Annotated in this window: 65 protein-coding genes and 4 tRNA genes (1 of these 69 only partly in view); 45 read left to right on the top strand and 24 right to left on the bottom strand. The window is 68.7% G+C overall.

Annotated features, from left to right (window positions below):
- The 11 genes from A5694_RS21205 to A5694_RS21155 all read left to right on the top strand — a co-directional run.
- On the top strand, nucleotides 1-906 hold the 3' portion of the coding sequence (locus A5694_RS21205; protein WP_064924265.1) for a thiamine pyrophosphate-binding protein. Its footprint begins 801 nt before the window's first position; 906 of the gene's 1,707 nt are visible here — the last part of the coding sequence; the start codon falls outside the window, past its left edge; its stop codon occupies nucleotides 904-906.
- Between the two features lie 68 nt (nucleotides 907-974).
- The gene (locus tag A5694_RS21200; RefSeq protein WP_082952790.1) at nucleotides 975-2,153 is read left to right on the top strand and encodes an acyl-CoA dehydrogenase family protein; all 1,179 of its coding nucleotides are present in this window, start codon (nucleotides 975-977) and stop codon (nucleotides 2,151-2,153) included.
- The gene (locus A5694_RS21195) at nucleotides 2,153-2,911 is read left to right on the top strand and encodes an SDR family NAD(P)-dependent oxidoreductase (protein WP_064924263.1); all 759 of its coding nucleotides are present in this window, start codon (nucleotides 2,153-2,155) and stop codon (nucleotides 2,909-2,911) included. The genes A5694_RS21200 and A5694_RS21195 overlap by 1 nt, the downstream gene beginning before the upstream one ends.
- A complete protein-coding gene (locus A5694_RS21190) occupies nucleotides 2,911-4,125 on the top strand; it encodes a CaiB/BaiF CoA transferase family protein (protein ID WP_064924262.1) in 1,215 nt (404 codons plus the stop codon). Before A5694_RS21195 ends, A5694_RS21190 begins: the two co-directional genes overlap by 1 nt.
- Nucleotides 4,125-4,913 carry an enoyl-CoA hydratase/isomerase family protein gene (locus tag A5694_RS21185; RefSeq protein WP_064924261.1) on the top strand — a complete coding sequence of 263 codons (789 nt, stop codon included), beginning with the start codon at nucleotides 4,125-4,127 and terminating at the stop codon, nucleotides 4,911-4,913. The genes A5694_RS21190 and A5694_RS21185 overlap by 1 nt, the downstream gene beginning before the upstream one ends.
- A 15-nt stretch (nucleotides 4,914-4,928) precedes the next feature.
- Nucleotides 4,929-6,077, top strand: coding sequence for a thiolase family protein (locus A5694_RS21180; protein WP_064924260.1), 1,149 nt, complete (start codon nucleotides 4,929-4,931; stop codon nucleotides 6,075-6,077).
- A gap of 11 nt (nucleotides 6,078-6,088) precedes the next feature.
- Nucleotides 6,089-7,237, top strand: coding sequence for an acyl-CoA dehydrogenase family protein (locus A5694_RS21175; protein ID WP_064924259.1), 1,149 nt, complete (start codon nucleotides 6,089-6,091; stop codon nucleotides 7,235-7,237).
- A 161-nt stretch (nucleotides 7,238-7,398) separates the two neighbouring features.
- Complete coding sequence (locus tag A5694_RS21170; protein WP_109535783.1) at nucleotides 7,399-8,013, top strand: TetR/AcrR family transcriptional regulator; 615 nt, start codon at nucleotides 7,399-7,401, stop codon at nucleotides 8,011-8,013.
- A gap of 14 nt (nucleotides 8,014-8,027) precedes the next feature.
- A complete protein-coding gene (locus tag A5694_RS21165) occupies nucleotides 8,028-8,546 on the top strand; it encodes a hypothetical protein (RefSeq protein ID WP_064924298.1) in 519 nt (172 codons plus the stop codon).
- A gap of 28 nt (nucleotides 8,547-8,574) precedes the next feature.
- Entirely contained in the window at nucleotides 8,575-9,255 is a 681-nt protein-coding gene (locus A5694_RS21160) for a hypothetical protein (RefSeq protein WP_064924297.1), read from the top strand.
- The gene (locus tag A5694_RS21155) at nucleotides 9,252-9,761 is read left to right on the top strand and encodes a DoxX family protein (RefSeq protein ID WP_064924258.1); all 510 of its coding nucleotides are present in this window, start codon (nucleotides 9,252-9,254) and stop codon (nucleotides 9,759-9,761) included. Before A5694_RS21160 ends, A5694_RS21155 begins: the two co-directional genes overlap by 4 nt.
- Nucleotides 9,762-9,779: 18 nt before the next feature.
- Here A5694_RS21155 and A5694_RS21150 read toward each other — a convergent pair whose 3' ends face one another.
- Nucleotides 9,780-10,082, bottom strand: a complete 303-nt coding sequence (locus A5694_RS21150; protein ID WP_064924257.1) for a hypothetical protein — start codon at nucleotides 10,080-10,082, stop codon at nucleotides 9,780-9,782.
- Complete coding sequence (locus A5694_RS21145; protein WP_064924256.1) at nucleotides 10,079-11,605, bottom strand: class I adenylate-forming enzyme family protein; 1,527 nt, start codon at nucleotides 11,603-11,605, stop codon at nucleotides 10,079-10,081. The genes A5694_RS21150 and A5694_RS21145 overlap by 4 nt, the downstream gene beginning before the upstream one ends.
- 112 nt (nucleotides 11,606-11,717) lie before the next feature.
- Here A5694_RS21145 and A5694_RS21140 point away from each other — a divergent pair, with 112 nt between their 5' ends.
- The 4 genes from A5694_RS21140 to A5694_RS21125 are packed head-to-tail and all read left to right on the top strand — an operon-like array spanning nucleotide 11,718 to nucleotide 16,115.
- Nucleotides 11,718-12,662, top strand: a complete 945-nt coding sequence (locus tag A5694_RS21140) for an enoyl-CoA hydratase/isomerase family protein (protein ID WP_064924255.1) — start codon at nucleotides 11,718-11,720, stop codon at nucleotides 12,660-12,662.
- Nucleotides 12,662-13,813 (top strand): CoA transferase, encoded by a 1,152-nt coding sequence (locus A5694_RS21135; RefSeq protein WP_064924254.1) that lies wholly within the window; start codon nucleotides 12,662-12,664, stop codon nucleotides 13,811-13,813. The genes A5694_RS21140 and A5694_RS21135 overlap by 1 nt, the downstream gene beginning before the upstream one ends.
- Nucleotides 13,807-15,159, top strand: a complete 1,353-nt coding sequence (locus tag A5694_RS21130; RefSeq protein WP_064924253.1) for an amidohydrolase family protein — start codon at nucleotides 13,807-13,809, stop codon at nucleotides 15,157-15,159. Before A5694_RS21135 ends, A5694_RS21130 begins: the two co-directional genes overlap by 7 nt.
- Before the next feature lie 41 nt (nucleotides 15,160-15,200).
- Nucleotides 15,201-16,115, top strand: a complete 915-nt coding sequence (locus A5694_RS21125; protein ID WP_064924252.1) for a class I SAM-dependent methyltransferase — start codon at nucleotides 15,201-15,203, stop codon at nucleotides 16,113-16,115.
- A gap of 63 nt (nucleotides 16,116-16,178) precedes the next feature.
- On the opposite strand, the gene A5694_RS21120 is transcribed toward A5694_RS21125, so the two are convergent.
- A tRNA-Lys gene (locus tag A5694_RS21120) sits at nucleotides 16,179-16,251 on the bottom strand.
- 123 nt (nucleotides 16,252-16,374) lie between these two features.
- Between A5694_RS21120 and A5694_RS21115 the strand changes: the two genes are divergently transcribed.
- From A5694_RS21115 to A5694_RS21105, 3 genes are all read left to right on the top strand, one after another.
- Nucleotides 16,375-16,447 (top strand) — tRNA-Glu (locus A5694_RS21115).
- Between the two features lie 32 nt (nucleotides 16,448-16,479).
- Nucleotides 16,480-16,553 (top strand) — tRNA-Asp (locus A5694_RS21110).
- Nucleotides 16,554-16,582: 29 nt separating this feature from the next.
- Nucleotides 16,583-16,659, top strand: a tRNA-Phe gene (locus A5694_RS21105).
- 140 nt (nucleotides 16,660-16,799) lie between these two features.
- Here the strand turns inward: A5694_RS21105 and A5694_RS21100 are convergent.
- Nucleotides 16,800-18,002 carry a tyrosine-type recombinase/integrase gene (locus A5694_RS21100; RefSeq protein WP_234786398.1) on the bottom strand — a complete coding sequence of 401 codons (1,203 nt, stop codon included), beginning with the start codon at nucleotides 18,000-18,002 and terminating at the stop codon, nucleotides 16,800-16,802.
- A 154-nt stretch (nucleotides 18,003-18,156) separates the two neighbouring features.
- Between A5694_RS21100 and A5694_RS21095 the strand changes: the two genes are divergently transcribed.
- Nucleotides 18,157-18,417 (top strand): helix-turn-helix domain-containing protein, encoded by a 261-nt coding sequence (locus tag A5694_RS21095; protein WP_064924250.1) that lies wholly within the window; start codon nucleotides 18,157-18,159, stop codon nucleotides 18,415-18,417.
- A gap of 37 nt (nucleotides 18,418-18,454) precedes the next feature.
- Here the strand turns inward: A5694_RS21095 and A5694_RS21090 are convergent, their stop codons facing one another.
- The 5 genes from A5694_RS21090 to A5694_RS21070 all read right to left on the bottom strand — a co-directional run bounded on the left by A5694_RS21090 (nucleotide 18,455) and on the right by A5694_RS21070 (nucleotide 21,570).
- Nucleotides 18,455-19,543 (bottom strand): DUF3644 domain-containing protein, encoded by a 1,089-nt coding sequence (locus tag A5694_RS21090; RefSeq protein WP_082952788.1) that lies wholly within the window; start codon nucleotides 19,541-19,543, stop codon nucleotides 18,455-18,457.
- 89 nt (nucleotides 19,544-19,632) lie between these two features.
- On the bottom strand, nucleotides 19,633-19,965 hold the full coding sequence (locus A5694_RS21085) for a hypothetical protein (RefSeq protein WP_064924249.1): 333 nt from the start codon (nucleotides 19,963-19,965) through the stop codon (nucleotides 19,633-19,635).
- Nucleotides 19,962-20,345 (bottom strand): hypothetical protein, encoded by a 384-nt coding sequence (locus A5694_RS21080; protein ID WP_064924248.1) that lies wholly within the window; start codon nucleotides 20,343-20,345, stop codon nucleotides 19,962-19,964. The genes A5694_RS21085 and A5694_RS21080 overlap by 4 nt, the downstream gene beginning before the upstream one ends.
- On the bottom strand, nucleotides 20,342-20,995 hold the full coding sequence (locus A5694_RS25195; RefSeq protein ID WP_342710586.1) for a hypothetical protein: 654 nt from the start codon (nucleotides 20,993-20,995) through the stop codon (nucleotides 20,342-20,344). Before A5694_RS25195 ends, A5694_RS21080 begins: the two co-directional genes overlap by 4 nt.
- Entirely contained in the window at nucleotides 20,965-21,570 is a 606-nt protein-coding gene (locus A5694_RS21070) for a hypothetical protein (protein WP_131809629.1), read from the bottom strand. Before A5694_RS21070 ends, A5694_RS25195 begins: the two co-directional genes overlap by 31 nt.
- Nucleotides 21,571-21,766: 196 nt before the next feature.
- Between A5694_RS21070 and A5694_RS24220 the strand changes: the two genes are divergently transcribed.
- From A5694_RS24220 to A5694_RS21050, 5 genes are all read left to right on the top strand, one after another.
- Nucleotides 21,767-21,943 carry a hypothetical protein gene (locus tag A5694_RS24220; RefSeq protein ID WP_165604308.1) on the top strand — a complete coding sequence of 59 codons (177 nt, stop codon included), beginning with the start codon at nucleotides 21,767-21,769 and terminating at the stop codon, nucleotides 21,941-21,943.
- The gene (locus tag A5694_RS21065; RefSeq protein WP_064924246.1) at nucleotides 21,940-22,281 is read left to right on the top strand and encodes a VOC family protein; all 342 of its coding nucleotides are present in this window, start codon (nucleotides 21,940-21,942) and stop codon (nucleotides 22,279-22,281) included. The genes A5694_RS24220 and A5694_RS21065 overlap by 4 nt, the downstream gene beginning before the upstream one ends.
- 558 nt (nucleotides 22,282-22,839) lie before the next feature.
- A complete protein-coding gene (locus tag A5694_RS21060; protein ID WP_065019082.1) occupies nucleotides 22,840-23,280 on the top strand; it encodes a hypothetical protein in 441 nt (146 codons plus the stop codon).
- Nucleotides 23,281-23,331: 51 nt separating this feature from the next.
- On the top strand, nucleotides 23,332-23,760 hold the full coding sequence (locus A5694_RS21055; protein WP_131809628.1) for a hypothetical protein: 429 nt from the start codon (nucleotides 23,332-23,334) through the stop codon (nucleotides 23,758-23,760).
- A 102-nt stretch (nucleotides 23,761-23,862) separates the two neighbouring features.
- Nucleotides 23,863-24,813: a hypothetical protein gene (locus A5694_RS21050; RefSeq protein WP_131809627.1), complete on the top strand. Its 951-nt coding sequence runs from the start codon at nucleotides 23,863-23,865 to the stop codon at nucleotides 24,811-24,813.
- Between the two features lie 69 nt (nucleotides 24,814-24,882).
- Here the strand turns inward: A5694_RS21050 and A5694_RS21045 are convergent, their stop codons facing one another.
- Nucleotides 24,883-25,176: a helix-turn-helix domain-containing protein gene (locus A5694_RS21045; protein ID WP_064924242.1), complete on the bottom strand. Its 294-nt coding sequence runs from the start codon at nucleotides 25,174-25,176 to the stop codon at nucleotides 24,883-24,885.
- Nucleotides 25,177-25,606: 430 nt separating this feature from the next.
- Here A5694_RS21045 and A5694_RS21040 point away from each other — a divergent pair, with 430 nt between their 5' ends.
- Entirely contained in the window at nucleotides 25,607-26,182 is a 576-nt protein-coding gene (locus A5694_RS21040; protein ID WP_064924241.1) for a recombinase family protein, read from the top strand.
- Nucleotides 26,179-26,604: a helix-turn-helix domain-containing protein gene (locus A5694_RS21035; protein WP_064924240.1), complete on the top strand. Its 426-nt coding sequence runs from the start codon at nucleotides 26,179-26,181 to the stop codon at nucleotides 26,602-26,604. Before A5694_RS21040 ends, A5694_RS21035 begins: the two co-directional genes overlap by 4 nt.
- A 10-nt stretch (nucleotides 26,605-26,614) precedes the next feature.
- Here A5694_RS21035 and A5694_RS21030 read toward each other — a convergent pair whose 3' ends face one another.
- Complete coding sequence (locus A5694_RS21030) at nucleotides 26,615-29,683, bottom strand: N-6 DNA methylase (protein ID WP_064924239.1); 3,069 nt, start codon at nucleotides 29,681-29,683, stop codon at nucleotides 26,615-26,617.
- Nucleotides 29,684-29,807: 124 nt separating this feature from the next.
- On the opposite strand from A5694_RS21030, the gene A5694_RS21025 reads away from it, so the two are divergent.
- Nucleotides 29,808-30,680: a hypothetical protein gene (locus A5694_RS21025; protein WP_234786399.1), complete on the top strand. Its 873-nt coding sequence runs from the start codon at nucleotides 29,808-29,810 to the stop codon at nucleotides 30,678-30,680.
- Here the strand turns inward: A5694_RS21025 and A5694_RS21020 are convergent.
- The 5 genes from A5694_RS21020 to A5694_RS21000 form a co-directional block, all read right to left on the bottom strand.
- Nucleotides 30,677-31,150 (bottom strand): DUF488 family protein, encoded by a 474-nt coding sequence (locus A5694_RS21020; protein WP_064924238.1) that lies wholly within the window; start codon nucleotides 31,148-31,150, stop codon nucleotides 30,677-30,679. The two genes, A5694_RS21025 and A5694_RS21020, sit on opposite strands and share 4 nt — an antisense overlap.
- Before the next feature lie 76 nt (nucleotides 31,151-31,226).
- Nucleotides 31,227-32,081: a hypothetical protein gene (locus A5694_RS21015; protein ID WP_064924237.1), complete on the bottom strand. Its 855-nt coding sequence runs from the start codon at nucleotides 32,079-32,081 to the stop codon at nucleotides 31,227-31,229.
- A gap of 58 nt (nucleotides 32,082-32,139) precedes the next feature.
- On the bottom strand, nucleotides 32,140-32,589 hold the full coding sequence (locus A5694_RS21010) for a GNAT family N-acetyltransferase (protein WP_064924236.1): 450 nt from the start codon (nucleotides 32,587-32,589) through the stop codon (nucleotides 32,140-32,142).
- Nucleotide 32,590: 1 nt separating this feature from the next.
- Entirely contained in the window at nucleotides 32,591-33,085 is a 495-nt protein-coding gene (locus tag A5694_RS21005; RefSeq protein ID WP_064924235.1) for a hypothetical protein, read from the bottom strand.
- A gap of 99 nt (nucleotides 33,086-33,184) precedes the next feature.
- On the bottom strand, nucleotides 33,185-33,442 hold the full coding sequence (locus A5694_RS21000) for a hypothetical protein (RefSeq protein ID WP_234786400.1): 258 nt from the start codon (nucleotides 33,440-33,442) through the stop codon (nucleotides 33,185-33,187).
- 48 nt (nucleotides 33,443-33,490) lie between these two features.
- On the opposite strand from A5694_RS21000, the gene A5694_RS24215 reads away from it, so the two are divergent.
- From A5694_RS24215 to A5694_RS20960, 10 genes are all read left to right on the top strand, one after another.
- Nucleotides 33,491-33,655: a hypothetical protein gene (locus tag A5694_RS24215; RefSeq protein WP_165604309.1), complete on the top strand. Its 165-nt coding sequence runs from the start codon at nucleotides 33,491-33,493 to the stop codon at nucleotides 33,653-33,655.
- A 19-nt stretch (nucleotides 33,656-33,674) separates the two neighbouring features.
- Nucleotides 33,675-34,040, top strand: a complete 366-nt coding sequence (locus A5694_RS20995; protein ID WP_064924234.1) for a hypothetical protein — start codon at nucleotides 33,675-33,677, stop codon at nucleotides 34,038-34,040.
- Between the two features lie 8 nt (nucleotides 34,041-34,048).
- A complete protein-coding gene (locus A5694_RS20990; RefSeq protein WP_131809626.1) occupies nucleotides 34,049-34,438 on the top strand; it encodes a hypothetical protein in 390 nt (129 codons plus the stop codon).
- Between the two features lie 305 nt (nucleotides 34,439-34,743).
- The gene (locus A5694_RS20985; RefSeq protein WP_131809625.1) at nucleotides 34,744-35,196 is read left to right on the top strand and encodes a hypothetical protein; all 453 of its coding nucleotides are present in this window, start codon (nucleotides 34,744-34,746) and stop codon (nucleotides 35,194-35,196) included.
- A gap of 30 nt (nucleotides 35,197-35,226) precedes the next feature.
- A complete protein-coding gene (locus A5694_RS20980; protein WP_064924231.1) occupies nucleotides 35,227-35,988 on the top strand; it encodes a hypothetical protein in 762 nt (253 codons plus the stop codon).
- A complete protein-coding gene (locus A5694_RS20975; protein WP_064924230.1) occupies nucleotides 35,985-36,362 on the top strand; it encodes a hypothetical protein in 378 nt (125 codons plus the stop codon). Before A5694_RS20980 ends, A5694_RS20975 begins: the two co-directional genes overlap by 4 nt.
- 606 nt (nucleotides 36,363-36,968) lie before the next feature.
- Nucleotides 36,969-37,130 carry a hypothetical protein gene (locus A5694_RS24210; protein ID WP_165604310.1) on the top strand — a complete coding sequence of 54 codons (162 nt, stop codon included), beginning with the start codon at nucleotides 36,969-36,971 and terminating at the stop codon, nucleotides 37,128-37,130.
- A complete protein-coding gene (locus A5694_RS20970) occupies nucleotides 37,127-37,957 on the top strand; it encodes a hypothetical protein (protein ID WP_064924229.1) in 831 nt (276 codons plus the stop codon). The genes A5694_RS24210 and A5694_RS20970 overlap by 4 nt, the downstream gene beginning before the upstream one ends.
- Nucleotides 37,958-38,027: 70 nt before the next feature.
- Nucleotides 38,028-38,630 carry a hypothetical protein gene (locus A5694_RS20965; RefSeq protein ID WP_131809624.1) on the top strand — a complete coding sequence of 201 codons (603 nt, stop codon included), beginning with the start codon at nucleotides 38,028-38,030 and terminating at the stop codon, nucleotides 38,628-38,630.
- Between the two features lie 11 nt (nucleotides 38,631-38,641).
- Nucleotides 38,642-39,373: a S1 family peptidase gene (locus A5694_RS20960; RefSeq protein ID WP_234787951.1), complete on the top strand. Its 732-nt coding sequence runs from the start codon at nucleotides 38,642-38,644 to the stop codon at nucleotides 39,371-39,373.
- 12 nt (nucleotides 39,374-39,385) lie between these two features.
- On the opposite strand, the gene A5694_RS20955 is transcribed toward A5694_RS20960, so the two are convergent.
- Nucleotides 39,386-39,727, bottom strand: coding sequence for a DUF732 domain-containing protein (locus A5694_RS20955; protein WP_064924226.1), 342 nt, complete (start codon nucleotides 39,725-39,727; stop codon nucleotides 39,386-39,388).
- Nucleotides 39,728-39,816: 89 nt separating this feature from the next.
- On the opposite strand from A5694_RS20955, the gene A5694_RS20950 reads away from it, so the two are divergent.
- The gene (locus A5694_RS20950) at nucleotides 39,817-40,260 is read left to right on the top strand and encodes an SRPBCC family protein (protein WP_064924225.1); all 444 of its coding nucleotides are present in this window, start codon (nucleotides 39,817-39,819) and stop codon (nucleotides 40,258-40,260) included.
- Nucleotides 40,261-40,314: 54 nt separating this feature from the next.
- Nucleotides 40,315-40,767, top strand: coding sequence for an SRPBCC family protein (locus A5694_RS20945; protein WP_064924224.1), 453 nt, complete (start codon nucleotides 40,315-40,317; stop codon nucleotides 40,765-40,767).
- On the opposite strand, the gene A5694_RS20940 is transcribed toward A5694_RS20945, so the two are convergent.
- Both A5694_RS20940 and A5694_RS20935 read right to left on the bottom strand, forming a co-directional pair.
- Nucleotides 40,754-41,947: a pyridoxal phosphate-dependent aminotransferase gene (locus tag A5694_RS20940; protein ID WP_064924223.1), complete on the bottom strand. Its 1,194-nt coding sequence runs from the start codon at nucleotides 41,945-41,947 to the stop codon at nucleotides 40,754-40,756. The two genes, A5694_RS20945 and A5694_RS20940, sit on opposite strands and share 14 nt — an antisense overlap.
- A 29-nt stretch (nucleotides 41,948-41,976) precedes the next feature.
- Nucleotides 41,977-42,390: a DUF2628 domain-containing protein gene (locus A5694_RS20935; protein WP_064924222.1), complete on the bottom strand. Its 414-nt coding sequence runs from the start codon at nucleotides 42,388-42,390 to the stop codon at nucleotides 41,977-41,979.
- Between the two features lie 189 nt (nucleotides 42,391-42,579).
- Here A5694_RS20935 and A5694_RS20930 point away from each other — a divergent pair, with 189 nt between their 5' ends.
- From A5694_RS20930 to A5694_RS20920, 3 genes are all read left to right on the top strand, one after another.
- The gene (locus A5694_RS20930; protein WP_064924221.1) at nucleotides 42,580-43,791 is read left to right on the top strand and encodes an acetyl-CoA C-acetyltransferase; all 1,212 of its coding nucleotides are present in this window, start codon (nucleotides 42,580-42,582) and stop codon (nucleotides 43,789-43,791) included.
- A 15-nt stretch (nucleotides 43,792-43,806) separates the two neighbouring features.
- Nucleotides 43,807-45,951, top strand: a complete 2,145-nt coding sequence (locus A5694_RS20925) for a 3-hydroxyacyl-CoA dehydrogenase NAD-binding domain-containing protein (protein WP_064924220.1) — start codon at nucleotides 43,807-43,809, stop codon at nucleotides 45,949-45,951.
- A gap of 72 nt (nucleotides 45,952-46,023) precedes the next feature.
- Nucleotides 46,024-46,254: a hypothetical protein gene (locus A5694_RS20920; RefSeq protein WP_234786429.1), complete on the top strand. Its 231-nt coding sequence runs from the start codon at nucleotides 46,024-46,026 to the stop codon at nucleotides 46,252-46,254.
- Nucleotides 46,255-46,258: 4 nt separating this feature from the next.
- Here the strand turns inward: A5694_RS20920 and A5694_RS20915 are convergent, their stop codons facing one another.
- Genes A5694_RS20915 through A5694_RS20895 form a run of 5 tightly spaced genes read right to left on the bottom strand, consistent with a single transcriptional unit; the run spans nucleotide 46,259 to nucleotide 52,344 of the window.
- Entirely contained in the window at nucleotides 46,259-46,864 is a 606-nt protein-coding gene (locus A5694_RS20915) for a class I SAM-dependent methyltransferase (RefSeq protein ID WP_064924219.1), read from the bottom strand.
- A gap of 5 nt (nucleotides 46,865-46,869) precedes the next feature.
- Complete coding sequence (locus A5694_RS20910) at nucleotides 46,870-47,295, bottom strand: pyridoxamine 5'-phosphate oxidase family protein (protein ID WP_064924218.1); 426 nt, start codon at nucleotides 47,293-47,295, stop codon at nucleotides 46,870-46,872.
- Nucleotides 47,296-47,352: 57 nt separating this feature from the next.
- Nucleotides 47,353-49,005 carry a DNA repair helicase XPB gene (locus A5694_RS20905; RefSeq protein ID WP_064924217.1) on the bottom strand — a complete coding sequence of 551 codons (1,653 nt, stop codon included), beginning with the start codon at nucleotides 49,003-49,005 and terminating at the stop codon, nucleotides 47,353-47,355.
- A gap of 36 nt (nucleotides 49,006-49,041) precedes the next feature.
- The gene (locus tag A5694_RS20900) at nucleotides 49,042-49,914 is read right to left on the bottom strand and encodes a phytanoyl-CoA dioxygenase family protein (protein ID WP_064924216.1); all 873 of its coding nucleotides are present in this window, start codon (nucleotides 49,912-49,914) and stop codon (nucleotides 49,042-49,044) included.
- A 60-nt stretch (nucleotides 49,915-49,974) separates the two neighbouring features.
- Nucleotides 49,975-52,344 (bottom strand): helicase-associated domain-containing protein, encoded by a 2,370-nt coding sequence (locus tag A5694_RS20895; RefSeq protein ID WP_064924215.1) that lies wholly within the window; start codon nucleotides 52,342-52,344, stop codon nucleotides 49,975-49,977.
- A gap of 54 nt (nucleotides 52,345-52,398) precedes the next feature.
- On the opposite strand from A5694_RS20895, the gene A5694_RS20890 reads away from it, so the two are divergent.
- From A5694_RS20890 to A5694_RS20880, 3 genes are read left to right on the top strand one after another with little or no spacing between them, the layout of a single operon-like run.
- On the top strand, nucleotides 52,399-52,596 hold the full coding sequence (locus A5694_RS20890) for a hypothetical protein (RefSeq protein ID WP_064924214.1): 198 nt from the start codon (nucleotides 52,399-52,401) through the stop codon (nucleotides 52,594-52,596).
- Nucleotides 52,597-52,607: 11 nt separating this feature from the next.
- The gene (moaC, locus tag A5694_RS20885) at nucleotides 52,608-53,081 is read left to right on the top strand and encodes a cyclic pyranopterin monophosphate synthase MoaC (protein ID WP_064924291.1); all 474 of its coding nucleotides are present in this window, start codon (nucleotides 52,608-52,610) and stop codon (nucleotides 53,079-53,081) included.
- Between the two features lie 29 nt (nucleotides 53,082-53,110).
- Complete coding sequence (locus tag A5694_RS20880) at nucleotides 53,111-53,569, top strand: MogA/MoaB family molybdenum cofactor biosynthesis protein (RefSeq protein ID WP_419179729.1); 459 nt, start codon at nucleotides 53,111-53,113, stop codon at nucleotides 53,567-53,569.
- Nucleotides 53,570-53,646 lie beyond the last annotated feature (77 nt).

The raw sequence follows: 53,646 nt of genomic DNA, 5'->3' as shown, positions 1-53,646 counted from the left end.
TCGGACGTCTGCGTGGCCCTGGGCACCGAGCTGGGCGAGCCGGTGCACTACGGCACCACCCGGCACTGGGCGCAGCGCAACGCCGACCGCAAGTGGATCTACGTCGAGCAGGACCCGCTGGCGATCGGGGTGAACCGGCCGATCGACGTGCCACTGGTGGGCGACCTGCGCGGCATCGTCCCGCAACTGGTTGCCGCACTGCGAGACACCCCGCGCACGGCGTCGGCCGAGCTGGACTGCTGGATCCGCCGGGACGCCGAGCAGTTGGCCGAGCTGGCCGAGACCGCGCCGGCCGGTCGTACCCCGGTACATCCGGCGCGCTTCGTGGTCGAGGCCACCAAAGCCTTTCCCGCCGACGGCATCATGGTCCGCGACGGCGGCGCCACCGTGATCTTCCAGTGGACCTATTCGCAGGCCAAGCCGCACGACGTGCTGTGGAACCAGAACTTCGGCCATCTGGGCACCGGGCTGCCCTATGCCGTAGGCGCCTCGGTGGCCGAGGGCGGCAAACGGCCGGTGATGCTGCTGACCAGCGACTCGGCGTTCCTGTTCCACATCGCCGAGCTGGAGACCGCGGCCCGGTTGGGGCTGCCGCTGGTCTGCGTGGTCGGGGTCGATCACCAGTGGGGTCTGGAGGTCGGGGTCTACAAACGGACCTTCGAGCAGCCGTCACCGCAGCCCGGGGTGCACTGGAGCAAGGACGTTCGGTTCGACAAGATCGCCGAAGGCATGGGCTGCCACGGGGAGTACGTGCAGGACGAGGCGGAGATCGGGCCGGCGATCAAACGCGCCTACGCCGCCGGCGGCACCGCGGTGATCCATGTGTGCATCGACCCCAAGGCCAACTCCGAAGAGATGCCCAACTACGCCGAGTTCCGCACCTGGTACGCCGAGGGGACCCAATAGACGAGAATGCTATTCTCGTTTCCGGCTAATGAACGTCCACAAGGGGTGCTGATGGGCTGGAGGAGACCATGTCCGGCGGAATGAGCTTCGAGCTGACCGAGGACCAGCAGCTGATCCGGCAGTCGGTTGCCGAACTGGCGGCGAAGTTCGACGACCACTACTGGATGACCAAGGACCAGGCGCACGAATTCCCGCGGGAGTTCTACGACGCCATCGCCGGCGGCGGCTGGCTGGGCATGACCATCCCCGAGGAGTACGGCGGCCACGGTCTGGGCATCACCGAGGCCACCATCCTGGCCGAGGAAGTGGCGCGATCGGGCGGCGGGATGAACGCCGCCAGCTCGATCCACATGTCGATCTTCGGCATGCAGCCGGTCGTGGTCTTCGGCTCGGACGAGATGAAGGCCGAAACCCTGCCCCGCATCGTCAGTGGCGACCTGCACGTGTGCTTCGGCGTCACCGAACCGACCGCCGGCCTCGACACGTCGCGTATCACCACCTTCGCCAAGCGCGACGGCAGCGACTATGTGGTCAACGGCCGCAAGGTCTGGATCTCCAAAGCCCTTGAGTCCGAGAAGATCCTGCTGCTGACCCGCACCACCCCCCGCGACGATACGGCCAAACCCACCGACGGTCTCACCCTGTTCCTCACCGACATCGACCGCGACCACGTCGACATCCGGCCGATCACCAAAATGGGCCGCAACGCGGTGTCCTCCAACGAGGTGTTCATCGACGACCTGCGCATCCCGGCCGAGCACCGGATCGGTGAAGAGGGCAAGGGCTTCTCCTACATCCTGCACGGGCTCAACCCGGAGCGCATGCTGATCGCCGCCGAGGCCCTCGGCATCGGCCGGGTCGCGCTGGACCGTGCGGTCAAGTACGCCAACGAACGCGTGGTGTTCGACCGACCGATCGGCATGAACCAGGGCATCCAGTTCCCACTCGCCGACTCGCTGGCCCGGCTGGACGCCGCCGAGTTGATCCTGCGCAAGGCCACCTGGCTCTACGACAACGGCAAGTCCTGCGGCCGTGAGGCCAACATGGCCAAATACCTTTGTGCCGACGCCGGTTTCGCGGCCGCCGACCGGGCGCTGCAGACCCACGGCGGCATGGGCTACTCGGAGGAGTACAACATCTCCCGGTTCTTCCGGGAGTCCCGGCTGATGAAGATCGCCCCGGTCAGCCAGGAGATGATCCTGAACTTCCTGGGCTCGCACGTGCTCGGACTGCCGAGGAGTTACTGATGGCCGGCTATTTCGACCTGTCCGGGCGCGCCGCGGTGGTGACCGGGGCGGCCGGCGGCATCGGGTCGGCGGTGGCTGCCGCACTGGCGCAGGCCGGGGCCGCAGTGCTGGTCACCGACATCGACGGTGACGCCGCCGCGCAAGTGGCCGAGCGGATTTCGGCATCCGGCGGCCGGGCGGAGCCGACGGTGCTCGATGTGGCCGATCGGGCCTCCGCCGATGCTGCCGCAGCCAAGGCCGCTGAGCTGGCCGATGGCAAGATCCACATCCTGATCAACAACGCCGGGGTGACCCGCCCGGCGATGTTCGAGAAGACCAGCGCCGAGTCGATGCGCCTGCTACTCGACGTGCACACCGTCGGCGCCTTCAATTGCACCCAGGCGGTGCTGCCGTATGTTCCGACCGACGGCACCGGGCGCATCGTCAACGTGACGTCAGCGGCGGGCCTGACCGGCACCCTCGGGCAGGTCAACTACTCGGCGGCCAAGGCCGCCCTGATCGGCTTCACCAAGTCGCTGGCCCGCGAGCTGGCCGCCAAGCGGATCTGCGTCAACGCCCTGGCACCGCTGGCCGCCACCCCGATGACCGAGACCATCCGCACCAATGAGAAGTTCGCGGCCAACATGATGAACCGCATCCCGATGAAGCGCTGGGCCGAGCCGAGCGAGGTCGCCGGCGCATTCGTCTTCATGGCCTCCGACGCCGCCTCCTACGTCACCGGGCAGGTCTTGCCGGTGGACGGTGGCATGGTGATGTGATGCCTCAACAATCAGCCCCGCTGGCGGGTGTCACCGTGGTGGCCCTCGAACAAGCGGTATCGGCACCGATGTGCACCCGCGCGCTGGCCGACTTCGGAGCCCGCGTCATCAAGGTGGAGAACCCCGATGGCGGCGACTTCGCACGCTACTACGACGACGTCGTCTGTGGTCCTGGAGGCCAGGCCGCACACTTCGTCTGGGTCAACCGGGGCAAGGAATCGGTCACCCTGGACCTGAAAAGCGCTGCGGGACGCGATATTCTGCACCGGCTGCTGGACCGCGCCGATGTGCTGGTGTCCAACCTCGCGCCCGGTGCCACCGCCCGGCTGGGCCTGTCCGCCGAAGACATGGCAAGCCGGCACCCGAACGTCATCGCCGTCGAGATCGACGGGTACGGCAGCGGGGGCCCGCTGTCGCACAAGCGCGCCTACGACCTGCTGGTGCAGGCCGAGTCCGGGGTGTGCTCGGTGACCGGCCACCCGGGTGCTCCGGCCAAACCGGGGCCGCCGGTGGCCGACGTGACCAGCGGCCTGTACTCGGCGCTGTCGATCATGGCGCTGCTGGTCGGCCGCGATCGCAGCGCGCCGGCGCCGTCGGTCACCGTGAGCCTGTTCGACACCATGGCCGAGATGATGGGCTATCACCTGACCTACGCCCGGCACGCCGGGATCGACCAGCAGCCGCTCGGCATGAGCTCACCGGCCGTGGCCCCCTACGGGGCCTACCCGACCGCCGACGGGCAGACCGTGGTGCTCGGCACCACCAACGATCGGGAGTGGCAGCGGCTGGCCCGCGAACTGCTGGGCCGCGACGACCTGGCTGACGACCCGCGGTTCGCCGGAAACGCCGACCGGGTCGCGCACCGGCCGATCCTGGACGAGGCGATTGGCGACTGGTGCGCCCGCCACGACCTGGCCAAGATCCAGGACGCAGCCGATGCCGCCGGAATCGGTAACGCCCGCTACAACACCCCCAGCGACGTGCTGGCGCATCCGCAGCTCGCCGAGCGCGCGCGGTGGCGGCAGATCGACACGCCGGCCGGGCCGATCCCGTCGTTGCTGCCGCCGCCGGTGATCGCCGGCTACGACCCGCCGATGGGGGCGGTGCCGGGCCTGGGTGAACACACCGACGCGGTGCTGGGCGAGCTGGGTTTCACCGCCGCCGAGATCGTCGCGCTGCGCGGACAGGGGGCGATCGGGCAGGCTGGCAGCTGATGGCCGCCGACGATTCCGTCCTGCTGCGCACCGACCGCGACGGCGTGCGCACGCTGACCTTGAACCGGCCCGCCCGCAAGAACGCGATCAACCCGCAGCTGTGGCGGGAACTGCGCGACGCGCTGCGCGACGCCGCCGACGACCGCGATCTACGGACCCTGGTCATCACCGGCGCCGGCGGTGCCTTCTGCTCGGGCGCGGACATCGGCACCGGTGATGACACCCACCCGGTGCGCAAGCTGCAACGACTCACCGACGTCGCGCTGGCCCTGCACGAGCTGTCGATTCCCACCATCGCGAAAGTGACCGGCGTAGCGGTGGGGGCCGGCTGGAATCTGGCCCTGGGCTGCGATCTGGTGGTCGCGACGCCGGAATCGAGGTTCTGCCAGATCTTCTCCAAACGGGGACTGTCGATCGATCTCGGCGGGTCGTGGCTGCTGCCCAAGATCGTCGGGCTGCAGCAGGCCAAGCGGCTGGCGCTGCTGGCCGAGACCATCGATGCCACCGAAGCCCAAGCGTTGAACCTCGTGACGTGGGTGGTGGGCGCCGACGAGATCGAGACCTTCGTCGACGATCTCGCCGATCAGCTGGCGGCCGGCCCGCCGCGCGCGCTGGCGCAGACCAAGGCGCTGCTCAACCAAGGGGCCGATACCACCCTGTCGGCCGCCCTGATCAACGAAACACGCGCCCAGATAGTCAATTTCGCGGGCACCGACGCCGCGGAAGCCTATGCGGCCTTCGCCGAGAAGCGCAGCCCGCGCTTCACCGGCGGATGGCCGCCGAAGTAGATCGGAGTAGTTCAGATGCGATCAACGGTGATCGTCGGGGCGGTACGCACCCCAGTCGGCAAGCGCAACGGAGGCCTGGCCGAAATGCACGCCGCGGACCTGTCCGCGCTGGTGCTCAACGAACTGATGGGCCGCACCGGTGTGGATCCCAAGGCTGTCGACGACGTGGTGTGGGGGTGTGTGTCGCAGGTCGGTGACCAGTCCTCCAACATCGGGCGCTACGCGGTGCTGGCCGCGGGTTGGCCTGAGCACATCCCGGGCACCACGGTCAACCGGGCGTGCGGCTCCAGCCAGCAGGCGCTGGACTTCGCGGTGCAGGCGGTGATGTCAGGGCAGCAAGATGTCGTCGTCGCCGGCGGCGTCGAGGTGATGAGCCGGGTGCCGTTGGGGGCAGCCCGGGCCACCGGGGAGCCCTACGGGCCCAAAGCGCTTGCCCGCTATGACGGTTTCGCGTTCAACCAGGGCCTGTCGGCGGAGATGATCGCGCAGCGTTGGGGTTTCGGCCGCGCACGCCTGGATGAGTACTCGGTGCAGTCGCATCAGCGTGCGGCGGCCGCCCGCGGCAGCGGCATGTTCGACGAACAGATCATGGCGGTGACCACCGGCGACGGCACCGTCGTCGACACCGACGAAGGGGTGCGGCCGGGCAGCACCGTCGAGCGGCTGGCCGGGCTCAAGCCGGCATTCGCCGACGACGGTGTCATCCACGCCGGGAACTCCTCGCAGATCTCCGACGGCGCCGCAGCGCTGTTGGTGATGAGCGAAGACGAGGCCGCCCGACGCGGACTGACGCCGCTGGTGCGCTACGTCGCCGGCGCGGTGACCGGAGCCGATCCGGTGCTGATGCTCACCGGGCCCATCCCCGCCACCGAGAAGGTGTTGAAGCGGGCCGGGCTGCGCCTGGACGAGGTCGGCGTGTTCGAGGTCAACGAGGCGTTCGCGCCGGTGCCGCTGGCCTGGTTGGCCGAGACCGGTGCCGATGAGAAGCGGCTCAACCCGGTCGGCGGGGCGATCGCCCTGGGCCACCCACTCGGTGCGTCCGGTGCGGTGCTGATGACCCGGATGATTCATCACATGCGCGACAACGGTATTCGCTACGGATTGCAGACGATGTGCGAAGGCGGCGGAACCGCCAACGCCACCATCGTCGAGCTGGTCGGGTAGGGGAGACACTCATGCAGCGCACGCTGTTCACCGAAGATCACGAGGCGTTCCGCGCGCTGGCCCGCGACTTCGTCGAAAAGCACGTGGTGCCCGAGTATCCGCAGTGGGAGAAGGCCGGCCGGATGCCGCGCGCGGTCTTCGAGCACCTGGGCTCGCTGGGGATGCTGGGCATGGCGATCCCCGAGCAGTACGGCGGCGCGGGCATCGACGATTACCGCTACAACGTGGTGCTGCAGGAGGAGGCGGCGCGCGCTCTGGTCACGCTCTCCACGGTGCGCACCCAGCTCGAGGTGATCCTGCCGTACTTCCTGCACTACGCCAACGACGAGCAGCGGGCACGTTGGTTCCCCGGGCTGGCGGCCGGCAGGCTGCTGACGGCGATCGCGATGACCGAACCCGGCACCGGATCGGATCTGGCCGGGATGCGCACCACCGCGGTCCGAGACGGCGAGGACTACGTCCTCAACGGCGCGAAGACGTTCATCACCGGCGGCATCCAGGCCGACCTGGTGATCGTGGTGGCGCGCACCTCCACCGACCCCGACAACCGTCGCCGCGGGCTGACGCTGCTGGTGGTCGAGGACGGGATGCCCGGGTTCACCCGCGGCCGCGAGCTGGACAAGATGGGCTGCAAGGTGCAGGACACCGCCGAGTTGTCCTTCGCCGACGTCCGGGTGCCGGTGGCCAACCGGCTGGGCGAGGAGGGCGAGGCGTTCAGCTATCTCGGCCACAACCTGGCGCAGGAACGGCTCACCGTCGCCGTGGGGTCGGTCGCCCAGTCCCGCTCGGCGCTGGCCGCCACCATCGACTACGTCAAGAACCGCAATGTGTTCGGGTCACCGGTGGCGTCGTTCCAGAACACCAAGTTCGAGCTGGCCGCGGTCTCCACCGAGATCGAGGCCGCCCAGTGCATGCTGGACCGGGCGGTCGCCGAACACGTCGAGGGCGAGCTGTCGGCGGCCGATGCCGCGCGGGTGAAGCTGTTCTGCACCGAGATGCAGGCCCGGGTGATCGACCGGTGCCTGCAGTTGTTCGGCGGCTACGGCTACATGATGGAGTACCCGATCGCGCGGCTGTACACCGATGCCCGGGTGGCCCGGATTTATGCCGGGACCAGCGAGGTGATGAAGATGATCATCGCCAAGTCGCTGGGGTTATAGGCCGCCGAGCGTGAAGGTGGCTTCACGTTCGACGGCGAGAGTGAACGCGGCTTCACACTGGGCGTGAGGTCAGCGAAAAAGTTTCTTTGATGAGACCCTTGTCACAACCGCCCTAACCAACCTACTGTGTGTTCACTTGGTTGGTTGATCGAAGGAGCCCGGTGACCTCACCACGGCCGTACGCCACACTGCTCGCCAAAGGCGAGGACCGCCGGCAGCGCATCCTGCTGGCCGCCGAACGGCTGCTGGCGCGCAACGGCTGGCGCAACACCTCCCTGGCGCAGATCGCCCGCAACGCCGGTGTCAGTGCGGCGGGCCTGCTGCACCACTTCTCCTCCAAGGAACAGCTGCTGCACGCGGTGCTCGACGCCCGCGACGCCGACGACGACACCCACGCCGACCGAAGCGGCGACCTCATCGAGGAGATCCAGCGGGTGGCCGAGCGGTTCGCCCGCGCACCCGAACTGGTCGGAACGTTCACCGTGCTGCTCGCCGAGAACGTCCTGCCCGAGGCGCCGCTGCACGACCGGATGCTCAAGCGCTACCGCGCCGCGGTGGATATCGTCGCCGACCTGATCCGGCGTGGCCAGGACGCCGGCCGCTACCGCACCGACTTCGACGCGGGCATCAAGGCCGCCGAGATTCTCGCCTTTATCAACGGAATGGAGATGTCATGGCTTCTGGACCCCTCAATACCTCTGAACGAGGTGTTCACGGCGTACACGGAAACACTGGCCCGCGACTTCGCTCCGCCGGTAAAGGACGGGCAGCCGTGAGCAGCGATCCGGACATGCGCTACCGGTTCGACGTGGTCGGCCGCGGCGTGCTGGACGTGGTGACCGCCGCCGGCGGCTGGCTCTACGACCGCGCGACGGCCGGGTGGGACGTCACCGTGATGATCCTCGACGACCGGGAGGACATCCGGCCCTTGCAGATCCTCGGGGCCCAGGTGTTGGACCTGGCGTCGGTGCTCAAGCAGTGGGAGCAGTGGCCGCACCCCCAGACGATCGCCGTCTGCGCCGAGATGTTCGACGGCCACGCCCAAGTGCGCCAGGGCGTGCTCGACGCGCTGGAGCACAGCAGCACCGAGGTGACGCTGTGGGGAGCGGTGCCCGCCGAACTGCATCGCGACGTCGACACCCGACAGCACCGGCTCAGCGCGGCGGCCCGCGCCTTCAAGGCCCAGGCGTTGCGGGCGGCCGGTGTCGACCCGGCGGCCACCGGTTCGGGAACGGCCCAGATTGAGACGTTCCGCTGCGGTCCGGCGGCATGTACCTCAGTCGCTGCGGACCTGAGCCCCGCCAGCTGACGGGCGCTATCGCGCGTTGACCGTGAACGTGTCGGAGCCGCAGTCGCGCTCCCTGGTGTTGGTGACGGACTACCGGGTTCCGGATCCGGCCCGGGTTTGGCCGCTGTTGCAACGTCACCGCGACAGCCTGGCTCACCTGGGTGCGCGCCACGTCCTGATCTACACCTCGTCTGTCGATCCCGGCCGGGTGCTGGCGGTGATGGCGATCCGCGCCGCGCAGCCGGTGGTCGACCTGCTGCGCGACGAGGCGTTCATGGGCTGGTTCGACGCCGTCGGTGTCAGCGACATCCCGGCCGTCTTCGCCGGTGCGCTGGCGGAGCGGATCGACCTGGCCGAGCCGGCGAGCCTCGCCGAACCGCCGGGCGTAGTAGTCGCGGCGGTGGCCGAAGTCGTCGACGCCGGGACGCTGATCGCGCACGTCCATGCCACCGCCAGAGATTTCACCGCGGCAGGCATCCGGAAGATCCTGATATTCCAGGCTTTTGACAATCCCCGTGAAGTGTTCATGCTGCAGGAGGCCTCCGAAGAGGTGGACGAAGCCGGCGCCGCGCGGTGGATCAGCCAACCCGAATTCGCCGCCGAATGGATCACCCGGGCCGGCGTCGGCGTCTATCCGCCGGTCTTCGTCGGCCGGCTCCAGCACGTGATGCGCGTGACGGATCAGCAAGACGACCAAGAAGATCAAGCAGAAGGAGAACCCATTCGATGACCGCTTACGGCGTGGGACTGTTGATCGTGCGGCTCTGCCTGGGCCTGACCATGGCCGCACACGGCTACAACAAGATCTTCTCCGGGGGCCGGATCCCCGGCACGGCACGCTGGTTCGACAGCATCGGGATGCGGCCGGGCACGTTGCACGCCCGGATGGCCGCCGGCACCGAGATCGCCGCCGGCTTGGGCCTGGCCGCCGGTCTGCTCACGCCGATTCCCGCGGCGGGCTTCGTCGCGCTGATGTTGGTGGCGGCCTGGACGGTGCACCGCGGCAACGGCTTCTTCATCGTCAAGAGCGGCTGGGAGTACAACCTGGTGCTGGCCACCGTCGCCGTCGGCATCGCCATGCTCGGCGCCGGGCCGCTCAGCCTGGACCAGCTGCTGTTCGGGCAGAACTGGTGCGACGGGTGGACCGGCCTGCTGATCGCGGCCGGGCTCGGCCTGGCCGGCGGAATCGGGCAGCTGGTGGTGTTCTTCCGGCCGCCGGCACCAGAGCAGGCCTGAGCGGGCCGGCGCTGCCGGTCAGTCGCTGGCCGGCAGCGGCTTGGCTTCCTTGATGGTCATCGGCACGGTGCCGATGCTCAACGTCCCGGCGCCGGCCTTGGTGACCAGCACCTCGGCGCCAGCGTCGTCGACGTAGCGCTTGCCCATCACGGCGCCGCCGGCGAAGGCGGGGTCCAGGGTCGCGCCGCCGGCCGCGCTGTCCTCCAAGGGCACCATCGGGGCGCCGCCGGCACGCAGCTCATCGAGGCTGTCGGCGGTCTTCACCACGATGACCTGGGTGTCGCACACCTGACTCTTCAGACGGGTACCGGACTTGATCATTGCGCCCCTTCGGCTTGGACGGTTTGCAGTGCTTCGGTCAGTTCAGAAACGAGTTCCCGGCGCAGCACCTTGCCGGTCGGGGTAGTCGGCAGCTCCGGCCGGAAGACGATCCGGTCCGGCGTGCGGGACCCGCGCAGCTGTTGCCGAACATACTCGCGCAGCGCGTCGGGTTGCGGCGCCGCACCCGGTGCCGGGACCACGCACGCGACGATGATCTGACCCCACTCCGGATCGGGGGCCCCGACCACCGCGACCTCCCGAACCTCGGGGTGCTCCACCAGCACGTCTTCGATCTCGGCGGGGGCGATGTTCTCGCCGCCGCGGATGATGGTGTCGTCGGAGCGGCCGACGATGAACAGGTAGCCCTCGCTGTCCAGCACCGCCAGATCACGTGTCGGGAACCAGCCGTCGGCGTCGAGCACCGATCCGATGCCGGTGTAGGTGCCCGAGACCTGCTCGCCCCGGACGAACAGCTCGCCGGGTACGCCGGCGGCAACCGGCCGGCCTTCGTCGTCGCGGATGACGACCTCGATACCGGGCACCGGGCGCCCGACCGAGCCCAACCGCTTGCGGACGTCGTCGTCGCTGGATTCATAAGCGGTGCGGTGGTCTTCGGGGGTGAGTACCGCGACTGTCGAACTGGTCTCGGTCAGCCCGTAGGCGTTGACGAAGCCGACCTCGGGCAGCAGGTCCAGCGCCCGGCGCACCAGGGGCAGGGCCACTTTGGAGCCGCCGTAAGCCAGGTTGCGCAGGGTGGGCAGCGGGGTGGGGTGGGCTTCCAGTTCCGAGACGATGCGCTCGAGCATGGTGGGCACCACGGTCGCGGTGGTCACCGCCTCGGTCGTGACCAGCCGGACCCATTCAGCGGCGCTGAAGCGGCGCAGATACACCGATTTGCGGCCGGCGTAGAGGTTGCTCAGCGCGGCTCCGACGCCGGCGATGTGATACGGCGGAACGCAGATCAGCGCGGCGTCCTGGGGTTCGGCGGAACCGAACTCCACCGTGCCGGTTACGTAGCTGGTCAGGTTGTTGTGGGTCAGCTCAACGGCTTTCGGTGCGGAGGTGGTGCCGGAGGTGAACAACACGACCGCCACGTCATCGGGATCCGGCCATTGCACCGCGGGTGCGGTGGTGCGGGCCCGCGCGCAGAAGGTGTCCGAATCGATCCCGCCGCCGCCGAGGTCGCCGACCTCCCCGATCAGATCGAGGTACTCCTTGTCGACGACGACCAGCGGTTGCGGCAGCCGGGCGATCAGCTCTCGCAGCGCCTGCCCGCTGAGCCGGTAGTTCAGCGGCGCGAAGGGCTGCCCGGCGCGCGCCGCGGAGAACAGCAGCAGCGGCAGCATGTCGCCACCCATCCCGACGTAGGCCACACTGCGTGCGCCGGTCTCGTTGATCACGCCGGCCCCGGCGTCGGCGAGGGCGTTGAGCTCCGCGGTGGTGTAGCGGGCCGATTCCGAGACCACGGCGACCCGGTCCGGGTCGGCGGACACCGCCATTTCCAGCAACAACGAAATGCTCACCGCTCGGCTCCCCGTCATGCGTCGTGAATGAGAACGACATTATCATTTTCTGGTAGTTCCGCTACCGTGCGGAGCATGGTCGCACCCGGCCCTCGGTACGCTGACGTGCGTCATGATCAGCGTGGTCGACCTCCAGGCGCCACCCGACGCCGAGCCCGGCGCCGGGATCATCATCGCGACGGGCACCCGCTTCGACACCGCGCACGCCGAACACTGGCTGCAGCGTGCCAGCTTCACCCTCTCGGAGACCGATGCGACGGATCACCGGGTGATCACCGTGGGATCGGTGGCCGAGGCGCTGGCCGACCTCGCCGATCGGTGCCGGCGCCGTCCGCATGCGGCGGCGATCTGCGACGACGTGCTGCGCGCGGTGGATCCGGCGGCGCCCGCACGCGCCGGGGTGGTCACCGAATCGCTGGCCTACTCGGTGCTGCAGGCCGGCCCGGAGTTCGCCGGCTGGCTGGCCGAGCGGGGGCCGGCCACCGCGCCCGACACCAGCGACCCGGTGGTCATCGATCGGGACGGCGACACGTTGCGGCTGCGGTTCAACCGCCCGCAGCGGCACAACGCCTTCACCAACGCGATGCGCGCCGCGCTGCTCGACGGGCTGGCCGTCGCTACCGCTGACACCTCGATCGACGAGGTGGTGCTGTGCGGGACCGGGCGGTCGTTCTGCAGCGGCGGTGACCTCGCCGAGTTCGGCGGCTTCACCGACGTGCCCAGCGCGCACCTGGCCCGCACCCGCTACAGCCCCGCGCTGGCGCTGGATGCGCTGACCGCTCGGCTCGGCAAGCGCTGCCGCGCCGAGATCCACGGCCAGGTGCTGGGCAGCGGCCTGGAGATGGCGGCCTTCTGCGGCCGGGTGCGGGCCCACCCCGAGACGGTGCTGGGTCTGCCGGAGCTGAACCTCGGGCTGATCCCGGGCGCCGGCGGCACCGTCAGCATCACCCGCCGGATCGGACGGTGGCGCACGGCGTATCTGATCCTGTCCGGCCGCACCATCGACGCACCGACCGCCCTGCGCTGGGGGCTGATCGACGAGATCGCGACGTTTTGATGGCCGAGGCGGCTTGGGGCGCATCCGGTTTGGCTTGGCTGACCGGTGCGCCCGACGGCCGCCCGGATTTCTCCCGCGCCGCGGTGCTGCAGCGCGCCGGGCAGCTCGTCGATCGGCTGGATTTGGGCGTCGACGCCGCGTCGCTGCTGGCCGGCCGCGCCGCGCTGCGGGGCTTCACCCGCGCCGGCCGGGTGTCGCCCGGGGGCGCCTCCCGGCTGCTGCCCGCCGTCGACGGTTGGTGGGCACTCACCTTGTCGCGTCCCGACGACCTCGACGCCGTGCCCGCCCTGATCGAAACCGATTGCCCCGGTGAGCCGTGGGCCGCCATCGCCGCATGGGCGGCCGATCAGCCGGTAGCCGACGTGGTCGGCCGTGCCCGGCTGCTCGACCTTCCCGCCGCCGGGCTGGGGGAGACCGCTGCCGCGCCACCGCTGATCCGCCGGGTCGGTCCTGCGGGCCCGAGCCGCGGACCGGGCGGGGCCCTGGTCGTCGACCTGACCTCGCTGTGGGCCGGGCCGCTGTGCGGACAGCTGCTGGCGCAGGCCGGCGCCACGGTGGTCAAGGTGGAAAGCCCGTCACGCCCGGACGGGACGCGTGCGGGGGACCGCGCGTTCTTCGACTGGATGAACACCGGAAAACTGTCGTGCGCCATCGATTTCGATCACGACGCGGTGTTTCTGGCGCAGTTGCTGGCGGCCGCCGACGTGGTGTTGGAAGGCTCGCGTCCCGCGGCGCTGGCCCGCCGCGGTCTGGGGCCGCTCGACGTAACGGGCCGGCCGGGGCGGGTGTGGCTGCAGATCACCGGCCATGGCGGTTTCCCCGGCTTCGGTGACGACGCCGCGGTGGGCGGCGGGCTGGTGGGCTTCGACGGTGCTGGCGACCCGGTGTTCTGCGGCGACGCCATCGCCGATCCGCTGACCGGCATCGAAGCGGCCGTCGCGGTGTTCGAGGCGCTGGCCCGCGGCGGCGGCGAGCTGATCGCCTTCTCGCTGGCCACCGTCGCCGCCGGGTATGCCGCGCTACCGCTGCAGCCCCCCGGTGAGCACCCGGCGTCGCCGCCAGGCCGCCCGCGGATCGAGGGCCGCGGCCCGCGGCTGGGGGCCGACAATGCGCGGGTCGGCGAACTCGTTCAGGCGGCGTCGCGGTGCTGATCCAGCGCGCGGTGTTGCTGGACGGGCCGGTGGTCGACATCCGGCTCGCCGACACCATCACCGAAGTCGCGCCCCGGCTGGAGGCGCGCCGCGGTGAAGATGTGCTCGACGCGCGCAACGCCACGGTGATTCCCGGGCTCCACGATCACCACCTGCATCTGCGGTCGGCGGCCGCGGCGCTGGATTCAGTGTGTCTGGGGCCCCCGCAGGTGCGCACGGTCGATGAGCTGGCCGCCGCCCTGCGCTCCGCAACCCCGGATCGCGACGGTTGGGTGCGCGGCTACGGCTACCACGAATCGGTCGCCGGCGAGCTCAACGCTGCACTGCTGGACCGGTTTTCACCGGAGGTTCCGGTGCGGGTGGCGCACCGCAGCGGCGCGCTGTGGGTGCTCAACTCCGCCGGCCTGGCCCGGACCGCGATGGCCGACCACGGCGACGGACGGCTGCTGCGGGCCCACGGCGACCCGGTGCCCCGGCTGCCGCACCGGGAGCCGTCGCTGACGCAGCTGAGCCGGCGGCTGGCCGCGTGGGGCGTCACCGGCATCACCGAAGCCACCCCCGACCACGGGGATGCCGATCTGGCTGTATTTGCCGCGGCGCGGCGCACCGGTGAGTTGCTGCAGCGCCTGCACTGCCTGGCGCCCGCCGGGGTTGTTGCCCCGCCCGGGGTCACCCTCGGGCCGACCAAGATCATCCTCGACGATGCCCGCCTGGACCTGGATGCGCTGGCGAAAGCGCTGTGCGACAACCACTCCCGTGATCACGGCGTGGCGCTGCACTGCGTCACCGATGCCCAGCTCACCGTCGCGATCGCGGCCTGGCAAACCGCCGGGGTGCATCGCGATGACCGCATCGAACACGCCGCGGTGGTGCCCGATGACCGGCTGGCCGACCTCGCCGCGCTCGGCATCATCGTCATCACCCAGCCCAACTTCGTGGCCGAACGCGGTGATGACTACCTGGCCGAGATCGAGGCGGATCGGCACCACGAACTGTGGCGGCTGGCGTCGTTGCGGGACAACGGGATTGCAGTGGCGCTGTCCACTGACACGCCGTTCGGAGACGGCGATCCCTGGGCGGCCATGCGGGCCGCGGTGCACCGGAGCACGCCGAGTGGTGTCGTTTTGGGCCGCACCGAGCGGATCGCGGCCCGCGAGGCGCTGGCGATGTTCACCGGCCGACCCGACCGGCCCGCGGCACTGCGCAGGATCGCCCCCGGTGAACCCGGCGACGTGTGTCTGCTGGCCGCGGATCCGGCCGAGGCGCTGGCCGCGCTCGATGCCGACCTCGTCGCGGTGACCGTCGTCGCCGGCGGCGTGGTGTCCCAGCGCAGCGGAAGTCGGTAGCCTGTCTAGGTAACTTTGATCGGGATTTCGGAGGCACGACGATGACGCGCACGGACAGTGACAGCTGGGACCTGGCCAGCAGTGTGGGGGCGACCGCGACCATGGTGGCGGCGCAACGCGCGCTGGCCACGACCGGGCCGGACAAACTGATCGACGACCCGTTCGCGGCGCCACTGGTGCGTGCCGTCGGCATTGACTTCTTCACCCGCCTGGTGGACGGCGAGATCGCCTTTCCCGAAGGCGGCGACTTCGATCCGGTCCGGATGGGCCACGGCATGGGGGTACGCACCCGGTTTTTCGACGAGCACTTCCTGAGTGCAACCGCTAGCGGCATCCGCCAGGCCGTCATCCTCGCCGCCGGGCTTGACGCCCGCGCCTACCGGCTGGCCTGGCCGGCCGGCACCGTGGTCTACGAGGTCGACATGCCGCAGGTGATCGACTTCAAGACCACCACCCTGGCCGGCCTGGGCGCCGAGCCGACCACCGAGCGCCGCACTGTGGCCGTCGACCTGCGCGACGACTGGCCGGCCGCGCTGCGGGCCGCCGGATTCGACTCGCAGGCGCCGACCGTGTGGAGCGCCGAGGGCCTGCTGGTCTACCTGCAGCCTGCGGATCAGGACGCGCTGTTTGACACCATCACCGGGCTCAGTGCCCCCGGCAGCCGGCTGGCCTGCGAGTTCATCCAGGACACGTCGGTGTTTTCCAGCCCGGAGTGGCGCGAGCACCGGGAGAAAATGGCCGCGCTCGGGTTGGAGGTGGAGATCGGCGATCTGATCTATCACGGCGAACGCAGCCACATCGTCGAGTACCTGACCGCGGCGGGCTGGACCGTGTCGGGCCGGCAGGTCACCGAGCTCTACGCCGACGCCGGCTTGGAGTACGGCGATGACGCCTTGGCGGTGGCGTTCGGGGATCTGACCTATCTGAGCGCCGCACTGCCGGGCCCGGGGGTATGAAAAAGGTCACAGCGGCTGCTCCGGTGCTGCGGCGCAGCCGCCGCCACACCGACGTCGATGCGGTGCCCCCAGCAGGGCTCGAACCTGCGACCTGCGGATTAAAAGTCCGTAGCTCTACCAACTGAGCTATAGGGGCCGTGCCGGAACAGGATACTGCCTTCCCGATCGAGCCCGCGTTTGAGGATTGGGCCCGCCGTGCCCTAAGCTAGCGAAGCTCCCAACGTGAAACGTTGCGAGTCCCCGGAGAGATTCGGTTCTGGCCCCCTTCGTCTAGCGGCCTAGGACGCCGCCCTTTCAAGGCGGTAGCGCGGGTTCGAATCCCGTAGGGGGTACTCGTAACGCGGAAACGCGGAGCGAAGAGCAAGGCCCTGTGGCGCAGTTGGTTAGCGCGCCGCCCTGTCACGGCGGAGGTCGCGGGTTCAAGTCCCGTCAGGGTCGCTTCATACGGCGAGGCACACGTGCCTTCCGGCCAGGTAGCTCAGTTGGTACGAGCGTCCGCCTGAAAAGCGGAAGGTCGCCGGTTCGATCCCGGCCCTGGCCACCAAGAGAACCACCTGGTAGCAGGTGGTTTTTCTCGTATCTGGGGCAGATTCCGATCGGGCCGATGTGACACGAAGTGACACGCTGGGTTGCTTATTCCTCCGGCGGCTCCCCGAGGTGACACGGGATGTGTCACTTCTCGGGCTACTGCGCTTCCTTCTTCTTCCCGGTCGTGATCGACCCGAGCATGGCCGCCGCGTCGGCCAACGCGTCGTTCGTACTGTGCGCGTAGGTGCGCAAGGTGAAGCCCGGATCCTGGTGCCCCAACCACGCCGCGATCACCACGGTCGGGACGCCGTTCAGGTGCATCAGGGTCGCGCATGAGTGCCGTGCGTCGTGGAGCCGAACGTGGGGGAGCCCGGCGTTACTCAGCGCCTTGCGCCACGCAGCCGTCAACGTGTCCGGGTACGGCGCCGCGCCGAGCTCATCGACGACGACATAGCCGCTGTCGATCCACTTCGATCCGAGGCGCAGCTTTGCCTCCTTCTGCCGCTTCCGAACACGACGCAGCGCGGCCGTCAGATCATCGGGCATCGGCAGCGTTCGGACACTGCTCTTCGTCTTCGGTGCGCCGGTCGTCGCGCCGCCCGCCGTGGACAGCCGCGCGGTCGTCACCGCGAGGGTCCCGGCATCGAAGTCGACCGCGTCCCAGGAGAGGCCGAGAATCTCACCGCGTCGCAGCCCGAGAACCGCCAGCCTCCAGGCGATCCCGTAGCAGTGTGAGTCGGTCGCGGCGAGCAGCTGGGAGACCTGCTCGGCGGTGAGCGTGTTCATCTTCTTCTCGGTGTCGGTCGAGAGCGACTTCACGAGCGCTGCGGGGTTGCGCACGAGGATGCCCTGGTTCACCAAGTCGTCGAAGATGCTGCGGGTCCTGGCGAGCATCGGGTTGATGGACGTCGCGGCCCATTCGCCGCGCACCTTCTTCGCTGACTTCGGCAGCTTCGACGGCGCGTTCCAGGTGCCCATCTTCGAGGTGCCCGCACGCAGCGCCTGCACCACCGACTCGATGTCGTCCTTGGTGACGTCCTGGACCTTCTTCACGCCGAGGTGGTCGACGATCGGCCGCAGCGCCGTGACGTACGCACTCATGGTCTTCGGTCGTATTCGCTGGCCCAGTAACCAGGAGTCCACGGCCTGCTCGACGGTGAGCTCCGACGGCGCGACGTGCACGCCGCGGCCGCGGTCGGCGGCGATGCCGTTGCAGTAGTCGACGGCCTCCTTGAGCGTCTTGAACCTCTTCCTCTTCTGCTGCCGCTTGCCATCAGGACCGGTCACCTCCGGCCGCACTTCATATCGCCTCCCGGACGGCAGGTCGATGGGGGTGACGAATTCGGGGATCTTTGCCATGCGGTGCAGCATCTCTTGAGGGGTGGTCAACCGGGGTGGGTTCAGGACGACACGCCGCTGTAGACGGCACTCCCTGCTGCGCTCAGCGCGACACGCCGAAGGAACGTTTGCTGGCGCGGGCGACAGCGTCGGATGCCCGTGGTCGGATCGATCCATGAGCGAGAACACGAACCCCGAGTTGAGCGCCGCGATCACCGCGCTGATCGCCGCCGTCGGTCAGGCGCAACCCGCAGCGCCGGCCGCCCCGCAGACGATGTTGACGGTGAAGGAGGCGGCCGGCTACCTGCGCTGCTCCGAGTCGCTGATCTATGCCCAGATGAAGGACGGTCGACTCCGCGGCGTCAAGGTCGGCCGGCGCCGGCTGATCCCGATGCGCGAGCTGGTGCGGATCACGGAGGGCGACGCGGCGGCCTGACGCACTTACGCAACCGGGCGCCTGCCGTGACCTCCCGTCAATCTGCAGCGGCGTCGCTTTCGCTCTCCTTGGGGCGGGGCGTCATCCCGGTGGCTTCTCGGAAGCCCTCAGCTGTGCTGCACCGCTTGACGAGGTGGCTCACGTACGCCCTCGTGTACCGGTACGACTTTGTGGGCTCGTCGTACTCGCAGAAGTCGGAGTTCGTGCGATCCGGATTCGAGTCGCCGGGCAACGGCCGAACTTCTCCTCGTTTCCAGGCCGACGTGAAGTGGCTGACGTTGAACACGAACGGGATCTCTGCTTCCACCTCCGCGGCGGCGGGTTTCGGCATTAGTCGGCCGAGGCCTGAGACCGGTCGCTTGCGATCCCTCACGATGACCTGGCCCTTGCGGCCCATCTCCTCCACAGCTGCGCGCTCCTCGTCGGTCATGTCGTCGTAGCGCGTGAACTGCACGGCGACGGCATCCGGATCCTTGGGAGCCAGCTCGACGGTCGCCCGGAGCCTGAACTCGTACCGGGGGTCGGCCGCCACATTCGGGCTGAGCCCGGACTCGAAGTCGGTGAGGAAACCGCGGAGATCGGTGGGGAGCGTCTTGCGGAGTCGTCGGAGCGCCTGTTCGCCCTGCTGGCTGAACGTGCCGACGAAGAGTGGGATACGGAGCCGGAGGGCGAGGGAGTGGTCCGCCCCGAACTGGTTCGTGAGCTCCTGCTCGTAGTTGAGCAGAAGTGCGTGGGAGTGGCCCGACAGCGTGACCATGAGCGCGGCGTCGGCGTGAGCGTGCCGATGCTCCAGCCGGTTTCGCAGCCGTATGAAGAGCCCGAGGTTCGCCCGCACCACGTCGGTGTCGTCGGCCCAGCGTTCGCGAAGGCAGCGCTCCAGTTCCCAGGTCTTGGGCTCCCCGTCGACCTTGAGTAGACGCCTCTTGTACTGCGGATCCCAGTACCGGTAATCGATCCCGTCGCGGATGAACTCCGCGTGCAGCAGGTAGAGCCACGCCAGGTGCATGTGGATGACGAAGCCTTCGAAGGAGCGGCTCTCCGCGGGGTCGTTGTAGAGCCTGACCGCTAGACATGCTTCCTCGACGCTGGCGTCCAGCGTCGCTTGCCAACGGGGAGGGCGTGCCATGCGCCGACTCTATTGGCGGCCCGCGTAACTACGGCGGCGGCGCTCCGGCGGTGTCTCCGCTGTTCGCCGCGCTGGCGCCGGGGCCAAGGCTACTCCTCGTCTTCCCGCTCCTCGCGCCGGAGCACCAGCGCCACCATTGGATCGCCGACCCGCTTCGGCAGTGGGCCGGGATCGCTGACCATCCACGCCGCGGCATCGTCTCCCGCGACCGCACGTGCCGCGTCGCCCGGGTGCTCGAACCGGCCGAGGTAGCTCGGCCTGCCGGACAGTTCCTGCACCTCGGTGAGCGCGACGGCGCCGATCGCGGCGTAGGCGGCCTCGTACCCGTCTACGAGCACAGGCATGCCCCCGGGCAGCTGGTCGAGGATGCGCCGCAGCTCGGCAACCGTAGTGGGCGGTGGGTACTCGCTCTCGTCGGTCACTTCTCGCCACCCCGTTGCTCTCCGCGTTCCCGATCCCGCTGCGATTCGGTCCAGGGCGCGGTGATCACTACGTCGATCAGGCTTGTGTGCGCCGGGGTCCAGCCCTCGCAGCTGCCGCCAGGGCACCGTCCGGTGACAGCGTGCTCGTGGAGCGCGTCGGGCGCGAGATCGATCAGCTGACCGTCAGGCAGTTGCCACCCGATCGTGTCGCCGTCCACCAGCTCCACCGCGGCGATCATCTCGGCTGTGAGCGTGGCGAACACCTCGCTCCGGCCGACGAGGTAGCTCATGTCGTGGTCGGCCACCACGCCGTCGCGAAACCGGGTGCGGACGATGGTGCCGCCGCGGGACTCGACGGCCACGATGTCGTAGGCGCTCACCGGTCCCCCTCATCCACCTCGATTGACATCGGTTCCGCGAGGATGCGGGCCACGACGTCGAGCTGCTTCCGCGTCAGATTCTCCTGGCTGCGGCCGTGCAGCATCAGCGCCGCCCAGACGGTCTCGCTCATCGGGCAGCTGCCGCACGTGCGGGGGCTGATCACACCGAACTGGCCCATCCGCGGCGGGTGGTCCCAACCAGCTTCGTACGCCGCGGCGGGAGTGAGGATCTCGGTCTTGCCGCACACTTCACAGATGTGCCTGAGCTTCCAGTGCGAAGTCTCAGGTCCGGTCACCTCACCCGAGCTGGGCATGACCACGATCCCGGACGGGCGCGAGCTGTAGTGCGCGGCGTCCGGCACGCTGCGCACCGTGGTCCCGGCGACGGTGACGATGGTGCCCTCGACCGCGAGTTCGGCGAGCTGCGCGCGGGTCACGGTGACGATCCCCTCCGACACGTCGGCGCTGGGTCGGTCGCCATCCTCGGCGGCGCGCACCAGGATTCGGCCGCACGGCGAGCCGAGGGTGCGTGCGCTCTGCTCATCATCGAGCTTGACGCGCAGCGCGGCGATGTTGCGGGCGGTCAGTTCCAGCGTTCGCGTGTCGGCGACGTACCTCATCAGCGGCCGCTCTGCGCGCACGCGCCGCACAGCGACTGGTACCAGCCGTCGGGACGCTGGCGAATCGTCCCCGGCTGTCCGCAGAGCTCGAAGGTGCGAGCCGACTGCTCCTCGGCGGCGGAGATCCGGTCATGTACCGCGTCGGCCAGCGTGGGGACGCTCGCCTCGGCCCATACGGACGGCTGTCCTCCCTTCTGCTTCACCTGCCGCACGACAAGGTGCGGGTCGATGCGCTCCAGGTCGTCGCGGAGGTCGGTCAGGAGCTTCGCCCAGCCGTCGGCAGGGTCGATCGGTGGCCACCCGCTGGGGCGCGTGAGGTCGATCGACTCCTCTGCGTTGCGGGACATCACCGTCGCGAACCACTCCCGCGTCGACTGGTAGCCGGTGCGGGCGTCGGCGTCTGCTGCGCCGGCGCCCCACAACGTCGGTGCCCAAGTCTCGACCGCCGCGTCTACGGCTCCCGGCTCACCGAGTACCGCCCGGACCCCAGCGACCTCACCGGAGCTCCACGTCGATGCGTACGGGCTCCAACCGTCACGGCGGACGAGAGCGGCACGCTCGCGGAGGTCTGCGGCGCGGCGGTCACGGGATTCAGCGGTGGGCATGAGGCCAGTCTGGACGGTCCCACCGACACGGCGCGACTGGATTCTCGGATGCACGTTCCGTTGCCGGTGCATCAGAATCGGCAACATCACCGGTACCTGCGGCTACTCCGCGGAATGTTGCAGGATCAACGGATGTGCTTGAGCTGCTTGAGTTTTCGACCTGGGCGGTGTCGGCATCCCGTGACACGATCCGGGCATGACTGCAATCGCAACCCGCCCCGTCATCCGCGCGAACGTCTCAGACGTGGCCCGTCTCGCGGAGTTCCTGTCGATGCTCCTCGACTCGCCGGTCTTGATCACCTCCGCGCGCGACGAGGTGCCCGCCCCAGAGGGGCACCACTTGGTCCTGATCGTCGCGGAGTCCGCGCCGTGAAGCTGTCCCTGATCGTGCTGTACGTGCCGGCGCCGACTCTCCCTCGCGCAGCCAGTTTCTACGGCGCGATCCTCGCCGCCGAGCCGGTGCACGAGCAGCACGGTGCCGGTCCCGAGCACTGGTCGGTCACCGCCGCCGAGGGACTGGTGATCGAGCTGTACCCGATGGGATCGCGACCGCACACGTTGACGAGGCTGGAGTTCTGCGGTCCGGACCCCGACGCCGCCGTGCAGCGGTTGATGGGCCGCGCCTTCGCACTGCCGGAACGGACGCGGGACGGTGCCGGCTGGTGGCTGCACGATCCGACCGGGAACACAGTCGTGTTGCTGCGGGAGTAGTCCCCGCGCTGATCCCTCGCGCCCCGCATCCGTGTTCCGGCCTGGAGGGAGTACACCCCACAGCATGAACGAGATCGGCACCGCAGGGGACGTGACAGGTTGTTCTACAACGTGTTTGGAGTCGCGTGGGAGAATCGAACGCATGAGCAGGGTTCGGCTGGCACTGGTCGCCGCTGCCGCAGTAGCTGCGGTGGCGTTGTCGGCGTGCTCGACGAACACCGCCGGGGAAGCAGCGTCCGATCGTGGCAGTGCGGAGACCTCTGCGGGCGCCGTGGCGAAGCCGACTCGATGGATCAGCGACCTGACCTCCCAGTCGGTACCCGCCGAGCAGCGGGACACGGCCGGTTACCGCTTCGGACCACTCGCCACCGGCACCGGCATCTGGGAGCACTCGGACGGGGTGTCCACAGACGCGGGATGCACGGCGGGTCCCGTGGTGGCTCCGACAATGAGCCCGACCAACCGCGGCTACCTCACCGCGGGGCACTGCGACAAGCCGGACCGCGCCAGGGTGTTGACCTCTCCGACGCCGCGCACACCAATCCACAGTTCGTGGGCGTGTACACGCCGCGGAAGCCAGGAAGCCTTGACGCCACTTCGCTCTGGATCACCAGCACCGCCGCATCGTCCAGCATCGCGGGCCACCCGGTCGCAGGCGCACTCACCGAGGAAGCAACCCGGTCTCCCGAGCTGATCGGACAGACCGTCTGCGTGCTCGACGCTGTCAGCGGCCTTGTATGCGGCAAGCTGGCGGACGCGACGGCCCAGATCGTTGTGGACGCCACGACGCACGAAGGTGACTCCGGCTCCGCGATGTTCCTGGTCAGCGATACCGGCGCCGCGACCCTCATCGGCATCCTCACCAAGAGCGAGACGACCGGCGGCACCTACGGCGTCATCGCCGACACCGCGCTCCGCGAGCTCGGCGCTCAGGTCGTGACCGATCCCGTGGCTGCCGCCGCCGTACGGGGCGACACCCGGTACGTCACCGCCTCCTGAAACTCGTGTCGTCGGGCTAACTACCCATGCTGAACAGGGACAATGAACCCCATGGCATACCCTGACGATCCTGATTTCTCCGGCATCGATGCGCTTCCTGATCCTGCTGCGGCTCCGAAGCTGAGCACGGAACTGGACGGTATCGCCACGGCGATCCAGACCACGACGACAGGTGTCCGCGGCACGGCCGGCGGCAAGACGCCCGACGAGGTGGTGACTGAGGCAAACGCCGCCGCCGCCTCGGCCCGCGACCTGGCGACGGTGGCCGCGGCGATCGAGTCCGCCACGAAGATCCTCAAGGACGCGGTCGCTGCTTGGAAGCGGGACGCCCCGAAGAAGAAGGACCTCGACGCCGCCGAGAAGCGTGTCACCGACGCGGGTACCGCGCTGGCCGCCGCACAGAAGGCGTATGACGAGGCGACGGACGAGACGGCGAAGGCGCTGATGAAGCCGCTGCTGGATTCGGCCGTCGCCGAATAGGACTCGGCGATCCTCAATCTCCAGGCGCTGAAGAACAGGCGCAAGACGGCCGACGAGGCGTACGAGGCAGCTCGCAAGCGGGCGGTGCTCGTGATAAAGGGGGTGACGACGGCGACGGATAGCAGCGGCGAAGCTCCCACCGCCGGACCGGGTACCGGCACCCCGGCTCCGTCCTCGGGTACCGGCACCGGCAACGGCCGCACCGCTCCCAGCTCAGGCACCCCCGCTGCCCCGAGCAGCGGTAAGCCCGCCGGCACCCCGTCTCCGTCGAGCACCGCCTCGCCCACATCCACGTCGCCGACCACCTCGACCAGCAGCGGCGTCGACCCGAGCACAGCGGCCATCGCCGCTCTCCTGGCGCAGCAGGGGCAGGCTCAGCAGCCGGTGCAGATGCCGACCCAGCAGGCGAACCCGGCGGCCGCCGCACCGCAGCAGGCAGCTCAGCAGCCGCAGAACCAGCAGGCGAAGAACGCGAAGCAGGAAGGGGTCCTCGACCTCGACGGTGTTCGCGAACTCCTGGGTGAGACGGGTACCGGACTGGCACTCGGCCTGGGCAGCGGTACACACACCGAGTCCCCCGCCGCGTCCACGCCGTCTCCGTCGACGACCAGCACCTCGTTCCGCCCCACCGGCACGCCGATCACCGGCACCAGTCTCGGCGGAGCCCCGGCCGTCAACCAGCAGGCCCCGACGAGCGGCACGAGCGCGACCGGCCTCCACACGAGCTCTGACGTGTCCGGGCGCTCGACGCCGGCCGCCACTGCCTACTCGCCGAGCCCGGAGACCAAGACCAGCGGCGCTACCGGGACCGGCACTCAGGTCCCCGCCGGACAGCAGCAGACCGCGGGCCGCCCCATGGGCGGCGGCATGCCGATGATGCCGATGACCCCGATGGCCGGCGGCGCACCGGCCGGTGCCCACCGCGGCGGTGACGGCGAGGAGAAGAAGATCACCACGTACGGCGAGGGTGGCCTGCTCCATGGTGAGGACACAATCTCGGAGGCCGTCCGGGGCGGGACGATTGCACAGAACCGCCCCGACGCGGCGGCCTGAGCCCAACCAACACGGAGCCCCCGTACCTCTTCCACTGGTGCGGGGGCTCCGTGCTGTTCGGGGTGCGGCTTACCCCTCGTCGAGCAGCTGCCGGATGACCTCCGGGCCGAGTTCCCGTTCCCAGCGGCGGCGGCCACCGCGTGCGCAGGCATGGATGATGCTCTCCCGCTCCCAGGCATCGAGGCTCCGGATACGCCGCTGCACGCCTTCCCACTCCGCAGCGTAGGAGCGGACGGTCGACTCGGAGATGTTGAACTCCTCGGCCAACTGCTCGGGTGAGACGCCGTCCGCGACCGCGAGGGCGATGTCGCGGCGAACCGCAGGGTTGTCGATTGCGAACTGGAACGGGGTGCGCTCGGTCATGGCGCGATCATGTTCGTGCTGTCACGGAGACGATGCGCGGGGCGCGGGTACGGAAACGGCGGGGAGGGGTCAGCACTACTTAGGGTCTCCGGGGCGTGAAAGCAGGTCGCACGCCCGGGTTCACCCGGTTTCCGTACCAGGGTATCGGTACTGCCGACACCCTCCACCTGTTGTCGTACCCGGCGGCTACGGTCGCCTTCGTTGTTGCAAACACCCCGGCCGCATGGGAGCGCGGCCGGGGTGTTCTCGGTTCGGGGTGGGGTCAGCTGACCGTGGGGCAGTTGCGGCCGAGTTCTACCCGTCCAACTGGGGTGTACCCAAACGCGTCGCGGGCCGCTTTCTGTCAGTGCGCACATCTAGGGTCCGAATCGCGTTGTTGGACAACGTGTAGAGGCACGTCTGAGACCTCTACTGGACAGAGAGGCCGAAAATGGGCGAACGGGTTGGATACGAGCGGGTGTCCACAGCCGAGCAATCGACCGACAGGCAACTGGCGGGGATCAAGGTGGATCGAACCTTCACCGACAAGGCGTCGGGCAAGAGCACCGATCGGCCGGCGCTGTCCGAGGCGCTGCGCTACCTCCGCGACGGCGATACCTTCGTCATCCACTCGATGGACCGCCTCGCCCGCAACCTCGAAGACCTCCGCCGCACCGTCCGGGAGCTGACGAGCCGCGGCGTGCGGGTCGAGTTCGTCAAGGAATCGATGACGTTCACCGGTGACGACTCCCCGATGAACACGCTCCTGTTGTCGATGCTCGGTGCCGTCGCCGAGTTCGAGAGGTCACTGATCCTGGAACGGCAACGGGAGGGCATCGCTCTCGCGAAGGCGCGCGGCGTCTATAAGGGGCGGCGGGCGAAGCTCGACGGAGACCAAGCCGACGAGCTGCGGTCCCGGCTCGCCGCGGGTGAGTCCGCGACAAAGCTCGCCACGGAGTTCGGGATCAGCCGGCAGAGCGTCTACAACTACCGCGCGCCGGCCGCGGCGAAGGAGAGCGCCGCATGACCCCCTCCGACCGTGCCGCCGAAGCACTCCGCGCCCGCTTCCGTCGCGAAGAGGAGCGGCTGCACGCTGAGGGCTTCCTCACCATCAACGACGCCGCGGCGTTGCTCTCCGTGCACCGCGACACGGTGACGCGGATGATCAGCGACGGCCGTCTCCGCGCCGCGCGCTGGGAGGACCGCACAGTCACCCGGCGCGAGTGGGTTGACGAGGTGCCCCGCAGCCGCAAGTCCGCTGAGGCGTGGCGCCGCGAGCACGGATACCTGTCCACCGCCGAGGCCGCCGAGCTGTTGGGGATCACCCGCCAGGCCGTGCAGGTGCGCATCAGCCGAGGGCAGCAGGCCGCGGTGCGGGCCGGTGCCGGCACGCCGGTGCCGGGCGCGTGGCTGATCCCTGTCGAGGATGTGCAGCGGCGGGTGGCGTAACCCGGCGGAGTCAGCTTTCCGCCGGCACCAGCTTGGCGACCGCGGCGTCGATCGCCGCACCGATACCGGCGTCCGCAACCGCCTGGACAATCAGTTTCCGCGCCGCCTGGAACGTACGCGCCGAGGACACATCGATGGTCGCTGCGAGCTTCTCCGCCTTCTCGCCGAGAGAAGCGATCTCAAGGTGCAGGTCGTCGGTGTTGTCGTACTTCGGGAACGGCACCAGGAACACGTACTTGTCGAAGTGCCGCGCGCCGTAGAGGCCCAGGGTCTGCAGAGGCTTCACCCTCTCCAGCACCGTGCCCGAGTTCAGCACCGCGCACAGATACCGCGCTTCCGACTCGGTCGAGACCTCGGCCCAGTACAGGGAGAAGTCGATGATCGCACGTGAGTCGCGCACGATCGCCGCTGCGAGCTTGTTCCCAGTCTTCGTGTAGACAACTCGGATCGAAGCGACTGGGAGTTGTGCCGATAGCTGCCCGTGAAAGTCGATGCGGTCGAGCAGCTTTCCCTTATCTGACTCTGACTTGTTCGCGCCCCACAGTTCCTCAGCCTGGTCCCACCAGGACTTGAGCCCGGGGTGGTCATCGATGGCTGACTCTTCGAGCACATCGGCGTCATTGACCGGGAGTACAGTTCGCCGCGGTTCCAGTGTGCGGTAGGGAAGCACAGTCATACCGAGGTACGTAGGACGAACGAACTTCGTCTCGACCGTCGCGCTGATCGCGGCCAGGTGCTTCCAAGGCTTGGGCTCGTAGGTGCTGCGATTGGACGTCACCGACACTCGGCCCGCTCCGGCGCCGAGTGGGCCTGCAGGAACTTCACGGACAAAGAGAACCATCTGCGGAGCGAGAACGGCGCCCTGACGGAACTTCTTCTTGTACGGCGACTCCGGCCTCACGGCGCCGGCATCGTGCGCAGACACAGCGCCATCGCCGATCGTGATCTTGTCCTTCGCCTCTTCCCACGGAATATCCGGTCGCGCGAGGTATCCGGTCCAAGCGCTGATGGCTTCCCCGATCGGGGAAGCCGACGCCGATCGCTTGCCTTGGACTACGCAGGACACCATGGGGAAACCGGTTGTGACATCGGCCAGGCCCCAACTGACTCCGAACTCCACTGCGAGGTGTTCCGAGTTCCTCGTCATCCACTTGCCGGTGCGGAAGCCTGTGTGCGGCTTACGGGTGAGGATCCCATAGGGCATCACAAACGCGAACGCGCCACCGGGACGCAGGTATAGCTCCACCGCCCGCACGACAAAGAGTGTGGAGAGGTCACGGCTGGCCGCCCCTAGCCCGCCGGTCAGCAAGTTGCGCGGCTTAGCCAGCTTCTTGTAGCTCTCCTGCATCGCGGCGGTCATCTTCGCGTAGGGCAGCCATGGCGGGTTACCCACGAGCACGTCGACGCGGTTATCGGGCTCAGCCAGCCACAGGGGGCGGATCAGGTTGCGGACGTAGTAGCCCCAGATGTGGTTCTTTCCCGACTTGTGTAGTGCCCGCATGGTGGCGAACGTCTCACGCAGGATCTCGGCCTCGTCCTCGGCGATGTTGAACCGCCTCAGGACCGGGTCGATCAACGTCCCGTTCTTCTTGTTGGACGTGTCGAGGGCCTTGTCTGCCATCTCCGAGACGAGTCGATCGAACCGGCCGGCGTCCCCGAGGATGGTGCGCGGGAAGACCAAGTCGTCACCGAAGAGAACACCGCCGCCGCCGGCGATGATGGAATCGCCCTCCGTGCTGATGGTCACCCTGTCCACGCCTCCGATGAGGTCGCGGCTCTGCTCCCACTGCATCGAGTCCCCGAGGTAGACGGGAATCGCCAGCGGTCCCCGCTCACCATCCTTGAGTCGGTCGAGTCCGATCGCCAACAGGTACGTGACCCGGGCGAGGGTGACGGCTACTGGGTGTACATCCATCCCGATCACGTGCGCCGTGACCTCGTCCACCGCGGCCGCACTGGCAGTGCCCGCGTCATCGGCTGCCCGCAGGTACCGCCTGATCGCATGGAACAGGAACGTTCCAGACCCGCAGCTGGGGTCGGCCACTCTCGAGCCGAGCGGGTCAGTGACGGTCGCCGCAACTACTCGATCCGCGAGCCAGTCCGGCGTGTAGTACTCCCCGAGGCGTTGACGCTCCTCGGGGGCGATTACCGATTCGTAGAGGATCTTGAGAACGTCATGCTCGACCTTGGTCCAGTCGAATCGTGCGATGCGCCGACCGAGTTCTGCGACGAACTCTTGACCGCCATCGACCTGTACCACCCAATCGAAGAAATCGGCCTCGACGACACCGTGAATCTGGGCCTGCTGGAACTCCGTACCTGACGTCAGCTGAATCGGCGACAGGCCGCCACTGGGTGAGACATCCCATCCGATCGCGGCGTGGGCGATCAGCTCGGCGGTGATCACCAGCAGCGTGTGGTTGATGAACAGGTCGGGGTCATCGACGAAGCCCTTGCCGAACGCCGTACGAAGCAGCTTGGCCCAGAGTTCGCGCTTGAGCTTCACCTCTGCGTGGTCAACGTTCGCTTCGAACAGAGCCGCGAGGGACGCGTGATCGAGCTGATGGCCGGGAGATTCGGCGCCGAGGCGATCTTCGATCTCCTGCGGTGTGGGCTTGATCTGGTCCCTGGTCGCCATGACGGATTCCAGCCACACCAGGAGGTGGTCGACGTCCGGCGCATTTGGGTTCAGTTCGAGTTCGGATACAGCGACGAGCGCCCCGTCCCTCAGGTTGTAGAGTCGCCACCCGGTGCCGTCAGTCAAGATGCCGACGTAACGGCTACCGAGCTCGATGTGACGCTGCTGGACATACCCCGCGAGCTGCTCCTCGTAATCGGCGAGATTTCCGGCGCGGAGATCCTTCTTCACCTCTATGACGACGTGACCGGCTTCGATGTCGATGCGACGCCGCGTGCCGTCGGCAACCTGCGACTCCATCTTCACGACGTCATCAGAGTCGAGGCCGAGGCCTGAAGTGGTCAACAGCATGTAGATGTCGGCCTGGATCTCCGCCTCTGGCCTCACCGGAGTGCGGCGCGCAAGGCGGGTGACGGTCTCGATCGCGAGTTGGCTAGGCACGAGATGACCATAGGCAGTGATACCGACACACGCGCCAGATCCAGATCCTGGCGTTTCGTGTGCGGCGCGACCGACGCTGGGGAAGGTCCACGTCGATTGCTCACGCGGCCGTTAATCTGCCCGGATGGGAGGAAATGGCACCGCTGGTGAGGTGGACAGCGGGGGTTTGAAGGCGCCGCGTCCGGGTGAACAGACCGCGGAGGTCATGGTCACCGTCAAGACCTACCCCAACCCGAGCGACAAGTACCTGGAGACTGTCTGCGTCGCCGGCGTGCGACTCGACCGCGAACGGCCTGAGTGGATTCGCCTGTACCCCGTCCGGTTCCGCAATGAGGACTTCGACCGGACGTTCAAGAAGTACGACGTGATCCAGGTGAACGGCACCTACCACCAGTCCAACGATGTCCGTCCGGAGTCCTTCCGCCCTCGCCAGGACGAGATGGCGCGCGTGGCATGGATCGGTACGAGCAGCAACTGGCAGGGCCGACGGGCGAACCTCGATGGGTTGATCGGCACGACGACGATGTGCGACCTGTTGGCTCGGAATCCGGTGGGTGAAATGACCAAGCGGGCGCCCTCGCTCGGCTTGATCAAGCCGTACGACGTCAAGGTCACCGTCGAGGACGGGCAGCCGTGGAGCAAGTCCGAGCAGGCGAAGATCGACAAGGCTTCGGCGCCGGATCTGTTCGGCACATCGTTGGCTCCGCTGGAGCCAGCGCCCTTCGTCGTCCGATACAGGTACAAGTGCGCAACGGCGACATGCAAGGGCCACGACCAGAAGGTCCTGGATTGGGAGGCCGGGCAGGGCGGCCGCAAGTGGCTGCGTGACTACGGCGACCGCGGTCGGGCGCGCGAGGCGATGTTGACGAAGTGGCGTGGCGAGATGCTGGCTGAGGACAACGACGTGCACTTCTACGTCGGGAACCAGAACGCACGGCACTGGGTCTTCTCCGTCCTCGGCGTGTGGCGGCCGAAGATCGAGGACGCCCTGTTCTAGACGTGCACCACGGCAGCGGTCGGGCGGGCTTTCAACAGCTGGCGGACCACGATGTCTCGGTGGCACTCGGCGTGGTCATGCTCGAAACACAGCAATGCCACTACCCCGCCGTCCAGGAGTTCGCACACGTGGGCGAGCGCATCGGTGGCGGCCGAGCTGTCGAGCACCTCCCGGTACCGTGCGCGGGACTCCGGCTCACCGGCGCGGAACCCGGCGCGGTTGTCCTTCGGGTTGCCCAGCGCACGATGGTGCACGTATCTGATGCCGACGGCGGCGAGCGCCTCAGACAGCTTCGTCTTCGACAGTCCCGGCTTGCGACTCAGCGGGGTCAGTCGGACGTCCACGAGCACGCGCACGTCCTGCGCGAGCAACTGGGCGACGAGGTCGCCGACGGTCCGCCCCTCGTAGCCGATGCTGACCAGGGTCCCTTCGGCGGCGTCGTGCGCGGCGGTGGTGTCAGAGGTGCCCATGGGTCCCAATGGTGCATCACCGAGCGTGCCGACGTGCAGTGAACCCCCGGTGACGCGATGCAACCGTGACTTCGACTCAGAAGTCCTGATCGACCCGCCGCAGGATGTTCGCCAGCATGATCACCGAGTCGGCGGCGATCCCGGCTTCCCGCCGCGTGGGCTCCGTGGAGTGCTTCACGCTGTGGGCGAGCTCGATCACCTTGTTGGCGACGCCGCGGATCGCCTCGTTGTCCTTGCCGGCGAGCGAGTCTTCGACGTACCGGCCGAGACGCTGTTTGGTCTTGTCGGCCGGCGGTTCGGCCTCGCCGTCGCGCAGATGCACGGCGGGGTCGTAGATGGTGCGGCTGAGAGCCTCCAGCACGCCGACGGCGCGGTTACCGACGTCGCGGTAGTCCTGGGTCGTGGTGGCGGTGCGGAAGCGCCGACGAAGCTCAGTGAGTTCCTCGTCCACCTTCGGCCAACCCGTCTTGGTGTGCGGCGACACGGCCTCGGCGTTCACGGCGCGGAACTGGGCCTCCTCCTGCCGATCCAGCTCCGCCTGCACCGGGGCGAACAAGTCGTTGAGTAGGTCGCGGCGGGCCTGCCAGGAGTTGTAGCAGCCGTTGCGCAACCAGTGCGCCTTGAAGGTGGCGAAGTCCCGCCACGGGAAGCTGAGCGTGATACCGATGCGCGAGAGAGTCGCGGTGAGGGCGCGTTGGGCAAGGGCGATTTCCTTGTCGTCGAGCGCGTTGCTGCCGTCGGTGCCGAACGCAGTCAGGTTGTCCCACACCAAGTGGGTCAGCGCGATCGCAGTGTCGAGGTCGTCCGTGCCGGCTACGGGGCCTGCACGCAGCTCGTTGAGGAAGTCCTTCCGCAGCTTGGTCGTGATGGTCGGTTCGCTGGTCCAAGGACTGATCGTCTCGGTCTCTTCGAAGAAGTCCTCCGGCCCCATGACGATGGAGGCTACCGAGATGGGGTGACACCCACCGGTCAGGCCTGCGCGCGACGCTTTACCGCGCCGGCTGTATGAACAGGGTGCGGCCAGCGGGGCCAGGACTCGGGTCGTAGAACGGCTCCCATCCGAGCTGCGCCCAGAAGCGGTCGGCCTCGGAGTACGCGAAGTGGCGGCGGTCGGAGTGGCGCTCGGCGAGGACGCCAACCACTTGCGTTCCGATGCCGCGGTCCCTGGCCGCGGTGGCCACCTCGATGAACTGGATCTCCAGGCGTTCGGGGCCGAGCCCCGGAACGCCCTCGTAGTCCGGGTTGATACCGCCGGGGTCGTCGAACTCGACGCGGGCCACCTCCACGTCATCCTCCAGCACCTGCACGTACCACGGGCCCTCCCCGAGCTGCCGCTTCCACCAGTGTTCGTTCTCATAGGCGACGGACCAGTCGAACGGCGGCGTCCACCAGCGATCGTCGGTAGCGCCGCGGCGAAGGTCGACGAGTTGCAGGGCCATCTCAGTCCTGCAGCTCGAATGGCACCGAGGAGTAGTACCGGTCGAACTCCTGGTAGTCCGCGATGCCGCTGAGCAGCCGCGCCACCGCGAGTCCGTATTGCGTAATGCGCAGTCCCTGGTGTCCGCTCCCGAGCGGCACGATCCCTCGGCCGCCGTCGACGTACACGTAGTTCACCCGGTCCACCAGCGAGCCGCGCCAGAAGAAGTCGGCGATGCTGATCTCCCGGATCTCGGAGTCCGGGAAGTTGTCCGACCACTCGAACTTCAGGTTGCGGTCGTGCTGGCTCTCCGGCATCCCGTAGGCGACCGTCAGGTCGATGTCCGGGCGATAGACGGCTACCTCGACGTGGCTGTCGTGCTCGACGCCGGAAGTGCCGTCGGCAGGGCTGCTCCACGAACCGAAGCGGTCACGGTAGGTCGGCCCGGCCGACTTGATCCGCGACCAGTCGCGTGAGGTAGAGCTGGCGATGATCGTGCGGAGTTCGTCGAGTGTCATGGTTCCCTCCCAGGATGCAGCGGAGTCGCCGGATTCAGGCGGCGTGGGCGACAGCGTAGGCGCCGGTACCGACAGGGCAGCGTTGCTGCTCAGCCCAGGTCACTCCCCGGCGCCGTCCACGCAGTCCAACCGCTTCCACGTGCCGACCGGATACGACCGCAGCACCACACCGAGGTAGATGATCTCGAGGGTGCCCTCGTTCTCGTCGGCGCGCAGCTTCTCCACGTCGAGGTAGCGGGTGCCCGCGACGTGCTCCACTTCGCCGGAGCTCAACCACACTGTGACGGCTCCCCGCCCGGACATCAGGCACTCGGCGTAGTAGCGCGAGTCGTCGGCGACGGCGTCCCCGGCGCGCACGGCGAGTGGCAGTCGTGGGGCGGCTGGGAGGGCAACAGCAAGTACGAGATGACCGGCACCGTCGAGGACCTCGGCACCGTCGCTCTCGACCGCCGCAACCCCGTCACCGAAGAGATCACAGTCGACCCGAGCGCCGCACGGTGGGACATGACCAGTGCCCAGTACAGCCCCGGAAGCCCGCCCCGCTCGACTGCATTCACCAGCGTCAACTGACCCAGAGAAGAGGATCACGATGAGCACCGCCAAGACCAGGTTCGTCAAGCCGAACGACAAGCAGATCGCCGCCGCGAAGACGCATTTGCCGAAGATCGCGAAGAAGATCGTAGAGACGCAGACCGGAGCACTGAACCTGCTGCGCGAGGTCGTCGAGTCCGACTCTTCGACGCTGCACTGGGTGTCGACCGTAGACGCGGTGAAGGCCCTCCGCAAGGTCGATGACGAGCTGGCGAAGCTCGAGACGGACCTGCTCGGAATGGCCGTCGTCGCGGGTGCCCCGGTGTCCGCGGCGTGCCGCGAAGTCTGGATCTCTCCCTCTGCATTCAAGCGCCGCGCCGCCGATACCCCCGCCAAGTACATCCTCGTGAACGAGGCCGTCTGATGGGCCGGATGCGTACCCCGACCGCGGTGAACCGGCACGCCGCAGGGGAGATTCAGAAGCAGGTCGCGAACGACCTGTTGACCGTGTACTCCGACGCGTTGAAGCGCATGCGCGCGCTGAGTCAGAGCGACCCCCAAGCGGTCACCGCGAAGCAGGCCGTAGCCGCGCTGCGGGAGCTGCGGCGGTGGAAGAAGACGATCGAGAAGCTCCAGTTCGACCTACTTGGTGCATCGATTCTGGCCGGCGGAACGGTCTCGTTCATCACCTCCGACAACGAGAGGATCGGACCTCGCGCGAGCACCCTCACGCGGCGGTTGCCGCACACTCCCGCGGGGATGATCGGCCGGGAGATCGTCTGGGACCCCTCAGTGGAGTGGAACTGGCGGGTGGTCGAATGAGCCGCGCTACAGGACGTTTCGGCTCTCACGTGAAATCCGTCAGTGGTGCATCTTCGAGGCCGCCGCCTGGAAAACCCTGATTTTGGGGTTGCAGGGCCTCTCCGAGCCCCAATCCGTGAACCGCGCACGGGAACGGGGGGTCGAAACCCTCACCGGTGAAGCAGCCGAATACCAGTGCTCCACACAGGGATAGCGCTCAAACCCTCGCTCAAAGTCGCGCTCAATCCGACGCCACACCGAACAACCAGAAGAGGAAGTAGGGCACAACCGCCCGCCCCACAACCAGTTCCAGGAGGAACACCACCGTGAACATGAACAAGAACACCGTCCCGCACCCCGAGCGCGTCGCCCGTCTCCTCGCTGTCGCCGCGGCCACCAACTCGCTGCCGGCCGACGTCACCGCCGACGCCGAGAACATCGTCGAGTTGGTCGACGCCGGCGCCTCCCGCTCCAAGGTGACCGCCGCTGTGCAGACGCTTGTCGCCGACGCCTGGACCCGGGCCGCCCGCGAGGCCGCCGCGGCCGAGAAGCCGAAGGCCGTGAAGGCCTCCTTGGAGAGGCTGCGCGGTGTGGCCGACCTCGAGGAGAAGTTGGGCCTCGCGCCGACCGATCCGGAGGCCGAGAATGGCACCGAGACTGGCGGTGAGATCACGTCGGAGACCGAGCCCGAGATCGACGTCGCCGCAGCGGTGGAAGTGGCCGTCGGCGAGACCGATTCCGGGGCCGATCCGTACTCGAACTACGGCCACGTCGCGTAGTCCAAACAGCACACGAAACGGAGCACGAACATGAGCAAAATCAAGAACACCATGAGCCGGGCCGCGACCGGAATCCGCAAGGTCGGCGCCGGGGCGCGGACTACTGCCCTCACCGCAGGCACTGGGGCCGGAGCCACGCTGCTCATCACCGGCCTGCTGGCCGGCGGCGCGGGGAGCTGGATCGACGGGCAACGCGCCGTCGACCGGGCCACCACCGCGCAGCTGGCTGCCGACGTCACCGCCGCCGGCCAGCAGCTGGAGGCTGCACAGAAGGGGTGGCAGAAGGGCACCGACAAGTTGGTGGCCGATGCCCGGGATCAGGTCTATCGCGAGATGAACGGCGTCAAGCTGATCAGTGAGCTGCCGGACGGCGTCGACCGCAGCAAGGCGCAGGAGGCGGAGCAGCAGCGGCGGGGCTTCATGTACACCGAGTGGCACGGTGCAGCGGTACTGCGCGAGCCCGGTGGGCGCACCTGGTACCTGCCCTCCCTCCCGACCGAACTCGGGAGGTCGGTCACCTCGGGCGCCCGCTGGAACGGCATCCCGTTCGGCGACGATGACTCCGCCGACCGCGCCGCGCGGTGGGCCGCAGCGAAGCGCATGGGCGCGGCGTACGCCCACCGCGACCAGAGCGGGTACCGCGTCGACACCGCCTACTGCACCGGGTACTGGGTCTCCTTGACGGTGCCGCGTGCCGGGACGGCCGTCGAGGCCACCACGCCCCCACTGGCAGGCGCGACGTGTGACCGCACGTCGCCCACGCCACGAGTCGTGAACGGAGCAGGAGCATGACCGAACTCGGTACCGAGAACACCCCCGAGAAGTCGCAACGATGCAGGCCCGGACAGGTGCTGTTAGCCGTCCTGAAGCAGCCTCGCTTCTGGGCGGAACTGGGCGTCGCCGCGGCGGCCCTGATCGGGCTCTGGCTGTGGACCGCGGCGGTGCACGATCACGGTGAAGCCGAAGGGCGTGCGCAGCCGGCCCCGCCGAAGTTCCTGGTGGTCGATCAGGCCACGGTCAACAGTCAGTGCGTCACGGTGATCGGTGTGGCCCCGGGCGGGTCTTGGTGGGCGCTGCCGGCGGGCGCCACCGCGGGGTATCCGGAGCGGGTGGACTCGAAGGACGTCGGCGTGAACGGTTGCCGTGCGGCACCGACGCCGCGCTGACGCCTCCATCTACGAGAGCAGCCCCATCTTCTTGTCGCAGATGGGGCTGTTCCTGTTGCGGTCGGTCACTGGTTCGACCCCGCGCCGCGGCCGGCGATGTGACACGACATGACACAGATGTGACACGCAAGCGCTCGCTCCGCGCGCGGTCGAAACAGCAAACGCGCAGGTCACTGCTCCCGGCTACGAATGCGCGACCTGGGGCGATGCCGAAACGTGCTTCTGAAAAGCGGAAGGTCGCCGGTTCGATCCCGGCCCTGGCCACCAAGGGAACCACCTGGTAGCAGGTGGTTTTTCTCGTTTCTGAAGTGCTCCGAGAGCCGGTCTCGATGACCCACATGGGCCCAGTCCCGATCGGCAAGGCTCGGTTGGCGAGGCTTCCCCGGAAGACGCGTAGGGCACCTATCCTCCGGTCGAGGTGGACTCACGCCTGGCTCTTGGCATCTCGCAGCAGCAGTCGCGCTTGCGCCTCGCCGCTCCGCTCCGGTGGTCGGCAGAGCCGGTCATGGAACAATGTGTCTGGCAGAAGGGATGTCACCCACCTTCGTCGACACCGACAACTGCACCGCACCGTGGCGATCCCCGACCTGACAGGAAGGGATCGACATGCGACAGCAGCCACGCGACGGGCTGCACGAAGCCCTGAACTCGGGCCCGCTGTTCCACGGCCGCATGACCCGCAGGTCGAACGCCGGCACACACTGGATCCGCTGCGACCCCGCGAAGCCCAGCCTCAAGCGATTCGTCGAGGGGGAGCGGGCGCGGTGAGCGGAGCAGACGAGGGGACAGCCCCGGTGGCCGAGGAGTGGGCATGGCTGGAGGAGCATCCGGTGTTCACCACCGGCGGGGAGAAGGGCGGCAACGTCCCCCGGGTGCCGGTCGCAGCGGTCCTGGAGCCGCTGCGGTTCGGGTTCGGGCTCCTCGTGGTCGCGTTCGCCGTCAGCGTCGGATGCACGATCGCGGGTGTGGGGTTCGTCGTCGCCGGCCTCTCGGAAGGCCTCGGGGTGCTCTCCTGGTGGTGGCTCGCGCTCGGGATACCGGCAGCGGGCCTCGCGCTCTTCTGCTTTTCCGGCGTCTATGTGCGGGGCATGGAGCTGACGATGCGCGAGCGTGCCCGCAACCTGGTTCTGCTGGCCGGCCTGCTCGGCGGCATCGCCATCGGCCTTGCTGCGCTGGGCATCTGGTGGGCGTCGAGGTTCTTCGGCCTCTCGGCCGCGGTCACGGCGACCGCCTGTCTGATCACCGCGCTCATCGCCGCCCGCTGGGTGCGCTGTGCTCGACTCGACGTGGCTCGTATCCTCCGCCTGCGCGCCACGGGAACCCGGTACCGGGGCGTGGTGGCAGCGCTGCCCGACCCGGCGACCTGGAATCAGGGCGGGAACGTCCCGATCCGCTACCAGCATCAGACCGGGGAGCGCGTCGTGTCGGTGCGGGTGAACACGTATGCGCACAAGATCCCCGTGCCCGGAACGCCGGTGATCGTGTTCGCCGATCACCGCGGAGATCTCCTCGTCGAACTCGACCCGGCCCACCCGGTCGAATACCACCCCGACAACCGACCGTACGAGTCGGACAGCAGCGGAGGCGGGTCATGAGCGGAGTCCGCACGGGCAGCGGGGTAGCGACCACCGTAGCGACCGGCGGGCACGTCCGAGGATGGTGAACATGTTCAACCCGGCCAGGCACACCCACACCAAGGCAACGGTGATCGCCACCGTGCTGCTGGCGGCCTGCGGGGTACTCATCGGAACCTGGGTGGCAGCCCTCTACGACGTGCTGCGGGTCGGCGTTCTCGACAACGCACTTGCGAACCGGCTCGGCTACATCGGGGAGATCACCGGTGCCAGCGTGGACCCGCGCCCGCATGGCATCTCCCGTTCCGCGTTGATCATCATGTTCCTCGTGGGTCTCGTCGGCGGGCTCATCACCTTTGCGACAACCGCCGTCTCGCGGCGAGCCGTGGGCGACCCGGAGGCGGTCGCCTATGCACTGGGGTGCGGATTCGTCGGTGCTGGCGCGGGGTTCGCGTGGCTCGCAACGGGATGGCCTGTGGTCGAGCGCGATCAGGCGGATGCGTTCGGGACGTTCATCCATTTCGGCGGCGTCTGGGTGCCGCTAATCCTGCTCGGCATCGGGGCGCTTTGCCTGCTCGTGTGGTGGGTGGATCCGGACGTCGATGAGCAACCGGACACCGACACACCAACGGAACCGCCGAGCGGCGAAGGCCACGCGTCAACCTCAGAGGACGGCCGTCGGACAGGCCCATAGACTGGGCCGCTGTGCACGGTGCATCCCTTCGGCGCATAGCTGCGGTCATGGTGGCCGTGGCAGCGCTGATCACCTCGGCGCCGGCCAGCGCCGCAGCCGATGACAAGCTCCTGCTCGGCGGCGGCGCCGGCATCACGCTCAACGACGACACGCTGTGCACGCTGACCGCCATGGGCCACGACAGCACCGGTCGGCTGATCGGTTTCACCTCAGCCCACTGCGGCGCACCCGGCTCGCCCGTGATCGCCGAGGGTGCCGAAGAGCGCGGCACCGTGGGCACGGTGGTGGCCGCCGACGACGCTCTCGGCTACGCGGTGATCGAGTTCGATCCGGTGAAGGCAAAACCGATCGCCGACTACGAAGGCTTTGGCATCTACGGCATCGGCCCCCCGGACCCGGAACCCACCGATCTGGAACCCGCCGCCCCAGCACCCGACAACCCAGAACCCCTCAGCCCAGCACCCGCCGCTGCGACGCACGCCTGCAAACTCGGGCTGGGCACCGGCCTCAGCTGCTTCGACGTCGGGCCCGACGGTGTGAACACCGCCGCTGAGCAGTGGTGGCAACCCGGTGACGACGGCGCGCCGGTCACCGTCGACAACCTGATCGTCGGCATGATCCGCGACGGAACCGTCCCAACCGCGCCGCTGGACCAGCCGGGTTCGGGAATCGTGCTGTTCAAGGCGATCCTCGACGACGTCAACGCCAAGGGTGGCCCGGGCGCCGGGTTCTTCCTCGGCTAAACCGGCTAAACCTCAGGGCCGCAACGTCTCCGGGCAGAGCTCGGACTGCGCCGCGGCGATCTGGACGTCGGCGGCCTCGGGGCTGTAGTGGAACGTGTTGGTCAGCTGACGCACCACGTCGCCCGGCGAGATCCCGGCCCGGTAGGTCCCGGTGTGCCCGTACATCCGCAACAGGACGCAGACGTAGTGGCCCGAGGTCACCTTGACCTCATCGGCGATCGGGATCGGCACCGGTGATGCGTTGACCTTCGCCAGATAGCTGGCGTCATCGGCGTGAGCGGCGGGCGCGGCAACTAAGGCCGCGGCGGCCAACAGGGGTGCGGCGATGCGCGCGGTCACATGCATGGTCTCCATCGTGCCACCGTCCCCGCCTTATCGACGTGACCGCTCCGTGCGGCGCAAATCCCCGCGCGCCATCCCGTGGCTGGCTATCGTTGCCAGCCATGGCAGTCAAGGATTCCCGCGAAGTGGTCATCGAAGCCAGCCCGGAGGAGATCTTCGATGTCCTCGCCGACGTCGAGTCCGTCCCCTCCTGGTCCCCGCAGTACCAGAGCGCCGAGGTGCTCGACACCTACGACGACGGCCGGCCGCGCCGGGTGCGGATGAGGATCAAGGCGGCCGGTCTCACCGACGAGCAGGTGGTCGAATACAGCTGGACGGCCGACAGTGTCGGTTGGACGCTGGTGTCGGCCGGCCAACTCAAGGCGCAAGACGCCAAGTACACGCTGACCCCGCAAGGTGACAAGACCAAGGTCCGCTTCGACATGGACGTCGACCCTTCCATCCCGATCCCGGGCTTTCTGCTCAAGAGCACCCTCAAGGGCGGCATGAAGACCGCCACCGACGGCCTGCGCGACCAGGTGCTCAAGGTCAAAAAGGGCCGCTGACTTCGGTTCGGGGAAACCCTGCCGGGCGCTGCCCACGCGGCTAGGCTCGGGGCAGTGGCTGTTCGAGCATCGCGGGAAATTGTCATTGACGCGCCGCCGGAGAAGATCCTCGACGCGCTGGCCGATGTGGCCGACTTGGTGTCCTGGTCGCCGGTGCATAAGCGAGTGGAGATTCTCGACACCTACGAGGACGGCCGTCCCCACCACGTCCGCGCCACCATCAAGGTTCTGGGGTTGGTGGACAAGGAGATTCTGGAATACCACTGGGGACCGGACTGGATGGTCTGGGATGCCAAGGCCACCGCGCAGCAGCGCGCCCAGCACGTCGAGTACACCCTGACCCGGGTAGGCCCGGACAGCACTCGGGTGCGTTTCGACATCACCGTCGAGCCTTCCGGCCCGATTCCGGCGTTCATCGTCCGGCGCGCCAGCAAGGTGGTGCTGCAGACCGCTACCGAGCGGCTGCGTGAGCGGGTGATGCGGGAGTGGACGCCTACCGAGCCGTGACCGGCCCGTCGCGCAGCACCGCCAGGCGGCGGATCGCCTCGTCAAGAGTCTCCTCACGCTTGACAAACGTGAAGCGCACCAAGTGATTCCAGACCTCGGGAGCCGCAGCTTCGGCCGCCGGCACGCAGAACGCCGACAGCGGGATCGCCGCCACCCCGGCCCGATGCGGTAGTTCGGCGCAGAACGCTGTGCTGTCGTGATAGCCCAGCGGCCGCGGGTCAGCACACAAGAAATAGGTGCCGAAGCTGTCGTGCACCTCGAACCCGACCTGGGCCAGCCCGTCGGCGAGCCGATCGCGGCGGGCCTGCATCGTCGCGCGCAGCGCCGCCACCCAGGCGTCCTCGGAGTTGAGGGCCAGCGCCACCGCCGGCTGGAACGGGGCCCCGCCGACATAGCTCAGGTACTGCTTGGCCGCGCGCACCCCGGCCAGCAGCTGCGCCGGCCCGCAAGCCCAGCCGATCTTCCAGCCGGTGCAGTTGAACATCTTCGCCGCACTGGAGATGGTGACGGTGCGCTGCGCCATGCCCTCGAACCCGGCCAGCGGCAGGTGGGTCCGTCCGGCGAAGACCAGGTGCTCGTAGACCTCATCGGCGATGACCAGCAGATCGGATTCCACCGCGATCCGGGCGATCGCCGCCAGCTCGGACTCGGTGAACACCGTGCCGGTCGGGTTGTGCGGCGAGTTGACGATCAGCGCGCGGGTCGCCGGACCGACAGCGCCGCGCAACCTGTCAATGTCCAACGCGAAGCCGCGGCCGTCGGGGACCAGCGGAACCGCAACCCGCCGCGCGCCGGCAATGGCGACCACCGGCGAATAGGAGTCGTAGAACGGCTCAAGCAGCAGCACCTCGGAGCCCGGCTCGACCAGGCCCAGGACCGCGGCGGCGATGGCCTCGGTGGCCCCGACCGTCACCAGGACTTCGGTCTCCGGGTCGTAGTCGATGCCGAAGTGCCGGCGGCGCTGGCCGGCGATGGCCTCGCGCAGGGCGGGGATCCCCAGGCCCGGCGGGTACTGGTTGACGCCGTCGGTGATCGCGGCGCGGGCGGCCTCCAGCATGGCCGGCGGCCCGTCCTCGTCGGGGAAGCCCTGACCGAGGTTGACCGCGCCGATCCGCGAGGCCAGCGCCGACATCTCCGCGAAGATCGTGGTGGCATAGGGCCGTAACCGCGACACCGTCATAACCGGCCAGCTTAAAGAGCCGCGCGTCCTCAGCTCGTGGAACGTCGGCCGAACCCCTCGAGGATGTTCCAGGAGCGGCTGCCCTTCACCGCGTGCAGGTAGTAGGCGTAGTTAGCGGTGGTCATAGCGCCGGCGGCGAGCCCGATGCCGATCGCCCGCGCGATCTGGTCGCTGACATCAAGAGCCACCCCGAATGCGCCGAGGGTGATCGTGACTGCCGCCCACACCACACCCTTGCGCCACATGCCCTTGACGAAGAAGTAGAACGGGAAGAACAGGAATGCCAGCACGTTCGAGTTGATACGGATTCGGTCGCGCCACGGCAGCGCCCGCATCGCGTCCCGGGCCTCCGGAGACGACGATGGCAGCCCGTAGGCGTCGAAGAACGCAAAGCGCTGCTGCCAGGATGCGGATAATGGCGCGGGAGCATCGGTGCCGGTCACAACACGGCAGTGTATTCGGGGCGAACCGAGGAGCAGCAGCTCACACGGCCCAACCATCCGGTTGATCGGCCGTCCTGTTAGGGTGGCAAGCAGAGGTCTACGCTCCCAGCTGGGGGCGCCTCCCGCTTGCGGGGGAACGCAATCGAACAATCCGCATCGAACACCCAATACCGAAGAGGAACACCAGTCATGTCCGAAGAAGCCTTCATCTACGAGGCCATTCGCACCCCGCGCGGCAAGCAGAAAAACGGGGCGCTGAACGAGATCAAGCCGGTCAGCCTGGCCGTCGGCCTGGTCAACGAGCTGCGCTCCCGCTACCCGGACCTGGACGTGAACCAGATCAGCGACTCCGTGTTCGGCGTCGTGTCGCCGGTCGGTGACCAGGGCGGTGACATCGCCCGCACCGCGATGCTGGCCGCCGGTATGCCCGAGACCACCGGTGGTGTTCAGCTCAACCGGTTCTGCGCCTCCGGCCTGGAGGCCATCAACACCGCCGCCGCCAAGGTGAAGGCCGGGTTCGACGACCTGGTGCTCGCCGGCGGCGTGGAGTCGATGAGCCGCGTCCCGATGGGCTCCGACGGCGGCGCTTGGGCCAGCGACCCCAACACCAACTACCAGATCGGCTTCGTGCCGCAGGGCATCGGCGCCGACCTGATCGCCACCATCGAGGGCTTCTCCCGTGACGACGTCGACGCCTACGCCCTGCGCAGCCAGCAGAAGGCCGCCGCGGCCTGGTCGGGCGGCTACTTTGCCAAGTCGGTGGTCCCGGTGCGCGACCAGAACGGCCTGGTCGTTCTCGACCACGACGAGCACATGCGGCCCGACACCACCCTGGAGGGGCTGGGCAAGCTCAAGACCGCGTTCGACGGGATCGGCGCGATGGGCGGCTTCGACGACGTGGCGCTGCAGAAGTACCACTTCGTCGAGAAGATCAACCACGTCCACACCGGCGGCAACAGCTCCGGCATCGTCGACGGCGCCGCGCTGGTGCTGATCGGTTCGGAGAAGGCCGGCAAGGAGCAGGGGCTGACCCCGCGGGCTCGCATCGTGGCCGCGGCCACGTCCGGCGCCGACCCGGTCATCATGCTCACCGGCCCCACCCCGGCCACCCAGCGGGTGCTCGACCGCGCCGGGATGACCGTCGACGACATCGACCTGTTCGAGCTCAACGAGGCGTTCGCCTCCGTGGTGCTGAAGTTCCAGAAGGACCTCAACATCCCCGACGAGAAGCTCAACGTCAACGGTGGCGCCATCGCCATGGGCCACCCGCTGGGCGCCACCGGCGCCATGATCACCGGCACCATGGTCGACGAACTGGAGCGCCGCGGTGCCCGCCGCGCTCTGATCACACTCTGCATCGGCGGTGGCATGGGCGTCGCCACCATCATCGAGCGCGTCTGAGAGGGTTTTTCAAAAATGGCAGAGAACACCATCAAGTGGGACAAGGACGCTGACGGCATCGTCACGCTGACCCTGGACGACCCGACCGGGTCGGCCAACGTGATGAACGAGCACTACCGCGAATCGATGCACAACGCGGTGGAACGCCTTGCCGCGGAGAAGGATTCGATCACCGGCGTGGTCATCACCAGCGCGAAGAAGACCTTCTTCGCCGGCGGCGACCTCAAGGCGATGATCCACGTGGGCCCGGACGACGCCCAGGCGGTCTTCGACCAGTGCGAGGGCATCAAGGCCGATCTGCGCGCCCTGGAGACCTTGGGCAAGCCCGTCGTCGCCGCCATCAACGGCGCGGCGCTGGGCGGCGGTCTGGAGATCGCGCTGGCCTGTCACCGGCGGATCGCCGCCGACACCAAGGGCAGCCAGCTCGGCCTGCCCGAGGTCACCCTGGGCCTGCTGCCTGGCGGTGGCGGCGTCGCCCGCACGGTGCGCATGCTGGGCATCCAGAACGCGTTCATGAACGTGCTGGCCCAGGGCACCCGGTTCAAGCCGGCCAAGGCCAAGGAGATCGGCCTGATCGACGAGGTGCTCGGAAGCGTCGAAGAGCTGGTGCCGGCCGCCAAGGCCTGGATCAAGGCCAACCCCGACGCCGGTGTGCAGCCCTGGGATGTCAAGGGCTACAAGATGCCCGGCGGCACCCCGTCGACCCCGTCGCTGGCGGCGATCCTGCCGTCGTTCCCGGCGCTGCTGCGCAAGCAGCTCAAGGGCGCGCCGATGCCGGCGCCGCGGGCGATCCTCGCGGCCGCGGTCGAGGGCGCGGCGGTGGACTTCGACACCGCCACCCGCATCGAGAGCCGCTACTTCGTCTCGCTGGTCACCGGCCAGGTCGCCAAGAACATGATCCAGGCGTTCTTCTTCGACCTGCAGCACATCAACGGCGGCGGCAGCCGGCCCGAGGGTATCGGCCAGACCCCGATCAAGAAGATCGGCGTGCTCGGTGCCGGGATGATGGGCGCCGGCATCGCCTACGTGTCGGCCAAGGCCGGCTACGACGTGGTGCTCAAGGACGTCAGCACCGAGGCGGCGCAGAAGGGCAAGGGCTACTCGGAGAAGCTGGAAGCCAAGGCGCTCGAGCGTGGCCGCACCACCGCCGAGAAGTCCCAGGCGCTGCTGGACAGGATCACCCCGACCGGGGACGCGGCCGACCTCAAGGGCGTCGACTTCGTGATCGAGGCGGTGTTCGAGAACCAGGAGCTCAAGCACAAGGTCTTCCAGGAGATCGAGGACATCGTCGAGCCCAACGCGCTGCTGGGGTCGAACACCTCCACGCTGCCGATCACCGGACTGGCCACCGGCGTGAAGCGCCAAGAGGACTTCATCGGCATCCACTTCTTCTCGCCGGTCGACAAGATGCCGCTGGTGGAGATCATCAAGGGCGAGAAGACCTCTGACGAGGCGCTGGCCCGGGTCTTCGACTACGTGCTGGCCATCAAGAAGACCCCGATCGTGGTCAACGACAGCCGCGGCTTCTACACCAGCCGTGTCATCGGCACCTTCATCAACGAGGCGCTGATGATGCTGGGTGAGGGCGTGGAGCCGGCCAGCATCGAGCAGGCCGGTCTGCAGGCCGGCTACCCGGCGGCTCCGCTGCAGCTCTCCGACGAGCTCAACCTGGAGCTGATGCACAAGATCGCCGTCGCCACCCGCGAGGGCATCGAGGCCGCCGGCGGCAAGTACGAGAAGCAGATGAACGAGACGGTCGTCGAGAAGATGATCGAGCTCGGCCGTCCGTCGCGGCTCAAGGGCGCCGGGTTCTACGAGTACGTCGACGGCAAGCGCACCGGTCTGTGGCCGGGCCTGCGGGAGACGTTCAACTCCGGCAGCGCCACCCCGCCGCTGCAGGACATGATCGACCGGATGCTGTTCGCCGAGGCGCTGGAGACCCAGAAGTGCCTCGACGAAGGCGTGCTGACCTCGACCGCCGACGCCAACATCGGCGCGATCATGGGCATCGGCTTCCCGCCGTGGACCGGCGGAACCGCGCAGTTCATCGTCGGCTACGAGGGGCCGCACGGGGTCGGTAAGGACGCTTTCGTGGCGCGGGCCAAGGAACTGGCCGCGAAGTACGGCGACCGGTTCACCCCGCCGTCCTCGCTGCTGTAGCCAGGCGGAAACGACGTGGAGTCCCCCGAACCCTCGTGGCTTCGGGGGATTTCGCGTCTGTTGGACTACCGGGTGAGCATCACCGTCGGCAAGCTGCTGGAGGCGGCGCTGTGGCTGGGCCTGGTCTACGTGGTCATCGGGGTGGTGTGCCTGTTTTTGCGGCCCGACGGGGTGGAGCTCCTGCAGACCCGGGCCGAGCAGCAGTTCGGCATACCGCCCCACAGCATCTACGAGGTGGCGACGGTGGCCGGGGTGCTGCTGTGGCCGCTGATGATGCTGCTGCCCAGCGCCTGCGGGGGCTGACCGGTCAGCAACGGCGCGCCAACAGGTAGTGCCGCACCGGCTGGCCGCCATTGGCGGGCAGATAGTTCGGCTCGTCGCCGGAAGAGATCAGCTCCCACTGCGGGGCGAAGAGCCGGGCGATCTCGGCCTGGTCGACCCCGCGGACGCCGAACAACGCACCCGGGCCGAACGCGACGATCAGCAGCCGCGAATCCGGTCCGGTCACCGCGTTGACCTGTGCGGCGTAGACCCCCCGATCATGATCGTTCATCCCGTGCAGGCAACCGTTGTCGGTCACCAGGTCGAAGTCGTTACCGAGACCGGCCGCGGCGACTTGGGCGATGTCGGCGCAGACGAACCGCACCGACACCTTCCCCGCCTGGGCCTTGGCCCGCGCGATGCGCAGCGCCCGCGGCGCGAAGTCGACGCCGGTGACCCGCCACCCGTTCTGCGCCAGATAGATGGAGGTATCTCCGGTGCCGCAGCCGAGATCCAGTGCGGTGCCCGGCGGCAACCCCACGCCCGCATCCATCTCGACCAGGTTGCGCAGGCCGCGGGCCAGCGCGTGGCCGTCCCACGGGGTGAACCCCAGGCGGTACATGGCCCGGAACAGCAGCCTCCTGGCCCCCATCGCGTCTAGATGGCTCCCATGTCAGCGGAGAGCCAGTGCTGGGGGCGCAGATGAATGGCCACGTAGTCGCCCAGTTCGGTCCGTGCGAACTCGAGGAACTTCTCGGCCCGGTCGGGGGGAAGGTAGCGGTGGGCCAGCTCGGCGTGATGGTCGTCGGTGCCAGGCTCGATGCGGCTGACGGCCCCGTCGACGGCGACATAGCGGACGGTCGGCTCCGTACGCTCCACCATGAGCGAAAAGCAGCCGGCGGCCTCGATGAGCCGCCTCTTGCGGGACTCGACGCCGGTGAGGACCCAGGGCTCGCCGCCCGGGGTGTACTGATACCAGATCGGCACGGTCAGTGGGCCACGGCCGTCTCCCGCACTCACCGACAGCGCTGCGATGTGTGGCTCGGCCAGAAAAAGTTCGCGTTCGTCCTTGGATAACGCCATGTTTCGAGGTTAACCGCCTGGCCCCGCCGCGCGCGGATAGCTTGCGCGCGGGTCGCGTCAGATCGCCGGGCCGAGCAGGTCGTCGGCGTCGCGGATGACGTAGCCATAACCCTGCTCGGCCAGGAACCGCTGCCGGTGCGCGGCGTACTCGGCATCCAGACTGTCGCGCGCGACCACGGAGTAGAACACCGCTCCGCCGCCGGCGGCCTTGGGCCGAAGCAGCCGGCCGAGCCGCTGGGCCTCCTCCTGCCGTGAGCCGAAGGTGCCCGAGACCTGCACGGCCACCGAGGCCTCCGGCAGGTCGATCGAGAAGTTGGCGACCTTGGACACCACCAAGGTGGACACCTCGCCGCTGCGGAAGGCGTCGAAGAGCTTTTCGCGTTCGGCGGTGCGCGTCGAGCCCTGAATGACCGGGGCGCCCAACTGCTCGCCCAGCTCTTCCAGCTGGTCGAGATAGGCGCCGATCACCAGGGTCTGCTCACCGGGATGCTGCTTAAGGATCGAGCGCACCACCGCGATCTTGGAGTGCACCGTCGAGCACAGCTTGTAGCGTTCCTCCGGCTCGGCGACGGCGTAGGTCATCCGCTCGCTCTCGGTCATGGTGACCCGCACCTCGATGCACTCGGCCGGCGCGATCCAGCCTTGGGCCTCGATGTCCTTCCAGGGCGCGTCGTAGCGCTTCGGCCCGATCAGGGAAAACACGTCGCCCTCCCGGCCGTCCTCCCGGATCAGGGTGGCCGTCAGCCCGAGCCGGCGCCGCGACTGCAGATCGGCGGTCATCCGGAACACCGGCGCGGGCAGCAGATGCACCTCGTCGTAGATGATCAGCCCCCAGTCGCGGCTGTCGAACAGTTCCAGGTGCCGGTATTCGCCCTTGGTGCGCCGGGTGATCACCTGGTAGGTGGCGATGGTGACCGGCCGGATCTCCTTGCGCTCCCCGGAGTACTCGCCGATCTCTTCTTCGGTCAGCGAGGTGCGCGCGATCAACTCGCGTTTCCACTGCCGGCCGGCGACGGTGTTGGTGACCAGGATCAGCGTGGTGGCACCGGCTTTGGCCATCGCCGCGGCGCCGACCAGCGTCTTGCCGGCGCCGCACGGCAACACCACCACCCCCGAACCGCCCGACCAGAACGAGTCGGCGGCCATCTCCTGGTAGTCGCGCAGCGCCCAGCCGTCCTGGCACAGCTCGATCGGATGCGCCTCGCCGTCGACGTAGCCGGCCAGATCCTCTGCGGGCCAACCGATTTTGAGCAGCATCTGTTTGACCCGGCCGCGCTCGCTGGGATGCACCACGACGGTGTCGTCGTCGATGCGGGCGCCGAGCATCGGGGTGATCTTCTTGTTGCGCAGCACCTCCTCGAGCACCGCGCGATCCAGGCTGACCAGGGTCAGGCCGTGCGCGGGGCTCTTCACCAACTGCAGGCGCCCGTAGCGCGCCATGGTGTCGACGATGTCGACCAACAGCGGCTGCGGCACCGCGTACCGCGAGTAGGTGACCAGCGCGTCGACCACCTGCTCGGCGTCGTGGCCGGCGGCGCGGGCGTTCCACAACGCCAGCGGGGTGATGCGGTAGGTGTGCACGTGCTCGGGGGCGCGTTCCAACTCGGCGAACGGCGCGATCGCAGCACGCGCCGCGCCGGCCTGCTCGTGGTCGACCTCGAGCAGCACGGTCTTGTCGGATTGGACGATCAGGGGCCCGTCGGTGCTCATGGGGCCATTATCCGGAGACCACCGACAGGGGCGCCGCTAGCGCCCCGCCTCCCGGCCCTGTTCGAGCAGTCGTAACGGATGCATGCCGTCGACCGCGCCCACAAAGGGCGGATGGATGCTGTAGCCGAGCATGCGTTTGATGTCGTCGGACAGGTCCCGGGCGGTGGCCAACGGCACCGACAGGGTGAACGCTTCCATCGGACGCAACCACGGCTGGCAGTACTGCGCGGTGACGGCCAGCCGTGCGCCGGTCGAGACGTTGGCGCCGCCGCCATGCCATAGCGTCGAGACGAAGAACACGCAACTGCCGGCGGGCATCACGATCGGCCTGCGCTCGTCGGCGTCGCCCGGTTCGCGCCGGCCCCAGCGGTGACTGCCCGGCAGGACGACGGTGGCGCCGTTGTCTTCGGTGAAGTCGTCGATCGCCCAGATCGTTGCCGCTCCCAGCGGCGAGTGCGGCCGCGGAACGGGATAGAACCCGTCATCGACGTGCAGCAGCTGCGCCGATTCGCCCGGCCCGATGTTGATGGCCTGCAGGATCGACAGCAGATAGTTGGGCAGCAGCAGCCGGTCGAGGACCGCCAGCACCCGCGGGTGCTCGACGAGCCGGTCGCACAACCGGGTCTTGTTCAGCAGGCCGTAGGCGCGTTGCGTTCTCTTGCCTTCGAAGGAATTCCGCCCGGTGTGGCCGAGCAGCGGGCTTACCTCGGCGCGGATCGCGGCGCACTGGTCGTCGCTGAGCAGTGCTTCCCACACCAGGTAGCCGTCGCGGTCGAGGGCAGCGAGGTCTTCGCGTACCAGTTCGTCGTCGACAGTCGCTCCGGCACTGGGGGTGGGGTGGTAGCGACCGGCCAGATCACCGCGCAGGCCGGCGTAGTCCAGCGGCTGTTCACGATCGACGGTCACCATGGGCGGTCCCTTCACCCGAACCCGTAGACCATGCTACGAGCCACCGTCGGGAGGCGTGGCCTACTGATTCCCGTCGGCGGCGGAGATGGACGTGATGCGGTGGATGGTGAACTCGCGCATCTGACCCGACGTCGAGTCGAAGGCCACCAACTGCCCGCCGCGGACCAGCACAGGGGAGACCTCCCGCTGGGTGGCCACCCCGGCGGCGTCGACGTAGCTGATCAGCACCGTGGATCCCTCGGCCGCGGCGCGTTTCAACAGAATCATCGCGGTCACCGGCTCCAGGCGGATGTTGTCGAACGGCGCCGACGTCACCGTGCGCAGCACCCGGACCAACGAGGTGAGGCTCTCGCCGCTGGGCCCGGCGACCGGCCGGTGGCTGCGGCGCTCCGCCGGAGTCGGCACCCGCACCCCGCGCGGCCGGATGTCGACGATCGTTCCGGTGGCATCCTCGGCGGCCGGGGCGAAACCGGCATCGCGCAGCGTCGTCAGCACGTCGGCGATCGGGGCCTGCGCCACCGCCACCGTCGGGGCCAGCAACCGCAGGCCGAGCGCCTCGGCGGCCGGAACCGCCACCGCTTGGGCCAGCAGGGCCGGATCCTCGCAGCGCACGAAGGACGCCGCCATCCCGATCCGCAGCTGCCCGTGCCGGCGCGCGACGTCGTCGATCAAGTAGGTGAGTCCTTGCGGGACCGGGGTTTTCGAGTGCTTTCCGAAGAACGCGTGCAGCCCGGCGCCGGTCCGGCCGACGTCCAGGGCAGCCCGGATGGTCTGTTCGGAGACCCGGTAGACCATCGCCGCGCCGGCCGATTCGACGCTGGCCACGACGCCCAGTTCCTCGGCGAGGTCCCGTTCCAGTGGCCCGGGCACCACCACGGTCAGATCGGCCTGCACCAGGAAATGGTCGATCGGCTCCGGTAGGGCCTTGGTCATCGATGAGACCGTCGCGCTGGTGGCGGGCTCGGCTGCGCCCTCAGACCAGGTTTCCGCCAGCAGAGCGCGCCCCGGGGAGCTGAGGGCGCCGCGGCCCAGCACGCCGAGCGCGTGCGCCTCGTCGAGCAGCTCGCCCACCGGCCCGGGCTGCAGACGACTGGCCCAGCGCGGCCGCCGCCAGATCAAAGCCTGCGACGCCGACACCGCGTCGGTCCCGGCACCGTCGGGCAGTTCGGCGAGCATGCCCAGCAGCAGCCGGCGATCCAGCGGGGCGGCGGTGGAAAACAGCGGCGTGGACAGCGCCGCCCGCGGTTTGCCGTCCGCGCCCCGGCTGCCGATCAGGCCCGGCCGGGCCGGCAGCTGCAGCCAGGTGCCGGCCAGCAGGTGCCAGCGTTCGGCGGTCGATCGCTCGGCGAACCGGTCGGCGAGCACCGTCGGCGCCCAGTACGGCCCGTCCGCGTCGGGCCAGTCCCGCTGGTCGACGGTGGCCGGGTCCGGATAGTCGGAGGCGATCAGCCGGGCCGTGGCCGCCACCTCCAGCAGCAAGCCCAACCGGGTCTCGTCGATGCCGGTCGACTTGGCCAGGCGCTTGACCTCACGGACGCCCAACCCGCCGCTGCGCAGCTCCGGCACCGGCGTATCGCCCAGGTTGGCCAGGAGCACGTCGAGTTCGCGCAGCAGGTCGATCACCGCGCCGGCGGCGGTCGCGTCGACGTCGGCGGCCGTGGTCTGTGACACCACCGGGTCGGGCGCTTGCAGCGTGACCGGCCCGGGCTGCTCGCCGCGCAGCACCTGGCCGACCAAGCGCGGCAGGATCACCGTTTCGTCGTCGATGCGGCGCAACAGCCCCGCCGCCAGCAGCCGGGGCACCGGGTGTTCCGGCGGCGCGCCGGGGGCGGCGTCGCGGGTGCGGCCGATCGGGGAGCCCGCAAGCAGCTTGTCCAGCAGGTCCCGCTGCGGCGCGTCGAGGTCGGCAACGGCCTCCCTGATCTGCTCCGGGCTCTGCTCGGGATCCTCCCGGGTGACCTGACCCGGATGCCATGGCAGCCCGGCGCCGGCCTCGGCGACCACCCGCAGCACACCGTCGGGCTGGGGCGAATGCGGCGGTCCCAGCTTCGCCTCTCCTTCGTCGAGCCTCGCTGAACCGCCGTCCGAACCCCAGCACAGGGCCCGTTCGATCAGGTCGGTCAACGCCGCGTGCACCGCGTCGGCGGGGGCGCGGTCACCGATCAACGCCAGCAGGTCGGCCAGCGGCACTGCGGCGGCATCGGCATCCAGCACCAACAGGGCGTCGAGGACGGCGAGCCGCAGAAAATCCAGCTCGTCGGTGGCCGCCCGGACCGATTGGCGGGCCTGGGCCCGCGCCGCCAGGGCGGCGATACTGCCCGGCGGCGGCTGGGCGAGGTCGGGCCGCAGCTCCAGCAGCCGGATCAGGCCCTCATCGGGCAGCTCGGCCAGCCACGATCCCAGCGGCACACCCCGGGCGGGTTTGGTCATAGAAGACCAGCGTAAGGCCCGACCGGTGAGCGACGCCGATCGCGACCTGTCAGAATGGGAGCCGTGGCTGCGAAACAGGACAACAAGAACCGGTACGTCGACAACGGGTGGCCCGACACGGACGGCGAACCGGCAGTGAGCGAGCTGCGTACCGACCGGGCCGGTGCGCTGTCCCCGTTCGGGGACCTGGTATTCCCGCTCCCGTCCGACGAGCTGCCCTACCTGCATCCGGTCACCGTCGTCAACCGGTAGGCGTGACCACCATGACCGGGCCGCTCTCACACCTCGATGAACGCGGTGCGGCCCACATGGTCGACGTCAGCGCAAAGGCGGCCACCAAGCGCACCGCTGTGGCCGCCGGAGTGCTGCGCACCACCGCGCAGGTGGTGCAGCTGATCTCGGCCGGCGGGCTGCCCAAGGGCGATGCGCTGGCCACCGCGCGGGTGGCCGGCATCATGGCCGCCAAACGGACCAGCGATCTGGTGCCGCTCTGCCACCAGTTGGCGCTCACCGGCGTCGACGTCGACTTCACCATCGGCGATTCCCACATCGACATCACCGCCTCGGTGCGCACCACCGACCGCACCGGGGTGGAGATGGAGGCGCTGACCGCGGTCAGCGTGGCGGCCCTGACGCTCTACGACATGATCAAGGCCGTCGACCGCGCCGCCGTCATCGACAGCATCCGCGTGCTGAGCAAAGACGGCGGACGCACCGGGGCCTGGGAGCGTCAGTGACTGCCGCGAGGACCCGGACCGCCCACGTCATCATCGCCTCCACACGCGCTTCGGCTGGGGTGTACACCGACCGCACCGGGCCGATCATCGCCGACTGGCTGGCGCAGCGCGGCTTCGCGCCGGCGCAACCGGAGGTCGTCCCCGATGGTGAGGCCGTCGGCGCGGCGTTGCGGGCCGCGGTAGCCGCACCCGTCGACCTGGTCATCACCTCCGGAGGAACCGGGATCTCACCGACCGACGACACCCCGGCGCAGACGGTGGCGGTGCTGGACTACGAGATTCCCGGCCTGGCCGATGCCATCCGCCGCTCCGGGCTGCCGAAGGTGCCGACCTCGGTACTTTCGCGCGGCGTGTGTGGCGTGGCCGGGCGGACGCTGATCGTCAACTTGCCCGGCTCATCCGGCGGAGTGCGCGACGGCCTCGGTGTGCTTGCCGAGGTCTTGGATCACGCGCTGGATCAGCTCGCCGGCGGAGACCACGAGCGATGACGGCCCAGGTATTGCGGGCGGCGGTCACCGAAGCGCCCATCGTGCTGACCGAACACGAGGAGCTGGTGGGGCATCGG

Source organism: Mycolicibacter sinensis (assembly GCF_001667945.1).
Lineage (GTDB): Bacteria > Actinomycetota > Actinomycetes > Mycobacteriales > Mycobacteriaceae > Mycobacterium > Mycobacterium sinense_B.
The sequence above is the reverse complement of the archived record's forward strand: the minus strand, read 5'-3'. Positions and strand labels throughout refer to the sequence as shown.

Bases quoted from the DNA above. Each gene is read 5' to 3' on its own strand.
- A5694_RS21200 (WP_082952790.1), top strand. From the start codon at position 975: ATGTCCGGCGGAATGAGCTTCGAGCTGACCGAGGACCAGCAGCTGATC.
- A5694_RS21195 (WP_064924263.1), top strand. From the start codon at position 2,153: ATGGCCGGCTATTTCGACCTGTCCGGGCGCGCCGCGGTGGTGACCGGG.
- A5694_RS21190 (WP_064924262.1), top strand. From the start codon at position 2,911: ATGCCTCAACAATCAGCCCCGCTGGCGGGTGTCACCGTGGTGGCCCTC.
- A5694_RS21185 (WP_064924261.1), top strand. From the start codon at position 4,125: ATGGCCGCCGACGATTCCGTCCTGCTGCGCACCGACCGCGACGGCGTG.
- A5694_RS21180 (WP_064924260.1), top strand. From the start codon at position 4,929: ATGCGATCAACGGTGATCGTCGGGGCGGTACGCACCCCAGTCGGCAAG.
- A5694_RS21175 (WP_064924259.1), top strand. From the start codon at position 6,089: ATGCAGCGCACGCTGTTCACCGAAGATCACGAGGCGTTCCGCGCGCTG.
- A5694_RS21165 (WP_064924298.1), top strand. From the start codon at position 8,028: ATGCGCTACCGGTTCGACGTGGTCGGCCGCGGCGTGCTGGACGTGGTG.
- A5694_RS21155 (WP_064924258.1), top strand. From the start codon at position 9,252: ATGACCGCTTACGGCGTGGGACTGTTGATCGTGCGGCTCTGCCTGGGC.
- A5694_RS21150 (WP_064924257.1), bottom strand. From the start codon at position 10,082: ATGATCAAGTCCGGTACCCGTCTGAAGAGTCAGGTGTGCGACACCCAG.
- A5694_RS21140 (WP_064924255.1), top strand. From the start codon at position 11,718: ATGATCAGCGTGGTCGACCTCCAGGCGCCACCCGACGCCGAGCCCGGC.
- A5694_RS21135 (WP_064924254.1), top strand. From the start codon at position 12,662: ATGGCCGAGGCGGCTTGGGGCGCATCCGGTTTGGCTTGGCTGACCGGT.
- A5694_RS21125 (WP_064924252.1), top strand. From the start codon at position 15,201: ATGACGCGCACGGACAGTGACAGCTGGGACCTGGCCAGCAGTGTGGGG.
- A5694_RS21100 (WP_234786398.1), bottom strand. From the start codon at position 18,002: ATGGCAAAGATCCCCGAATTCGTCACCCCCATCGACCTGCCGTCCGGG.
- A5694_RS21095 (WP_064924250.1), top strand. From the start codon at position 18,157: ATGAGCGAGAACACGAACCCCGAGTTGAGCGCCGCGATCACCGCGCTG.
- A5694_RS21090 (WP_082952788.1), bottom strand. From the start codon at position 19,543: ATGGCACGCCCTCCCCGTTGGCAAGCGACGCTGGACGCCAGCGTCGAG.
- A5694_RS21070 (WP_131809629.1), bottom strand. From the start codon at position 21,570: ATGCCCACCGCTGAATCCCGTGACCGCCGCGCCGCAGACCTCCGCGAG.
- A5694_RS24220 (WP_165604308.1), top strand. From the start codon at position 21,767: ATGACTGCAATCGCAACCCGCCCCGTCATCCGCGCGAACGTCTCAGAC.
- A5694_RS21055 (WP_131809628.1), top strand. From the start codon at position 23,332: ATGGCATACCCTGACGATCCTGATTTCTCCGGCATCGATGCGCTTCCT.
- A5694_RS21045 (WP_064924242.1), bottom strand. From the start codon at position 25,176: ATGACCGAGCGCACCCCGTTCCAGTTCGCAATCGACAACCCTGCGGTT.
- A5694_RS21040 (WP_064924241.1), top strand. From the start codon at position 25,607: ATGGGCGAACGGGTTGGATACGAGCGGGTGTCCACAGCCGAGCAATCG.
- A5694_RS21035 (WP_064924240.1), top strand. From the start codon at position 26,179: ATGACCCCCTCCGACCGTGCCGCCGAAGCACTCCGCGCCCGCTTCCGT.
- A5694_RS21025 (WP_234786399.1), top strand. From the start codon at position 29,808: ATGGGAGGAAATGGCACCGCTGGTGAGGTGGACAGCGGGGGTTTGAAG.
- A5694_RS21020 (WP_064924238.1), bottom strand. From the start codon at position 31,150: ATGGGCACCTCTGACACCACCGCCGCGCACGACGCCGCCGAAGGGACC.
- A5694_RS21015 (WP_064924237.1), bottom strand. From the start codon at position 32,081: ATGGGGCCGGAGGACTTCTTCGAAGAGACCGAGACGATCAGTCCTTGG.
- A5694_RS21010 (WP_064924236.1), bottom strand. From the start codon at position 32,589: ATGGCCCTGCAACTCGTCGACCTTCGCCGCGGCGCTACCGACGATCGC.
- A5694_RS21005 (WP_064924235.1), bottom strand. From the start codon at position 33,085: ATGACACTCGACGAACTCCGCACGATCATCGCCAGCTCTACCTCACGC.
- A5694_RS24215 (WP_165604309.1), top strand. From the start codon at position 33,491: ATGACCGGCACCGTCGAGGACCTCGGCACCGTCGCTCTCGACCGCCGC.
- A5694_RS20995 (WP_064924234.1), top strand. From the start codon at position 33,675: ATGAGCACCGCCAAGACCAGGTTCGTCAAGCCGAACGACAAGCAGATC.
- A5694_RS20990 (WP_131809626.1), top strand. From the start codon at position 34,049: ATGCGTACCCCGACCGCGGTGAACCGGCACGCCGCAGGGGAGATTCAG.
- A5694_RS20980 (WP_064924231.1), top strand. From the start codon at position 35,227: ATGAGCAAAATCAAGAACACCATGAGCCGGGCCGCGACCGGAATCCGC.
- A5694_RS20975 (WP_064924230.1), top strand. From the start codon at position 35,985: ATGACCGAACTCGGTACCGAGAACACCCCCGAGAAGTCGCAACGATGC.
- A5694_RS24210 (WP_165604310.1), top strand. From the start codon at position 36,969: ATGCGACAGCAGCCACGCGACGGGCTGCACGAAGCCCTGAACTCGGGC.
- A5694_RS20965 (WP_131809624.1), top strand. From the start codon at position 38,028: ATGTTCAACCCGGCCAGGCACACCCACACCAAGGCAACGGTGATCGCC.
- A5694_RS20955 (WP_064924226.1), bottom strand. From the start codon at position 39,727: ATGGAGACCATGCATGTGACCGCGCGCATCGCCGCACCCCTGTTGGCC.
- A5694_RS20950 (WP_064924225.1), top strand. From the start codon at position 39,817: ATGGCAGTCAAGGATTCCCGCGAAGTGGTCATCGAAGCCAGCCCGGAG.
- A5694_RS20940 (WP_064924223.1), bottom strand. From the start codon at position 41,947: ATGACGGTGTCGCGGTTACGGCCCTATGCCACCACGATCTTCGCGGAG.
- A5694_RS20930 (WP_064924221.1), top strand. From the start codon at position 42,580: ATGTCCGAAGAAGCCTTCATCTACGAGGCCATTCGCACCCCGCGCGGC.
- A5694_RS20925 (WP_064924220.1), top strand. From the start codon at position 43,807: ATGGCAGAGAACACCATCAAGTGGGACAAGGACGCTGACGGCATCGTC.
- A5694_RS20915 (WP_064924219.1), bottom strand. From the start codon at position 46,864: ATGGGGGCCAGGAGGCTGCTGTTCCGGGCCATGTACCGCCTGGGGTTC.
- A5694_RS20910 (WP_064924218.1), bottom strand. From the start codon at position 47,295: ATGGCGTTATCCAAGGACGAACGCGAACTTTTTCTGGCCGAGCCACAC.
- A5694_RS20905 (WP_064924217.1), bottom strand. From the start codon at position 49,005: ATGAGCACCGACGGGCCCCTGATCGTCCAATCCGACAAGACCGTGCTG.
- A5694_RS20900 (WP_064924216.1), bottom strand. From the start codon at position 49,914: ATGGTGACCGTCGATCGTGAACAGCCGCTGGACTACGCCGGCCTGCGC.
- A5694_RS20895 (WP_064924215.1), bottom strand. From the start codon at position 52,344: ATGACCAAACCCGCCCGGGGTGTGCCGCTGGGATCGTGGCTGGCCGAG.
- A5694_RS20890 (WP_064924214.1), top strand. From the start codon at position 52,399: ATGGGAGCCGTGGCTGCGAAACAGGACAACAAGAACCGGTACGTCGAC.
- moaC (WP_064924291.1), top strand. From the start codon at position 52,608: ATGACCGGGCCGCTCTCACACCTCGATGAACGCGGTGCGGCCCACATG.